Below are 57,186 nucleotides of genomic sequence, written 5' to 3'. Positions count from 1 at the left end.
GCCAAGTCGCCCCTCCTGTTTGCAGGATTGAACGCGGTCTTCTAGGTTCAGAACGACACACCTGTGGAGTCAGAGAGACCCCCCCTTCGACTGCTCCCCCTGGGTACGGATCCCTGGCAGCAGGGCTGTGCCTATTGGCTGGAGATGGGATCCCACCGTTTGCTTCTCGATTGCGGGTTGCCCGCTCCTGCCCTCTTTAAGGCTCTGCCAGGGATCCCGGATGCGGTAATCTGCAGCCATGCTCACTTTGACCATGTGCAAGGGCTACCTGCTTTTCATCGTCGTTACCCTCAGGTACCTCTCTACGCCACGCCGGTGACTGCTCATTTGGCCGCTGGTCTGTGGGAGTGTGGCGTTTGGCCAGGCTACGACCGGGACATTCGCTTTCCCCCCTTTCGGGCGCTGCCTTTGGGCCGGGCGCGAGAGATTTTGCCCCATCTGATGCTCACTTTCTTTGCGGCTGGGCATCTGCCGGGAGCGGCGGCAACCCTGCTGCAAAATACCCAAACCACTCCGGCCCAAGCCTGCGTGTACACGGGCGACTGTTCCCTGGCCTCAACTCGCTTTGCCCCCGGCTTGGATCTCGCCGCTTTGCGTCACTGGCAGCCGGACGTGTTGCTCATCGAGGCTTCGCTGGGATCCACCCGCCATCCACCCCGTCGTCACCTGGAAAATCGCCTGGTGGAGCGGTTGCTCAGCGCCTTGGAAGCGGGGCAAACGGTGCTGTTTCCCCTGCCGGTGCTGGGGTTGGGGCAGGAGCTGATCTTTCTCCTCAAAGCCCACCACCGCTTTACCCAAGCCCCCCAAGAGCTCAAGATATGGGTGGCGCCGGGGCTGGCGGCAGGCTGCAATCTCTACGAGCGCTTGCTCACCTACCTGCCGGAGCCGGTGCGCAATTTCGCCACCTACCAGCCCTTGTTCTGGGAAGACCGCCTGCAGCCGCGGGTTCAGCCCCTTACCGAAGCGGATCCTCTGCCCCAAGGCTTGCTGCTGTGCGACGCCGATGCCGGGCCTGAGGCTTGGGATCCAATTTGGTCGAGGTTGTTGGCCCAACCGCAGCGCTCCTGTCTGCTGGTGCGGCTGCCAGAGGTGGAACTGGCTACCCCGTTTGAGCGTTGGCCGGCGCCGCTGCGCTCCCGCATTGCCGTTGAATGGATAACCTGGCACAGCCACAACGATGTCGGGCATCTCACCCAGATCATCCACACCTTTCGCCCCCAGCATTTGGTCTTGGTTCACGCCGACCCCCAGCAGGCTCAGGATCTGGCGGATCTGCCGGAGCTGTGCAATCGCTACCATGTCCACTGCCCTCAGCCTGGGCATTGGCTGGAGTTGCCCGATGGGCACCTACAAACCCCAGTTAGGCTCGCGGAGCTGAAGGCCGGTTCCCCCGCCGAGATCAGGGATCCCGCTGTGCGCTACGAGGGGGAGGTGGAAGAAGTTTGGCAGGAGCAGGGGCCGCCGCGGACTTTGGCGGGGGTACAGGTGCGTCTGCCGCCCCAGATCACCCAGGATCCCCGTTGGCTGGCCTGGGCCGATACCGGCCTGGTGGAAGCCCGCTGGCAGGGATCCGAACTGGTGCTGCGCGGCCTTTCTCCACGGGAGCTGATCCGCCCGGCAGAGGCTGCCCCTTCTCCAGCAGGGATCGTGCCGCGTCCAAAACAGCCTTCTGTATCCAGTCATCACGGTGGCAAAAAGTGCCAAAATTGTCGCTTTGCCCGCCAGATCTTGACTTCCCAGGCCCAAGCCTTTCGCTGCGATCAGGAACGCTCTCCCCTCTACCGCCTCAGGGTGGATCCCCAGGGGAGCTGCCCCTACCATCAGCCGCAGGAGATCCGCTCTTCCGGTTAGCCGTCAAGCCAGGGAAGCCCAAAGGCTAGAATGGGGCAAGTCGCGGTGCCAACCATGCTTGAGCAAGATTCCTGGGCAAATCATCGCCGTGGGCCGGTCGGATCCCTGGAGCGCCCAGCCGAGGCCTTGGCTGCGGCCAGCCCGCCCGTAGTGCAGATGGTTGGGGTGAACAAAGTCTATCCACTGCCGGAGGGCAGTTTTCAGGCCCTCTACGATATCGACTTGGCGATCCAGCCGGGAGAGTATTGCGCCATTATGGGGCCCTCTGGATCCGGCAAATCCACCCTGATGAACCTCATCGGCTGCTTGGATCGGCCCAGCTCAGGGCGCTACTGGCTGGATGGGGTGGAAGTTTCCACCCTGACCGATCGCGATTTGGCCCACATTCGCAACCAAAAAATCGGCTTTGTCTTCCAGCAGTTCCATCTCCTGCCCGTCCTGACAGCGCTGGAGAACGTCATGCTGCCCTTGGCCTATGCTGGGATCCCGGAGCCGGAGCAACGCCGGCGGGCCAAGCAAGCCCTAGAACAAGTGGGCTTGGGGAGCAAACTGCAGCAGCGTCCGGCCCAACTCTCCGGCGGCCAGCAGCAGCGGGTGGCGATTGCTCGTGCCATTGTCAACCGACCCCAACTGTTGCTGGCTGATGAGCCGACTGGGGCTCTGGATAGCCATACCGGCCAGGAAGTGCTGAACCTTTTTGCGGAGCTCCACCGGCAGGGCATCACCCTGGTCGTGGTCACCCATGACCTTGAAGTAGCCCAGGCCGCCCAGCGCATTATCCGGGTTGGAGATGGCCGTTTGCTGGATTGAGAGGGATCCGCCTGGGGGTAGTTGGGTTCAGGAGAGTTCCCAGTTGCGGTGAACTGGCGTGCCGGATGGATCCCTGGCCTCACTTTGGGTGAAGGTCGAAGGGAATGTCTTAAACGGGCATGGGATAACCCTATCTAGGATGGCCCAGCTTGGGCTACTCTAAACGCAACTGAGGGCTTGGGAAGAGGATCCATCGATGAAACTGATCGAAGATATCATCCGGTTTTTGGAAACCCGCCTGGAAGAATTTCTCAGGGCCCACCCTGAGATCGAGCTGCAAGCCCTCGATGAGCAGTTGCGCCAGCAGGAATCGGATACCCTGCAGCTGTTGCAGGAAAGCCGCGTCCAAGAGGAGGCTCTCCAAAAAAGCATTCTCAACTTGGCTGAGGAGATCAAAACCTGGCACTTTCGCATTGAGAAGGCGCAGCGGGCCAATCGTCCCGATCTGGCCGAAGGAGCGCGACGCCGGGAGGCTGAGCTGTTGGAGAGGGGCAGCCAGCTATGGGGTCAAATGAAAGCCCAAAAGGAGAAAATCCAACAAATGGAAGCGCTGCTGCCGCAAATTCGCCAGCGCCGCCAAGAAGTGAAGGCTAAGCTGCAGGAGGTAAGAGCCGCGCAAGCCAAAGGCATCGACAACCCGGACCGGAATTTCAGCCCTTGGGGAAAACCTTTCGAGACTTGGGATGAATTGGAAGAGCAATTTCGTCAGCTAGAGGTGGAAAACGAATTGAATGACACGAAGAGGAAGGTGCAGGAACAGCAGCGGCGGTAACAGCCTGACCCAAAATCTTGTTAGTTTGCTAATGTTGAATCCAGTCGCAACAGCCAAAATCGAGCTGGGCGGAACTTGTGATTTAAGCCCTTGGTCTCAAGAGCCATAGCCACATCATTTCCAGAACTTTCTCTGGCACCGACCGGGAAGAAAAGTCTCTCCTCTCTCCCAAGAGTGATACGCTATTGGGCATGAATGAGTTGTATCTGAATCACCCCACATTTGGTCTGCTCTACAGCCTGTGTCAGGTCGACGAAAATCAGGCTCTCTTCACCACGCTCTACGCCCAAAGGCTCTTTTTTCGGGTTTACTTCAGGCCGCCGGATAACAGCGGGGATCCTGCTGCCATGGAGGAGTTGGTCTTCGATCCGATTAGCCGTAATGAGGCTCGCCAGCTCATCGAAGAGCAAATGCGCCTGCTGCGCCGTGCTGCCCGCCAAGATGAGCTAGAACAATTGCAGTTGATCTACAAGCAAACCTTTTCCTGAAAGAGGGTTTTCTGAAGGTCTTGCAGGGCTCAGGACGAGGGTTTTGTTCCTCAGATAAGATAGCCACCTAAAACTGAGACAGAAAGCGCAGGTCGCTGGTATAAAACAGGCGGATATCCTGAATGCCGTGGAGGAGCATGGCCATCCGCTCAATGCCGATCCCTGCCGCAAATCCGGTGTAGCGCTCCGGGTCGTAGCCCACCGCTTGAAATACATTGGGATCCACCATGCCGCAGCCGAAGATTTCCAGCCATTTCGAGCCAAAGCGCACGTCCATCTCAGCAGAAGGCTCGGTAAAGGGAAAATAGCTGGGCCGAAAGCGGGTTTCTCGCTTGCCCAATAGGCGGGTGATGAAAGTGTTGAGGGTGCCCTTCAGGTCGGAAAAGGTGAGGTTCTCGCCCACCGCCAAAATTTCCATCTGGTGAAACACAGCGGAGTGGGTGGCATCCACGGTATCGCGGCGCATCACCCGACCGGCATGCACAATGCGCAGCGGCGGCTGGTGTTGCTCCATGTAGCGCACCTGCACCGAGGAGGTTTGGGTACGCATCAGGTAGCCATTGGCCAGGTAGAGGGTATCCTGCATATCCCGCGCCGGATGGTCGGCAGGGGTGTTGAGGGCCTCGAAGTTGTAGTACTCCGTCTCGAGCTCAGGCCCATGCACCACGGTGTAGCCCATTCCCACAAAGATATCGAGCATGCGGTCGATGGTGGCCTGCAGCGGATGGATCCGCCCCAGAGGCCGACGGGGCCCGGGCATAGTGACATCCAGGCGCTCTGCTTCTAGGCGGGCCAGCAGTTGAGCTTCACCAAGGGCCTGTTTGCGCTGCTCCAGACTGGATTGGAGGGCCTCCTTAAAGGTGTTTGCCAAAGCGCCAATGGCAGGCCGTTCTTCTGGGGGCAGCTTCCCCATTCCCCCCAAGATTTTGGAGAGCTTACCTTTCTTGCCCAGGTAGTCGATGCGGATCTGTTCCAGAGCCTCCAGACCGTCAGCTTGTTCCACTTGGGCGAGGGCCTCGCTTTGCAGGGTGAGAAGCTGTTGGCGAAGCGTGTCTTTTTCGTCTTGCATGGGGCCGATTCCAAGGGCAGAAGGGATCCCTGGGGTTGTGAGGAGTCCCTACAAAGGTATCACAGGAGGGAGCTCGGTCGCGCCTTTGCATCCGATGGGGTTGGTCGGCAGCAGGGGGAACCCTTTTGAGGAACTAGCTCTGAGGCGCCGAATCTGGCAACAGACACCCCAGAGCGTCACACCCTGCCGGTCCCTCTGCTGCCAAGGTAAAGTTGCGGTCGTAGCGGGCCAGGGCCGCGAAGAAGTTATCTGTCCGCCGTCTCTTTTTGACCTCGGCCACCAGTCGTTCGTAGGTGGGCTTGTCGATTTTCTCAAAAGGCAGGCGGGGGAAGGGGGCATCGAAGCGGGCCAGCAGCGCTGCGCTGATGTAGCCCTCGTCGTCGCGGATGGCTTCGTAGATACGGGATCCCAGAGCTTCCACCTCGTCCTCCCGCAGCTCGATGGTGGCGGAGGTGTTGTGGGTGGTGTAGTACTTCTGAACCTGCATATAGAAGTCAAACTGGGCCAGGGCCGAGAATTGCTCGATCTCGATCTGGCCAGCACCGGGCAGGTTGGCCCATTCTACTTCCACAGGCAGTTCCACCAGCCATTCGGTACAGCGGGGATCAAAGGGGTCGTTGAGCAAGTTCCCGTTTTCATCTTTGTCCGCCTGAGCAGGTACCACCGAGTAGCCATAGTCCAGACAGGCCAGCGCCACCGGGTCATTTTTGGCAAAGGTGATGCGGCGGATGTAGCGTTGGGCTTTGGGCGGGTGCCAGCCGGGAGAGGCGTTGGTGAGCAGCGACTTGGTGCCGGCGGGCTGAACCGTGGTGCAGCGGTTGGGGCGGCGCAGGCTGTGGCGGTCGCAGTAGTCCCAGACCACGCGGTGGACGATCTCCTTCCAGCGGCTGAGGTATTCCCGCTCCTGCTGCTTGAATTCCTTCCCGATGGGGGTATCGGGTCTCCCTTCCTGCCACCAGCGCAGCCATTCAACCCCAAAGGCTTTGACGCAAAAGTCGAACAGGCCTGTGAACGAGACGCCGACGATGGGATCCCATTCCCGCGAGCGCTGGAAGCGAGGTTCCACAAAGTGGTGGTGGAGTAGGGCTGCCACCGTGAGAGCTCCCGCTGTAAAGGCGTCTTCCTGCTCCTGCCGGTTGTGGGGATCCAAACGGTTGAGGTGGATCTCGGCCAAGTTGCAATGGAATGTGTGGCCAATAATCTCGCCACAGTTGTGGACAACAAACCCATTGGCATCAAAGCACGCTGGGCCGGGGACAGTACAGTCATACACCGGCTCTACCCCGTCTGCCTCAAGGGCAGCAACCGTCACAGCAAACCGCTCTCGGTTGAGCTGGCGCTTGTAGCCATTCAGCAGTGCCTCTAGCTTTTGGGCTTTGTGCGGTTCCCGAAAGCCGACCCATTCCTGGAACAGATGCAAGTTGTCGTTGGCAATAACCAATTCGTGCTGGGCTTTGCAAGCGTATGGTGCAGGTTGGCGAGCACTGTTCGGCAGCAGGCGATATCCAGCAGGACGGCGATTCTCATACAAAACTGCAATGATGCCCAGCCGCGCCAGCATGCGCTGAACCGCTTTGAGGGTACCCAGATGGCTTTGAGAGAGCCGCACGCTAACCCCTTTCTCCTGATTACCTTGCACGCTGCCATCCGCATCAAAGAGCCCGCACAAGAAGCCTCGATGAAACTGGAAGCTGGTGGCTTCGAGCGCCTCTGTCATCTGCTTTTGTCCGGGCCTCATGCCGAACTGGGCCGCCAGTTTTGCCAACCCCCTGGAGCCGATAACCCGCAACCCAAGCTGCGCATAGTGATATGCCTCTGGCTGGCGGGGCTCGTAACCCACTGCCGTTTGCAAAAGCTGAATCGCATACTGGCTCATTTCGGCTTGGGTATCTTGCCAATAGCGTAATAAAGCCGTGTCGTTCCACGGGGTTGCCGTAAGGCTACCGTCACCCAGCAAATTCCCCAAAAGCCAGCCTTCTTCCCAGGTACCCGCCCCATCCCACGGGGTGAGATCGCGATGGTTGTGCAGCAGGATGCGGTCGCCCGGTTGTAGGCTTTCTGCCGGTACCCACTCGGTGTATTGTGCCTTTTGGGTTTGAGCGGTGACTTTGAGAACCCGATGGTTGCCTGTCAGCCGCAGAGAGAACCCTTCCTTGGTCAAAAGCTTCAGCACAGGCTTGGTACCGGAGTAGAAGAACCCCTCCGGTGTGGTACTGAATAGTTCTCCATTGACATAGGTGCTGTGCTGCTTCCCAATCAGGTCTCTCACCTGGCGCGGCCCATCGCCCGTGTGCACCCAGGTATCGGCTGTCACGCAGGGATTCAGCCCATAGCGCCACAGGCGATCCTGAAGTTCCTCTTCCCCTAGGGAGGGATCCCGTCCCTTTAGCCATTCTCGGGCCGTTCCTGCCTCATAGGCTTTGAGAAAGTCGGGTTTTAGGTCGGGTGGGATAAGGTCGCAATTGGCCCGTGCTACGGCTTCCCCGGCCCACTGGATGGCCCCCTCGCCTGAGTAAAACTGCTTCCGCACGGCCTCAATACATTCTTCCCGCGTCGGCTTGCGGTGAAACACCCGCGTGTGGTTGGCCATGCGCAGGGCATCTCGCTCGGGATCAATTCTCCAGTTGCCGTTTTCGTCCTGCTGCCAGAGGTTGTCTTTGGCGGTGGATCCCAGCTGGTCGTCGGCAGCAAACTGACGAATGCCAGCGCTACGACGAATGTTTCCCGCCACCACCACCACCGCCGCCTCGTCGATGAGCAAACAGCACTCCACCGAGTTCAGTTGCCGACCTACCGCCCTGTTGAGGATGGCGGCACAGCGCTCGTACAAGCCGGGCAGCTTAATGGGGTTGGCTACGCCCCCAAATCCCTTCAGCCTCTCGCCGGCAGGGCGGATATCGCTCAGATCTACCGTCACGTCCACCTGACCGCCAAAGCCGGGATCCGACGCCAGCTCCAGCAGCGCTTGGTAGGACTCCACCCAGCCGCGGCGGCTGTCCCCTACCTGGATGTGCACCTGGGATCCCTGCCGTTGGATGCGGGTGTGCTCCTGCCGCTCTTCGGGAGGGGTGGTGCCGATGGATCCCTTGACGTGAACCTGAAGGCGGTTGAGGATGGGAGGCAAGCGGTTGATGAATTGGGGTTCCAGCACCGCTCCCGTGCCGCAGCCCATCATGGCCAGATCCATCATCAGGCCAAAGGCCCGCCAGTCCACCACCGCCAAACTGGTGCAGTTGTAGGCACCGGAGAAGTTTTCCGGCTTCTGGATCCAGTCGGTGCCCATCACCCACAAGGCTCGACCGGAGATCAACGCCTTCAACTGCCGCTGCAGACGTTCTACCAACTGCCGCTCCTGAGGGGTGAAGCGCCCCAACCGGGCAATATCGGCCAAGGTGCGATCGCAAACCTCGCTCCAAGTCTCGCGGCTGCCATCTGGGCGGCGACGGCTGTAGGTGCGGTAGAACACCGGGCTGGCCGCCGGGGCTGTGGCCGGAAACTCGCCCAGAGGCAGGGATCCCGTCGTTTCAGCGGGATCAAGTCCCTGCACTTCTTCGCTCTGTTCGCCTGAGTGGGACGAAGTCCACACCATAGCCACACCCCTCCTGCAAAGCTCCCCTGCTAAAGCTCGGTCGTTCCAACTTTTGAGTGCTGGTTGGCCCCGCCGACCCAATGCCCAACCACGTTATCACAATCTTCGGGGGTCTGGTGTTGTAGGTAGTGTTGTGCTCTGAGAAGATCTTTAAGAGCCTCTAGGGATAGGGCAGGCCTGCTGTCTGCCGGGGGAGCCGCAAGGGAACGGAAGGCCCGGCAGAAGGGCTACAGTGGAGGAGAGGGATCCCAAGTTAAGGGGCTGCTTGTCGTCTTCAACGGCACCTTGCTGGGCCTTCTCCCAAGTGAGAGCTGTGTAAGGAGTTGTATCGTCATGACCAGTCGCCTGCGCATCGGTAGCTTGTGGGGGATCCCCTTTTTCATCGACTACACCTGGTTCCCGGCAGCTCTGTTGCTGGTGCTCTCCTATGGAGTGGTGACGGCGGTGGGGTTGTTTCTTTCTCTGCTGGCCCATGAGTTGGCCCACAGCTTGGTGGCCCGCGCCTATGGAGTACGGGTCAACTCCATCACCCTGTTTATTTTTGGGGGTATGGCGGCGATTGAGCGGGAAGTTCCCCGCCCCCTTGGCGCTTTCTGCGTGGCGGTGGCAGGCCCTCTCCTCAGCTTGGGCCTGTTCATCCTCTTCAGCGTGGCCCGGGCTTGGGCTGTGCCGGAGTCGATGCTGGCCTCAACCCTCACCAGCTTGGCAGTCATCAACCTGACGATCGCCCTGTTTAACCTGCTGCCGGGCCTGCCTCTGGATGGAGGGCAAATGCTCAAGGCAGCCATCTGGGGTTGGACGGGGGATCGGCAACAGGGCATGATTTGGGCAGCTCGGGCCGGGCAGTTTGTCGGCTTTGGCCTGCTGGGGCTGGGGTTGTTGGCGGTGTTTGCCGGCAGCCTGAACGGCTTGTGGATGGGGTTAATCGGGCTGTTTATTTTGAACACCGCCCGCCGCTACAGCCAGTACGCGCAGCTGCAGCAGGTGCTGGCCCGCCTGAAAGCTGCGGATGTCATGACCCGTCATTTTCGGGTTTTGGACGCAAACATGAGCCTGCGGGAGTTTGTGGATCGCTATCTGGTGCCTTCTTCTCTCAAGCCGGAAGCCCCAACTCAACCGGCAGACGTCTATTTTGCTGAGGAAGATGGCCGCTACCGCGGGCTGGTCAGGCCGGAATTGCTCAACGACATCGAGCGCAGCCAGTGGGATCGCCTCACCCTAAAAGCCATTCTCAAGCCGATGGAGCAACTGCAGGGGGTACGAGAAGAGACCCCCATTCCTCAGGTGATTCAGATGATGCGCCAGGCGGAACCGCGCCGCATTTTGGTCTTCACGCCCACCGGAGCCATTGCCGGCTTGATCGATCGCGGAGATGTGGTGGCCATGGCTGCCCGGCAGTTGGGAGTGACGCTGCCCCAGGAAGTGGTGCAACGGGTGCGCGACAGCCAAGAGTGGCCCCCTGGATTTCAGGTGGAGGACAATCTAGCCAGCGAGGGATCCCCCAGTTTGTCTTGGCAGGGATCCCCGGATCTGCACAATGAGCCTTAGGGGATTAAGAGGGCAGGGAGCGGCCCCAGGTACCTCGGTTTTCCCTCTCCCCCAAGAAGGGCGCAGTGTTTGGGATTGGCGAGCCGGGGAGAGAAGGCTAAGAAAAGTAGTCTCAGATACTACTTCTGGGAGACCCTCTCCCTCTACAATTAAGACTGTTCTCCATCAGTTAAGAATTTTGAATCGCGCTCCTCGTCTCTTGCCCGCCTACACCCACCGACTGAGCAACGGGTTAGGCGTTGTCCTTCATCCCATCCCAATTGTCGATTCTGTCACTGTTGATGTTTGGGTACGGACGGGCGGACGCCATGAGCCGCCGGAGTGCCTCGGCATCTCCCATTTTCTGGAACACATGGTGTTCAAGGGCAGCGAGCGGCTGGCCCCTGGTGAGCTGGATCGGGCCGTCGAAGGACGGGGGGGAATCACCAATGCGGCCACCGGCCAAGACTACACCCATTACTACATTACGGTGGCTGCTGCTGACCTAGCGGATACCCTGCCCTACCTGGCAGAGGTGGTTTTGCGGGCCGGGATCCCAGATGAAGAGTTTGAGCGGGAGCGGCAGGTGGTTCTGGAGGAAATTCGCCGCGCTGCCGACAACCCCGACTACACGGCCTACCAGCTTCTGATGGAGACCGCCTACGGGGAGCACCCTTATGGACGACCGGTGTTGGGCACACCGGAGAGCTTGATGCAACTGACCCCTGAGCTGATGCGGGCCTACCACCGCGCTTGGTATCGGCCTGAATCCATGACGGTGGTGGTGACGGGCGGCATCGATCCCGAGCAGGCGTTGGCTTTGGTGGAGGAGCAGTTTGGCGGCCCTGCTGCTGGGCCAGCACCGGCCAGCCCCCCCATTCCGCCCCAGCCTCGTCCCCAAGGGATCCTGCGCCGGGAGAGCGACCATGCCCGCTTGGAGCAAGCCCGTCTGAAGTTGGCCTGGCCTACTGTCGGCGTTGACGATTGGCAACAAGCCTGTGGCCTGGAGATGTTGGCCTCTCTGCTGGGAGATGGCCGTACTGCGCGTCTGGTGCATCTGCTGCGGGAACAGCGGGGCTGGGTGAGAGCCATTGGCTGTTCTTCGTTGGTGCTGAAGGAGGGGGGACTTTTTTGCATCAGCGCTCAGCTGGAGCCGGAAGATGTGGCCCGGGTGGAGGCGACGATCCTGCACGAGATCGAAAAGCTGCAGCAGGATGGCATCGGCCAAGCAGAGTTGGATCGCACCCGGCGTATGCTCACCCATGAGTTCCTGTTCTCCGCCGAGTCTCCCAGTCAACTGGCGGGCATCTATGGCTACTACGAGACGCTGGGCGGGGTGCAGCGCATTCAAGAGTACCTGGAGCTGTTGCAATCCTTTACCCCGGCTCAGATCCGGGAATTGGCCCAGCGGTACTTGTCTCTGGAGGCTTATGTGGTCACCGTTCTCAAGCCGACTGCCCCAGAACCAGCGACGACCTCAGAGCTGCAACTGGCTTGTCGTTGAGCGCCGCCTCGACGTTCTGGACTCTTGACTTTTGGATTTTTTGGACGGGATCCCTTGCCTGCATGAACTCTGCTTTGCTTGCCACTCAACGTGGCCGTTTACAGCGCGTCCTTTTGGCCAATGGCATCACCCTGTTGCTGGGCCAGAACCCAACGGTGGAGATCTTGGCTGCCCACTGTTTTTTCCGCGGCGGCAGCCGGACAGAGCGACCGCAACAGGCAGGGGTGAGCCACTTGATGGCGGCTGTCCTCACCAAGGGTACGCATCGGCGCAACTCCCAGGCCATTGCCGCTGCGGTGGAATCGTTGGGAGCCTCGCTATCTGTGGACAGCTCTGCCGACTATTTCGAGGTGAGTCTGCGCTGTGTCTCTGCCGACTTCCCAGAGCTGCTGGAATTGCTGGCGGAGATGCTGCGGGATCCCAGTTTTCCTGAAGACGAGGTGGCACGAGAGCAGGCGTTGATGCTGCAGGCCATTCGCGCCCAGCAGGAACGGCCCTTCAGCCTGGCTTTTGATCAGGTGCAACAGGCCCTCTACGGGGATCACCCCTACGCCCTGCCAGGACTGGGACGGTTGGAGACGGTGGGATCCCTGACCCGCGAGGACTTGGCGGCCTATCACGCGGCCTACTGTCGTCCAGATGGAATGGTGATGGTGGTGATCGGCCCAGAGACGCCGGAGCAGGTGGCTGCCCAGGTGGAAGCAGCTTTGGGGGACTGGGTTGTTCCCGGTTCGCCTGCCCCCGATCCGGATCTGCCGCTGCCCCCTTTGGAGAGGCCGCAACTGCTGAAACGCTCCCAGCCCACTCAGCAGACGACCATCTTGATTGGCTTTCGCGGATCCCCTGCTGCTTCTGCGGATTATCCGGCCCTGAAACTGCTGGCCACCTACTTGGGCAGCGGCCTGTCCAGCCGTCTTTTTGTGGAACTGCGGGAGCGCTGGGGCCTAGCCTATGAGGTCTCGGCTTTTTTTGCCACCCGCCGGGATCCCGCCCCTTTCGGGGTCTATATGGGCACTGCGGCAGAGAATACCCAGGTGGCCCTGGAGCGCCTACACGCAGAAATCCACCGTCTCCAGGCCAGTCCGCTCGACCTGGCGGAGGTGGAAATGGCGCAGCGCAAACTTCTCGGCCAATACGCCCTCAGCAAACAAACCAATGCCCAGGTGGCTCAACTGGCAGGCTGGTACGAGATTTTGGGCTTGGGCATGGAGTTCGACCAGCAGTATTTGCAAAGGGTCAAGGAGCTCACCCCAGAGCAGCTCCATCAAGCTGCGAAAACCTACCTGACCAACTCGGCCATCGCTCTGGTGGGGCCGGAAGCGGCCTTGGCAGAAGCAGAGCCGATGTTTTAACTGCTACCACTTTTTATAGGGCAGGAACTTACCAGACATAATCACCTTAACACGATCTCCTTTAGGATCCTCTTCCTTTTCTATGTCTAGGGTGAAGTCAATAGCGCTCATGATTGCATCGCCAAACTTTTCATGAATCACGGCTTTGATTGGCATGCCGTAAACTTGAACAATCTCGTAAAAGCGGTAAATTAAGGGATCCGTCGGCACCACTGGCCCTAAGCCTTTCAGTGGGCATTCGGTCAATTGTTTAGCGACAGCGGCGTCCAAGCCTAAGATTTCGGCAATTTTGTTTGCTTCTTCTGCGGAAGCACTGGCCTGACGATAGAAGACCGCTGCAATCCACACCTCATCCCGGCCTATTTTCTCTTCCAAGTCAGCAAAAGTTAATCCCCTTTCAGCTTTGGCTTCCAAAAGCTTTTTGGTGATTTCGGGAATGGCTGTACTCATCATCGACTCCTAAGTTTTAGCTGTGCAGGCAACTCAATCTGGATTTACCACCCAAACCCGAACTCGCGATTTCTCAGTGGCACAGGTTTATTGGGAAAAGTGATGCTCTATTCAGAATCTGCTGCTTTTTTCCTTAATCATACGTAAGGAAGCACTTCTTAGGGCAGGAAGATACGCTATGTCTTCAACTCAATTCTGTAGTTTCAGCTACAGCAAGAACATCAGTCCCGCTATCTCGCTTGCAACATTTCTCTAATCTTTGAGATGCTCTACTTGTAGCTCCTCACTCTGAGGATCCTTGGAAGCGGAGAAAAAGGTGCTAGGCTTTGCGTTCTGCCTGTATCGGCGCCCCTTTCGGCAGCCCCTGCGCACCCACCGCGGCCTGTGGTCTATCCGGGAAGGGATCCTGATCCGGCTTACGGATTGGGAGACAGGCTATCAAGGGTATGGGGAAATTGCTCCCATTCCTTGGTTTGGCAGCGAAACCCTAGAGCAGGCTCTGGAGTTTTGTCAGCAGTTGCCCCCTCTTTTGTCGGAGGCGCATATTTTGGGGATCCCAGAAGCACTGCCGGCCTGCCGGTTTGGGTTGGAAGGCGCTTGGCTGGCCTGTCGGGATCCCGATTGGTTGAACAAGGATCTCTCTCTACTCTCTTTCTGTGAACTTTTGGGGGAGACCCTGCCGCCGGAATCTTACAAGGACTCCTACAAGGACTCCGTCCCACTCACGCGGTCGGTGTACAAGCTCAAGGTGGGGAGGGATCCCATGCAGCAGGAGTTGGAGAAGCTGGAGCAATGGCTGGAGCGGTTGCCACCAGGATCCCATCTGCGTTTGGATGCCAATGGGGGGTTAACGCTTGCGGAGGCCCACCGGTGGCTGATGGTTTGTGATCGGCTCAACCAGGCCTCGCCGGTCAAGATTGAGTTTTTGGAGCAGCCTCTGCCGCCGGATCAGCACGCCCATTTGGTGGAGCTCAGCCGCCAGTACCAGACCCCCATTGCTTTGGATGAATCGGTGGCCTGCCTGGAGCAGTTGCAAGCGATCCATCGGTCAGGATGGAAAGGGATCCTGGTGGTGAAGCCGTCTCTGGTGGGCTCCTGCATTGCGCTGCGAGAGTATCTCAGCCGCCATCCCGGCCTGGATCTGGTCTTTTCTTCGGCGCTGGAGACTGCCATCGGCGCCTGGCATGGACTGGCCTGGGCGGGATCCCTGCAAGCCAAAACCGCCTCTCCCCGGGCCGTGGGATGGGGGGTAGGGGAGTTTTTCCAGGAAGGGGATCCCGTTCAGCTCCAAATGGCCTCACCGGAGGAGCGGCTTGCTCTGATGCAGGCGGTGTGGGAGCGCTACAGCCGGCCCTAGACTGCGGCGGCCTGTTGTTTGGCGTATTCCTGCCGCAGATAGGCCTGGATAAAATGCATCAGTTCCTCCGGCTCGCCGTTCATAAAGGCCTCGACATTGTAGGTTTCGGCGTTGGTGCGGTGATCTTTGATCAGCTTGTAGGGATCGAAGGTGTAGGTGCGAATACGCCCCCCAAAGCCCTGAGTCACCATCTCGCCGCGAATCTCGGCCAGCTTTTGTCTGCGTTTTTCTTCTTCCATCTCGATCAGCTTGGCCTTCAAGATCTGGATGGCCCGCTCTTTGTTTTGCAGTTGGGAGCGCTCTTCGGTACAGCGCACAGCAATGCCGGTGGGCTTGTGGATCACCCGCACTGCTGTTTCCACTTTGTTCACGTTTTGGCCACCTGCCCCACCTGAGCGGGAGGTCTCGAACTCCAGATCTTCCATCTTCAGCTCATACTCGCTTTCCTCTTCCAGAATCGGCATCACCTCTACGCCAGCAAAGCTGGTTTGCCTTTTGCCGTTGGCGTTGAAGGGGCTGATGCGCTCCATGCGGTGGTTGCCCTTCTCGGCAGAAAGATACCCATAGGCGTAGGGGCCTTCGATCAGCAGGGTGGCGGACTTGATGCCGGCTTCGGCACCTTCGGAGTATTCCGAGAGGCTGACCTTGTAGCCCTGGTTTTCGGCCCAGCGGGTGTACATTTTCAGGAGCATTTCCGCCCAGTCCTGGGCGTCGGTTCCCCCTGCGCCGGCGGTGATGGTGAGGATGGCACCGTTTTTGTCGTAGGGGCCGGAGAGCAGTTGCTGTAGCTCCCACTGGCCCAACTCCCGCTCCACCACTGCCAGGGATCCCGCTGTCTCGGCTAAGAGTTCCGGATCGGGCTCTTCTTGGAGCAGCTCAAGGGCGCTGACGGCATCTTCTAGGCGATCCTTCCAGCGATGCACCTGATCCCAGGAGGCTTTGAGGCTGTTGAGCTGCTGCAGGTGGCGGCGGGCTGCCTCTACATCATTCCAAAACTGGGGCTGGGAGGCTTCCTGCTCTAGGATGGCGATCTGTTGCTCCAGGTGAGGCAGGTCAAAGATAGTCCTGAGCGTTGCTCAGGCGCAAGGTGAGCGATTCTAGGGTGCGTCTTAGATCGGCAAGTTCCATAGAGAACATCAAACCATCTGCACATCGGATCCCATCCTATCCTGTGGGCCAGCAACTCAATCAAGGGATATAGCCCTTCTGCGGGCTTGCCGGAACACTGTTGCCGTGCAGCGCCGGTGAACCGGGTTCCTAGGAGTCCTTTCGGGGTAGAGCGTTTGGCTGTTGATCCCGCGCAGGCGGCTGGCGAAAGGGCTACGGGATCGACGGGTCGGCTTTGGTCGATTGCGTCAGCGGGACAGAACCCTTTGGCTTCTGCCGGAAGATCCCTGTTGAGGTGGCTCAAGCCTGTAGCAGAATGGAAAACCTGGTTTCGGAGGCTGCGATGCTAAAGGTCTTTTCCTTGCTTTCCGGGCTGGTTTTGGCCGGAGGGGTGGCTGCTTTGGCCATCACCAATCCCACCTTAGAAGAGTACAGAACCCATGCAGGGCAACAACTGGCCGCCTACGCTACGCGAGAATACTGCGCTCAGATCCCGTCTTTCTTGGTCACTTTGATTGAGGAATGTCATACCCTCGTCCGAGAGCTTCAGCCCGAACTGGAAGCTTTGTTCATGCGCCAAACCCGCCGGCAGAATTTTATCCTTTTCAGCCTCTACACCACCGATTTGTCGTTGCTCAACTTTGGCCCACTGGGGATCTCCTTGCCCACCTACCACTTTGAAACCCTTGCCGTGGCTGGGCAATTTTATACTTATGAGATTCGAGAGGGGAAAGCTGCCCCCTAGCCACCATGGCAACCTCAGGCTCTCAGGATCCAGAAGAATCTCAAAAGTGAGGCTAGATTTGGGCTCGTTCCAACAGGGTTTGCAGCTCTTCCAGGGCCAACTGGGCCGACTGGGCCTGCTGGTAAAGGGATTGCACCACCTCAGCGCTGCTCTGGGCCGATTGCAGTGTGGATTGGCTCTGGCGCTGGATACGCTCTGCTAGGCCGCGAATGCGGTTGCTGGCTTCAGTGGTTCGCCCGGCCAATTTGCGGATCTCCTGGGCAATGGCTCCAAAGCCACCGGCACCACCGCTGCGGTTGGCCTCTACAGCCGCGTTAAAGGAGAGCAGGCGAATGTATCCTGCTACCTCCACAATCAAGTCCACGATGGTATTGATTTCCTTGAGCTCCCGCGACAACTCCTGGCTGTTGCCGGCAATTTCCTGAACTAAGCCACGTACCGCCTCCACGCCTTCAAAGGTGGCGGCAAAGGTGGATTTGCCCCTTTCAGAGAGCACAGAACTGATTTCAATGATGCGGGCGTTCAGGCGAGCCAGCTCCTCAGAGCGCTGTTGGGCCCGACGACGTTCCATATCTAAGGCCAGGTTTTGGTTGAGGATCTCGGCTTTTTGCCGCTCCAGATCCCGGGCATACTGGAGGCTGCGGTTTTTTTCCTGCTCCAGCTCTGCCAAGATCCTTTTCATCTCTTCCTGCTGCTCCTGTAGCTTGCGCTGGGTGGCCAGATGCACCTGGGCCTGGGCCACCAACAACACCGGCACATCGAGAAGGCGGTAGTCCTGGGATCCCAGTTGAACCACCACGGGGTCATAGATGGTCTCTTCGGGTCGTTGGAAGGCTCGGTCGGCTGCTTGGATGACATCGCAGTCTCCGGGGAGCAAGAGAAAATCCCGGCTATGAAACTCCACCATGGAGCTGATGGGCCGCTTCAAAAACACATCCAGGCCGTAGGGCTTGCTGAGCATCCACTCCAAAATGGCGCGGCGGGTCAACATTCCCCGCACTCGCGACCGCTCGTCCAGCACGATGACCCCTGAAAGGCTGCTGTCATCTTCCAGGCGGCGCACCACGTTCTCACAAGGGGTGGACTCGCTCACCTGAAACTCTACCAGAGCCAGATCGCGCAGCTTGGTGTTAATCGATAGGGTAGGAGTGGGCGGATTGGTCAGGGTAGCCATCACAGGGATCCTCGGCGCGGGTTGGGCAGAGACAAGTGGCCAATACTGTGCTATTATAGAGGAACACAGAAAGACGGCTCTGCTCGGCTGGCCAGGGAGCTATTGGCAGAGAGAGCCGGCCCCCTTCAGTTTGCCTTGGGATCTGGTCTCCTGGCTACAGTCCTACGCGGGATTGTGCGGAAAGAGGCTTTTTTTGTGGGCAGGCGAGGAACCTGGGCAAAAGTGGATATTCTGAACGCAGGGTCTAGAGGGATCTGTGTTCAGCAAGGCTCTTGATAGCGGTGGTAGATCTCCAAGATTTCGCCGCGCCCGCGGTTAAAAGCTGCCACTACCTGCGGATCGAAGTGGCTGCCGCTGTTGTTTTCCACAAACCGAAAGATCTCGTCCAGATCCCAGGCTTCTTTGTAGGGGCGACGGCTGGCCAAGGCATCGAATACATCGGCTAAGGCCACAATCCGCCCCTCCAGTGGGATCCCTTCTCCTTTGAGGCCGCGCGGATACCCACTGCCGTCGAACTTCTCGTGGTGGGTAAGGGCGATGATGGCGCTCTTTTGCATCAGCTCGGAGTCGGACTTGCTGAGAATTTCGTAGCCGATCTCAGGGTGGCGGTTCATGATCTGCCGCTCTTCTGGGGTCAGACGCCCCGGCTTTTGCAAGATGGCATCCGGGATCCCGATTTTGCCCACATCGTGCATGGGACTGGCGTAGAAGATCAGCTCTTGCTCATGGCTGGATAGGCCCAAGTGCTTGGCGATGATGCGAGAGTAGTTGCTCATCCGCTTCAGGTGAAAGGAGGTATCTTGATCCCGGTATTCTGCGGCCACAGACAGACAGAAGATGGTCTCGAAGTGGGCAGATTTGAGTTCTTCCCGCAATTGGACGTTTTGATAGGCAACCGCCGCCTGGGAGGCCAAGGCTTCTGCCACGCTAACTTCCAGCTCAGAAAAAGGTTGGCTCCACTCGGCCACTTGGTCAGGAGCTAGGGGGGTGGGGTGATCCGGCTTTAGGCGGTTCAACAGTTGTAGGGCGCCGAGGATCTTGCCTGAGGGATCCCGCATGGGCACAGTGAGCAAGGAGCGGGTGCGATAGCCGGTCTGCCGATCCACCTGTGGGTTAAAGGCATAGGGCCGGTCGGCGGGCAGGTGGTAGACATCTGGCAGATTCAGGCTCTCCCCGGTGAGCACCACATAGCCCACAATGCTGGAAGGGCTGAGGGGCAGGCGCAGATCCCGCAGCTCCTCATGGCGGTTGACCACGAAAAAACGCAATTCTTCTCCCTCTCGGACAAAAAGGCTGGCCCCATCACAGTGGGTCAGTTCTCGGGCTTGAGCAACGATCAACTCCAGCAGCCGCTGCAGATCCGTTTCTGAGGAGAGGGCAATCCCCACCTGAATCAGACGCTGGCTGAGGCGCAGGGCATCCGAGGCATCGAATTCGGTTGTGCTGGGGTGAAGACCGAAGGGGGTGGGCAGGCTCATAGCAGGGTTGGTCAGAAGCGTTCACAGTGAGCGTTGACAATAAACAATGGCAGAGTCATGGGCGGCGAGCCATTTGCCCCCAGGGATCCTCACCGCTGTCCCGACTCAGTCCGGCTGGGTATCTGACACCTTCGGGGCGACCAGCAGCCCAAAAACACGCCAACACCACTCAAAGCAGCGATGCCTTACTTTAGCTCGAGGAGGCGAGAAACGTTGTGACCCAGGTCAAGCCCAAGGAGGTAGATGAGATTTCCCTGCAGCTTGTTGTGGGCCTGGGCAATCCCGGCCCTCAATACGCCAATACTCGCCACAATTGCGGCTTTATGGTGGTGGATCGGCTGGCGCAGCGCTGGGGGATCCCGTTGGTTTTGGAGAAGCGATTCCAAGGTAGCTACGGAGAAGGGTTTGCCCTGGGAGGAAAGCGACGCTTGCTCAAGCCGGAAACCTACATGAACCGTTCCGGCCAATCGGTGCGGGCGGTGCTGGATTGGTACAAGTTAGATCTCGCCTCTGTGCTGGTGGTGTACGACGACATGGACTTGCCGCTGGGTCGTCTGCGCCTGCGGGGATCCGGTTCTGCCGGTGGGCACAACGGCATGAAGTCCATCATTCAGCACTTGGGGAGCGAAGGGTTTCCGCGGCTGCGTTTGGGGGTGGGCAAACCCAGGGGCAGCCAAGATGTGGTCGGGCATGTGTTGGGGGGATTTGCGCCTGCAGAACAAGAGGTGCTGGAGCGGGTGTTGAATACGGCGGTAGAGGCCGTGGAGTGCTGCTGGCAAGAGGGACTGAGGACAGCCATGAACCGCTTTAATCCTCTGGATCTGTCTGGGCCATCGTCCGATTTGGATGGATCCAACCCTGCACCGGGCCAAGGCGAGGCTTCCTCCTGAGGAGCAGCTTGTCCTGGATTGCCGGCTCCGAGGGGTCTTCCAGGAGAGGAAGTGGTAAGGGCTTCGTCCTGCTCATGGGAACGTCTGTGGAGACAATACTCCAGATAAGTATCAATTATCTGGAGTATAAGAGTGCCTACCTGGGCGTTGCCAACAGTTCCCAAGGGAGGTTAGCTTCTGTAACAGTCTTCCAGCAGAAGGGCGAAAGGAATGGGAACGGCAGCGTTCCCACCAGGGCCGGCCCGAGACAAAAAGCTGTTCATCATTTGAGGGTGAGATCTTGCTGTTGAACAACCTAGATTCAGTGTTGCTTGCTGTTGAAGCCGCTGCCCCCCTTGAACCGGAAGGGGCTGCCAATCTTTTACCCCTGATCTTGGCGGCGGTGCTGATGGCTCTGGTGGTCATCTATCTGGCCAGCCGTATCGCCGGAGAAATCGCCGTTCGCCTTGGCTTTCCGCCGGTGCTGGGAGAATTGCTGGGGGGCGTCGCGGTAGGGGCCTCCGCGCTGGGGTTGTTGGTCTTCCCGGAAGGACAAGTTTCCGGCCAAGAGCTGCACGCCTTGGCCCAATCCTCAGCACTGATGCAATTTCTGCAAGCCACTGCCGGCCTCGACGAGGGATCCCTGGTACAGGTGTTCTCCTCCCAAAGCCAGATCATCGACATCCTCTCCGAGATCGGGGTGATCGTCCTTTTGTTTGAAATCGGCCTCGAGTCGGATCTGGCCGAGCTGTTGCGGGTCGGCCCTCAAGCCGCAGCCGTAGCCGTCATCGGGGTCGCTGTGCCTTTCCTGGCCGGAACCCTGGGCTTGCTCTACCTGTTTCATGTGCCCGTTATCCCCGCCATATTTGCCGGCGCTGCCCTCACAGCAACCAGCATCGGCATCACCGCCCGCGTCTTGGCCGAGCTGCAAAAACTCACCTCCCCAGAGGGGCAAGTGATCATTGGTGCCGCCGTCTTGGATGACGTGTTGGGCATCATCATCTTGGCCGTAGTGGCGGGCTTGGCCAAAAACGGAGAAGTCAACCTTTCCGATATTGGCATCATCATCCTCAGTGCCATCGTCTTCTTGGTCGGCTCCATTGTTTTGGGGCGCCTTCTCAGCCCCTACTTTGTGGCCCTTCTCAACAGCCTGAAGACCCGAGGTAACCCCCTTCTGCCCGCCCTTGTGCTGGCCTTTCTGCTGGCTTATGTGGGGCAAATCATTCATCTAGAAGCGATTTTGGGCGCCTTTGCCGCTGGCTTAATCTTGGCCGAAACCGAGAAACGGCAAGAGCTGGAAGAACAGATCAAGCCCATTTCCGACCTACTGGTGCCCATCTTCTTCGTCTGCGTTGGGGCCAAAACCAACCTTGCCGTACTCAACCCCACCCTCCCCGTCAACCGAGAGGGGCTGATCATTGCCGTCTTCTTGATCGGAGTTGCCATTGTGGGCAAGCTAGCAGCGGGCTTGGGGGCCTTTGGCAAGCCGGGCATCAACCGCTACGCCATCGGAGTGGGCATGATTCCCCGGGGTGAGGTGGGCCTGGTGTTTGCCGGTGTGGGGGCCGCCAGTGGGGTTCTCTCCGATGCCCTCGATGTCAGCATTATCGTCATGGTGATTGCCACCACCTTTGTCGCTCCCCTCTGGCTGCGGGGAGTGTTGATTGGGGAAGCCAACTCCCCCTCCCTCCTGGACTTGCAGGCAGAAGCGTCAGAGCAAGAGCGCAAAGGCGGCGCCGACGAGACCGCGTCATCGCTCCCAGACTCAGAACGGGTGGGCATTCCTGAGGGCTAAATTATCTCAGCTTTCCCCTCAAACGCCCCCAGAGGGTCTGGAACAGCAGCCGCAGCGGATGGCGACGTCGGGGCCTCACGCCTTCAATCTTCTCCGTCGTCTCCTCTTGGGGCAAAATTGCCTGCATCGAGGGCGGATCAAACCGCTGCAGTGTTGTGGAGCGCCGATCCACCACCTCCGCCTTCACGCTGCGAAAGCTTACAGACTGGAGATACCGCTGAAAATCTTCGTCTGACAACTGGCGAATGCAGTACTGCATCCGCACCTGATTCCCCAACAGGATCTGATCCCCATCCTTGAGATCCCAGCTCAAACATCTCTGCCCATTCACCGAGACGCCGTTGGTGCTGCGCTTGCCCTCGATATTGCCGTCCAGCAGCCGGTAGGTATACTGGCCATCTTTTTGGGGTAGCCGCAGCAGCAGCGCGTGTTGCCGGGAAACCGCCGCCGAATCGATGACAATCGCATTGCTGGGATCCCTGCCGATGGAATAGGTGGCAGCACTGAGGGCCACAGCCCGCCGTCCCTGCTCATCATCGATCACCAACACATGCCAGATTTGGGAGGGGGAAGACTGTGCGCCGGTAGCCATGGTCTGGGGCCTTGAGGGGGAGCTGGGTTGACCGTCGAAGTTGCAGTACAGGCTCCTTTCCCGTTAGCGGGCTGGCAGCCACACCTCAGCCATTGCCCAACCCTCGGCGAACCGCTGTGGGAAGAAGCTCAACGAGGGGGAGACTCGGCAAGAGAGGGGCTTTCCCCCATAATAGTAAGGCAGAGTTTCTGCAAAAAAGAGGATAGCTGAAACGTGAACACGACTCCAACCCCAACTCTCCTCGAAGCCCTTCCCCCGATCTACCCCGGCGTTGCCGTCCGGGTCATCAACCCCAACGACACCTACTACTGCTTCGAGGGCCAGGTACAGCGAGTTACCGACGACCATGCCGCTGTCCTCTTTGAAGGCGGCAACTGGGATAAATTGGTCACCTTCCGCCTCACAGAATTGGAAGTGGTGGACAAATCTCGCCCCTAGCCCTGCTCTTCCCTGTCCCTCTTGGAACTTCCCCATGCGCAGCCATTGGCAGGAACCTTTCCTCTGGATCCATGCCGCCGGCATCCTCCTCTTCCCCTTGTGGGTGGGGCTGACCCTGATCGGGCTGGCCACAGGGGATCCCCTCCTGCCGGTGGGGGCGGAGCAGGCTTGGGTGGCCGTGGTGGGCATTGGGCCGGTCTTTGCTATGCAGTGGCGCAAACCGTTTGACATCTTTAGCGTGTGGGTGGCTTCTGTCCCCCCAGAAGAACTCACCCTCGAGCAGCGCCGCATCTTGGCCGCCTTCCTCAGCCCCGAACATAAGATTTTGACGCTGTTGGCGGCAATCCTGATGCTGGAAGTCGGTGAGCGCCTCTACGACTTTGCCCCCCTCTTTGCCCCGCTCACCCCTGGCAACGGCACCCGTCTGGCAGGCCTAGCCATAGCTGCCTTTGGATTTTGGGGATCCAACCTGTTCTTGCAGATCCCCATTGCAACGATACGGGTACTCCTCCTCAGCGAGCCGGAGCTGGCCCAAATGGATCCCGTCCCCGTCGAAGAGATCGAAAGCCGCTTCTCCGTCATCGGCAATCGCCGCAGCCCACTCCTGCAACGGCTGTTGCGCCGCATCTCCGGCCAAGATTCAGAAGGCACCTCGAAAGACCAAAAAGACAAGGTTAAAAACAGAGCGACAGAAAACCCCCAGCCGGAATCCGAGAAGCGGGATCCCTCTGGGGAAGTTGCCATGCCGGCCCCTGAAACTCCCCCCGATCCCACCTAAGGCAAGCTTCCGCAAAAGCTGTAGCTCAATGTTAGATTGGAAGCAATCCAAGCCCTGTGAAATCCAACCATCGGCATTCCCCTGATCTTCGAGGCTACCGCACCGGCAATGGCGAGCAACTTTTCTTTCCGCTTCAAGCAATTTACCCAACGCCTCAGAGAAACCACCCAACTTCCCCAGTTTTTCACCGATCAAGCCACCAGTGAAACCCAAAACCTCGCTCGGGAGTTGGCTTTGGTTGGGGAATACGCCACTCAGCTTAGCCAAGTGGTGATGGAGGTGGACTTTCTCAACCAGCTCTACACCCGTCTTTTGAACGAGCGGGAAGTGTTGCAGCAGGAAAAAGATCACTTGGAAGCCCGGGTCTTTGAGTTGCAGCAGGAACGCAACGAGACAGAGCCCCAGGTGATGTATTTGCGAGAGCAGTTAAGCCAGGCTAGCTTTCAACTGGAACAAACCCAAAACCGCGAACGCAGCCTCAGCGAGCGAGAACGACAGTTGTCGGAAATCGTAGCCCAACTGGAGCGCCGGCGGGCTGTACTCAATCAAGCTATCGAAAACCTCACCAATCAAGAGGCCGATTACACCGTTCGCACCAAAGAACTGGAGGCGGTCGTCCAGGAAAACGAAAAGAAAGCCAAGCAGTACCTGGAAGCTGCCAACCACTACCGCGCCTACCTGGAAGAGCTCAATGCGCAAGTGCAAGAAACGCAAGCCAAGCTGAGAAGCCTTGGTGTCGAGCCCAAGCCCGCCGACCTGCCTCGACTTGAGGATCTGGAAAAACCCACCCCCATCCCAACACCGCCTCCTGCTTACACGCCGCCCCTTCCCCAACAGCCCCCCCCATCCCAGCAGAGTGGCTATTGGTCAGATAGTCCCTTCGACGACGACCCCTGGGGATAGACCGTCCTGCCAGGATCTATAAGCCAGCTTTGCGACAAAGCTCAGTCCTCTCTGCCCTAACCGGCCTTGGGAGGGCCTGGGTGGTCACATACCCTGGAAGAAACCTGTTGCAAGGGATCCGCAAGAAGATCCCCAGAATCAGTACGAGGATCCCGATCCTCGACATTCAATCCTTTCCTGCCCAGCCAAACCTATGGAACCGACCCTGCCGGATTTACAGGCCCTCAGCCAATGGGATCGACAGTTCTGCCAGTTTGCTGAGCAGCAACAGCTCCTCAAGCCCAAACAACTGGCTCTGGCCCTGAAGATCCAACGGCAGCAGCACGGCCCTCTAGCCTTGATCCTCTGGCAGTTGGGCTTTGTGGGCCTGCAACACCTGGCTCAGTTCTGGGAAAAAATGCCCAGCGAAGCCGAGCTCGAACTGCTCGAAGACAGGGCCCTCGGTGGATGAAAAGGTGCCCCCTTCCCCCACTCGCTTTTCCGCCAGAAGAGAAGAAGCAAGCAGATCCCTCTTGCTACCCAACGCTGTCGCCACCAGGCAGCAGATCCTTGGGATCCTCCGGCGGCGGCAAATGCGCCAGATCCACAGGCGAAGGGGATCCCCCCAAAATTCGCACCTGGATCCCCTTGATCACGACATAGAGCACCGGCACCACCAGCAAACTGAGCATTGTCGAGACGAACATGCCGCCGATCACCGCCGTGCCCAGCGACTGACGGCTGGCTGCCCCTGCGCCCGTGGCCGCTGCCAGCGGGAAAATACCCAGGATAGTGCTCAGGGCGGTCATCAGAATGGCGCGGAAGCGCGTCTCGGCTGCTTGGGTGGCAGCTTTGAGCAGTGGGATCCCTTGGGCAACCAACTGGTTGGCAAACTCCACAATCAAGATGGAGTTTTTGCTGGCCAGCCCGATCAACATCACCAACCCGACTTGGCAGAAGACGTCGTTGGTCAAGCCCCGCAGCAGTTGCGCCAAAAGAGCCCCAAGAACCGCCAGCGGCACCGCCAACAAAATGATCAAGGGATCCACATAGCTCTCAAATTGCGCCGCCAGCACCAGGAAGACGAACACCGAGCCCAAAGCAAAGATCAGCGGCGCCTGTCCTCCCGACTCGATTTCTTCCAGCGACAGGCCCGACCACTCGAAGCCAAACCCCTGCGGCAACAACTGGGCGGCTAGAGTTTCCATTGCCCGAATCGCTTGCCCTGAGCTAAAGCCCGGCAGGGCGCTGCCCTGAATTTCCACCGAGCGGAAGAGGTTGAAGTGGTTGATGATGGCCGGGCTGGTGGTCTCCTCCACCTGAACCAGGGTGCTCAACGGCAAGAGCTGCCCCTGCCCACCCCGCACGTAGAACTGGCCGATGCTTTCCGGGTTACCTCGGAATGCTTGATCCGCCTGCACATAGACCCGGTAGTTGCGGTTGAACAGGTCGAAATCATTGACGTAGGTGCCCCCCAGCAGCGTCTGCAGCGTGCCGAAGACATCCAACAGAGGGATCCCCAACAACTGGGCCATCTCCCGATCCACCTGTACTTCTAGCTGCGGCGAATTGGCGTTGAAGGTGGGCGGGTTAATCCGCAAGCCCAAGGGGGGTTGGCCCGGCGGGGGCGGCGAGTTGCCCACAAAAAACAGGGTGTTGGCCGTCTGCTCCAAGAGGTTGAAATCGTTCACCCCCCGATCCTGAAGCTGGAAAGTAAACCCGCCCGCAACCCCCAAATTGGGAATGGCCGGCGGCAGGATCGGGATCACCAATGCGCGGCTGATCCCGCCCAAAAAAGGCCCAAATAGCCGGTTGACAATCGCTTGCGCCGATTGCTCCGGTTGCCGCCGCTCTTCCCAGGGCTTGAGGGTGGCAAAGATCAGCCCATTCCCCGGCGAGGGCCCGGTAAAGCTGAACCCCCCCACGATCACCCGATTTTCGATCTCAGGGATCCCCTCCAAAATAGCGGCGGCCTGCCGGATCACCCTGTCGGTATAGTTGAGGGAAACCCCCGGCGGCCCCTGGACAATGGTGATGAAAAAGCCCTGATCCTCATCCGGCACAAACCCCGTCGGCACAATTTGGAACAGCCAGTAGGTGAGGCCCAAACAGGCAATAAACCCCGTCACCACCAACAGCCGCAGCTTCACCACCAGCTCCAGCAGGCGGCAGTAGGCCGCTCGGATCCCTTCCACGGCGCGGTCAAACCAGCGCAGCAGCCAAAACATCTGCTCTGAGCGGGGGCGAATTAGCAGCGCCGACAAAGCCGGAGCCAAGGTAATGGCATTAAACGTGGACAGCGAAACCGACACGGCAATGGTGACGGCAAACTGCTGGTAGATGCGACCGCTGGTGCCAGGAAAGAAAGCAACAGGCACAAATAGCCCCAGCAGCACCAGCGTCGTGGCGATCACCGCCCCCAACACCTCGTTCATCCCCGCCGAGGCCCCCTGCAGAGGCCGCATGCCGCGGTCGCGGATGTAGCGGGAGATATTCTCCACCACCACAATGGTGTCGTCCACCACCAAGCCAGTGGCCAGGGTGAGGCCGAACAGAGTCAAAGTGTTGATGGAAAAGCCAAACAGGCGCACAAAGGCGAAGGTCCCCAGCAGCGCCACCGGAATTGTAACGGTGGGAATGAGGGTGACGCGCCAATCTTGCAAAAAGATGAACAGTACCAGCACCACCAGGGCAATAGCCTGCAGCAGGGTAAAAATCACCTCCTGCACCGACTCGGTAATGAACAGGGTGGCGTCGAAAGGGATCTCGTAGATCAAGCCGGGCGGAAAACTCTCCGCCAGCTGCGCCAACGTCTGCCGCACCTGCCGCGACACCTCTAGGGCGTTGGCATCCGGTTGTTGGGTGATGGCGATCCCCACCGCCTCCTGCCCCCCGATGCGGAAGAACGTATCGTAGCTTTGGGCCCCCAGCTCTACCCGGCCCACATCGGCAATGCGCACCAAGCTGCCATCGGCGTTGGCCTTGAGAACGATCTGGGCGAACTCCTCCGGCTGCGACAGCCGCCCCGTGGCCTGGACGCTGATCTGAAACTCCTGATCCGGGGGGCTGGGCTGGCCGCCAATTTGGCCGGCGGGCACCTGGATATTCTGCTGGCGCACTGCGTTCACCACATCCAGAGCTGTCAGACCATAGCTGGCCAGCCGCGTCGGATCCAGCCAGATGCGCATGGCATAGGTGCGCTCCCCGAAAATGATGACATCGCTGACGCCGCGGATGCGCCGCAAAGCATCCCGCACAAACAGCTCCGCGTAGTTGCTCAAAAACAGCTCGTCGTATTCCCCCGCCTCTGAGCGCAGCGCCAACACCAGCACAAAGGCGCTGTCGCCGGCCTTTTCCACGCTGATGCCGTTTTGGATCACCTCCGCCGGCAGCCGGCCCTGGGCCCGCGCCACCCGGTTCTGCACATCCACAGCCGCCGTGTCCAGATCCCGATCCGGGCTGAAGGTAACGGTGATCTGGCTGGTGCCGTTGCTGCTGCTCACCGAGGCGATAGACCGTATACCCTCGACGCCGTTGATCTCCTGCTCCAGCACATTGGTTACCGCCGTCTCCACCGTCTCGGCGTTGGCCCCAGGATAAACAGCAGTCACCCTCACCGCTGGCGGCGCCACCTGTGGGTAGTAGTCCACCGGCAGTAGGGGAATGCTCACCGCCCCCACCAGCACGATCAGGATGGAGCAGACGCTGGCAAAAACAGGGCGGCGAATGAAAAAGTCAACAAACATAGTCCAGCGCAGTGAGGAGTGAAAGGGGATAGCTGAGTTGGGAAACCGCCGGAGAGAGAGGACCTAGGGCGGGGATCCAGGAGGTCTCCCTCCCCCTTGTGGCTGCATCCTCTGCTGAAAAAGCACCTCATCGACAATCGGGGCGCCATCGCGGATTTTCTGCAGGCCGCTCAGCACAATTGGCTCATTGGCCTCCAAACCCTCCAGCACCTCATAGCTGTTTCCGTAGATGGATCCCAGCTGCACCGGCCTTTGCACCGCCACCGCCCCCGGGGGCATGCCCTCTGCTGGCGGCTCCGTTGTCTGCACCGTGTAGACAAAGGTTTGCGCCCCCAAGCGGGCCACCGCCGTCACCGGCACCAGCAAGGCCGGCCGCTCCTCCCAGATGACCCGAGTCCGCACAAACTGGGCCGAGCGCAACTGGCCGGCAGGGTTCTCCAGAAGAGCCTTGGCCAGCACCGATTGCGTGGCGGCGTTGGCTTCGGGAGCAATGAAAGAGATTTGGCTGCTGCCGATCACCTCGCCGCGGCTATCCAGGATCTGCACCGGCGTGCCAATGCGCAGCTGGGGGGCCCGCTGCAACGGGATGTTGAGGTTGAGCTCCAGCGCCTGGGTTTGGGTCAAGGTGGTCAAAACCGTCTGAGGCGTCACGTAGTCCCCTTGCCGCACCAAAACATCCCCCACAATGCCGGCAAAGGGAGCTGTAACCTGGAAAAACTGCAGTTGCACCTGTTGCCGCTCCGCCTCGGCCTGGGCTCGCTGCACCTCCCGCTCTGCCCGCAAGATCGCGGCCTCCTGAGCGCGGATCTGCTCCTGTTGCGCCGCCAAAGCCGCCTCCGCCTGGCGCAGGTCGCGGCTGGATTGATCCGCTTGCGCCTGGCTGATGGCCCCCTCGGCCAAGAGGCGCAGGTTGCGCTCGTGCTGCTCCCGGGCAAACTCCGCTGCTGCCTCCAGCCGCATCCGATCCGCCCGCAACTGGCTGAGCACGGCCCGGCCGCTCTCCAGGTTGGCTTGGGCTGCGGCAATCCCCGCCGTTTGGCCGGCCACCGCCGCCTGTTGCTGCCGGCTGTCGATCTCAAAGAGAGGGGCTCCGGCAGCCACCTGGGATCCCAGCTGCACGAACACCTGGGTCACCTGTCCACTGACCTGAGGGCGGATACTGGCCACCTGCTGGGATCCGAGGCTGGCCATGAACTCTGAAGTCTCTTCGATTTGCTGTTCCTCTACCCTGCCGACGGCCACTGGTGTGGGTTGGCCTTCTCCGCCCCCTTCACCCCCCATGCTGCGAGGTGGCCCGCCGGGCCGGCAAGCAGCTACCAAGAGAGAAAGGCACAACAGCGGCAGAGCTGTTCGCAGTTGCATCGTGAACCTGCCTCCCTAACGGCTATCCCAACAGAGGGATCCCACCTCTGCATTGACTCAATCAACCAGGGTACTGAGACTGTGCCCTGCTGCGCCTGTGCAAAAGCGCTGGCCATCCTTCCCAATCCAGAGCTAGGGTGGATGCGTGACATCCTCCCGGCGCTCGTCCTGTGGATAGAGCGCGGGCCACCCTTCCCGTCAGCAGGACGGAGTCCTTACCTCGCGGTCGGGCATTCCTGCCCCACGCCACTTGTCTGGGTCTACAACCCCCGACAGACCGACTGAACAGGCAGTTTCCCTTCCCCAGCCTCCCTAGCTACTGCCAGCTTGCAAAACAAGTCTAATCCACAGGGAACGGTGCATCGGCAGGCAGGATGGACTCCTGCACCCAGGAACCCCTGTCCACCGGCCAAGAGCAAGATGCTATCCACTCGTTGATTTCCGGCAAAGTGTAGTTGTATACGTCCCGGCCAATCTCCAGCCACGCCAACAGCAAGGCCTCCGTCCCGCTGACGCGAGCGGCTTGTTGGGAGGCATCTGGATCAATCCGGTGCTTGTAGGTTACACCAGCATAAGTAGGTTTTGCTACAGATTTCGCTCAGGGGTATGGTGGGGATCCCTGTATCCCGGTGCTTACCCTGCGGGTAGAGTGCAGGACTGATTGCCCCTGCACCTCCGTTAGTTAGCAGATGCGGGATCCTCACCAGTGCGCCGTTGGCCACAGTCTACGGCCCGCTTTGCGAATAGCCGTTTGGGCCATCCCAATCCCAAAGGATCCCATCTCTGCACCCCAAAGTTGCCAAAGTTGAATGAAGCTTATGATTCAAGCCGAGCCAAAAAGATTCGGCACAATGGGGAGAGCCATTTCACCAAGCTGTTGAGGACATCGCTATGGCCTACAAACTCTGGATCGACGGCCAATGGGTCGATAGCCAAGGGGGGGGCCTGATGACCATCGAGAACCCGGCCACCGGCGAGAAACTGGCAGAGGCGGTGGATGCCAGCCCTGCCGATGTGGATCGGGCGGTGCAGGCCGCCCAAACAGCCTTCTACGATGGCCGTTGGTCGAAACTCACCCCCGGCGAGCGATCCCTGGCCCTCTGGAAATTGGCAGATCTGATCGAGGCTCGTGCCCCAGAACTGGCTCGTGTGGAATCGGAAAACACCGGCAAGCCCTACGAGTTCCTCAGCTTAGGGGGAGATTTGCCGTTTGCGGTGGATAATCTGCGTTTCTTCGCCGCTGCCGCCCGCGACATCCATGGCTTTAGCGCCGGGGAATACGCCAAGGGCTACACCTCCCTCTTTCGCAAAGAGCCGGTGGGGGTGTGCGCTCAAATTACCCCTTGGAACTATCCGCTGATGATGGCTGTCTGGAAAATCGGCCCCGCCCTGGCCGCCGGCTGTACGGTGGTGCTCAAGCCCGCTCCTGCCACCCCCCTGACCACCCTGATGCTGGGGGAACTGATCGCCGAGGCTGGGATCCCGCCCGGGGTAGTCAATATCGTTACCGGAGGCAATGCCACCGGCCAAGCCCTGGTGGAGCACCCCCAGGTGCGCATGGTCAGCCTTACCGGCTCTACCGCCACCGGCAAGCAGGTGATGCGGACAGCGGCAGATACCCTGAAGCGGGTGCATTTGGAACTGGGGGGCAAAGCGCCGTTTATCGTCTTCGAGGATGCGGACGTAGAGACCGTTGCTGCCAAGGCCACATTTGCTGCCACCGTCAATACCGGCCAAGACTGTACGGCAGCCACCCGCGTCTATGTGCACGAGAGCAAGCTGGCGCAGGCGCAAGAGGCCATTGTAGAAGCCATGCGCAAAGTAACGGTGGGATCCCCTTTCGAGGCGGGAGTGGAGATGGGGCCTTTGGTCTCGGCAGCCCAGCGGGAGCGGGTGATGGGATTTGTGGAGCGGGCCAAAGCAGAGGGAGCCAAGGTGCTGACCGGCGGTCGGATCCCTTCCCAGCTTGCCCAGGGCTACTACTATGAACCCACGGTGATTGCCAATGTCGATCAAAAAGCGGAGATCGTACAGAGTGAGGTTTTTGGGCCGGTTCTCACGCTCGGCTCGTTTCGCGAAGAAGCGGAAGCGCTACGCTTGGGCAATGACGTCCTATACGGGCTGGCGGCTTCTGTGTGGACTCAAGACATCGGACGAGCGATGAGGTTGGCCGCCGATCTGGAGTTCGGCACCGTCTGGATCAACGACCATATTCCCATTGCCTCTGAGGCCCCCCATGGCGGCTTTAAGCAATCGGGATTTGGCAAAGATCTCTCGGCAGAAGCGGTGCGCGACTACCAAATCACCAAACACGTGATGATTGCAACCCGCTGAAGTGATGCCCATTTTGAACAGAAGATGACCACCAAACAGCGGCGGCTCACCAGGGGTATTCCCAGTCGCCGTAGGCCATTGGTGGCCTTGATTCCGACCTACCCCTTCCCCTTGGGAGAGGGCTTGGGGAACTGTCTGGAGCCGGTTTGGAACCTCCCCAGAAAATCTCAGTTGCAAAGGCGGCGCGGAGCACTCAAGCGATAGACTGGGGTGTACAGCTCCCGCTCCGCTGCGAATCTGCTCGATTGAACCGTTGCTCGCCAAGCTTACCCGCCAACCATGGGATCCGCAACTCTATCCGCTCCTTGTACCTTTCCCCTCACCGCTGTAGTGGGGCAACAGGCGGCCAAGCTGGCTCTGCTGCTGGCAGCAGTGGATCCCAGCCTAAGGGGTGTGGTGCTGGTGGGGCCTCGCGGCACCGCCAAGTCGGTTTTGGCCAGAGGGATCCACGCCTTGCTACCGCCCATCGAGGTGATTGCGGGATCCTATTGCAACGACGATCCAGCGCAGCCGGATACCTGGTCCGACTGGGCCAAGGCTCGCTACCCAGCCGGAGAGTTGCCGCCCACCCAAGTGATATCGCCCCCCTTTGTCCAGGTTCCCCTGGGCGTCACCGAAGATCGGCTGCTGGGATCCGTCGATGTGGAGGCCTCCATCAGGCAGGGGGAAACGGTCTTCCAGCCAGGGCTCTTGGCTGCCGCCCACCGGGGCGTGCTCTATGTGGATGACATCAACCTCTTGGACGACGCCATCGTCAACTTGTTGCTGACGGTGGTGGGGGATGGGGTCAACCGCCTGGAACGGGAGGGGCTGAGTCTGCAACACCCCTGCCGGCCTCTCTTGGTGGCCACCTACAACCCCGAAGAGGGATCCCTGCGCCCCCACCTGCTGGATCGCCTGGCACTGGTGGTGCCGGTGGGGCAGGAGCTGAGCCTAGAAGAGCGAGGGGAAATTGTCCAACGGGCAACGCAATTTGTCGATGCTCCCGAGCCCTTCCTGGCCGAGCACCAGGCGGAACTGGAGGAAATCCGCACCCGCATCCTCCTGGCGCGGGAGTGGCTGCCCCAGGTCAAGCCGCAGCGGGAACAGCTCCTCTACCTGGTGCAGGAGGCCATCCGCGGCAACGTCCAAGGGCACCGGGGAGAACAATTTGCCCTGCGAGCCGCCTGTGCCCTGGCAGCTCTGGAAGGACGGGATCGCCTGTTGGCCGAGGATCTGCAGCAGGCTGTGCAACTGGTGCTGCTGCCCCGCGCCCAATACGACCCCGACCAGCCCCCCCCTCCCCCCCCGCCACCATCCCAACAGTCGGATCCTTCCCCAAGCAATTCCGACGACACCGGCGAGGACCAGGAGGAGACGGATCCCCAGCCGGAAAGCCTCAGCCTGCCGCAGGAGTTTTTTTTCGATCCTGAGCAGGTGGCCCTCGACCCGCGCCTGCTGGCCTTTGCCCAGTCCCTCAACCAACAGGGGAAAACGGGATCCCGCAGCCTGGTGTTCAGCGCCGACCGAGGCCGCTACGTCAAGCCCATCCTGCCCCAGGGATCCAACCCCCGCGTTGCCGTCGATGCCACCTTGCGAGCTGCTGCCCCCTATCAGAAAAGCCGCCGCCAGCGGCAACCGGGACGTAGCGTGATTGTGGAGCCGAGCGATATCCGCGCCAAAAAGCTGGTTCGCAAGGCCGGAGCCCTGGTGATCTTTGTGGTGGACGCCTCCGGCTCCATGGCCCTCAACCGCATGCAAGCGGCCAAAGGTGCCGCCCTGCGCCTGCTCACCGAGGCTTACCAAAACCGTGACAAGGTGGCCCTCATCGCCTTTCGTGGGGAAACTGCCGAAGTGTTGCTCCCCCCCACCCGCTCCATCGAGCTGGCCCGCCGCCGTTTGGAATCTCTGCCCTGCGGCGGGGGATCCCCTCTCGCCCATGCCCTCACCCAAGCCGTGCGCATGGGAGTCAATGCCCGCACCGCTGGCGATGTAGGTCAGGTGATGCTGGTGGCTCTCACCGATGGCCGGGCCAACATTCCCCTCAGCCGCTCCTTGGGACGGAGCGACAGCAAAAGCCAGTTGGGAGCGGATCCCATCGACCTGAAGCAGGAGCTGCGGGAGATCGCCCTGCGCATCCGCGCCCTGGGGTTGAAGCTGCTCTTGATCGACTCCCAAAGCCGCTTTGTAACCACCGGCTTCAGCGCCGAACTGGCGGAATTGGCGGGCGGACGGTACTTTCATCTGCCCCGCGCCACCGACCAGGGGATCGCAGCCGTGGCCCGCTCGGCTATGCAGGAGGGACGCACCTACCCCTGAGAGAACAGCCTCTCCGTCGGCGGAGGTTGTAACTTTTCTTAATGGTTGGTTATGATCCCTGTAGGCGCTCTTTACCTTTTCCCATGGCTACAGGACTCCTGCCCCAACTTTCCCTCCAGAATCCCATGGCTGTCGATTGGGTTAGCCGAGGGGTAGGCGCAGCCATTCGTGCCCTCTTTAAGCATGCAGAGCGGCTGGAGGCGCGCGTGCGAGTGGAGCCTGTTGCCAAATTGTTGCAGGGTCGTATCGACAGCTTTGAACTGTTGGGCCAGCATCTGCAGATGTACAACGGCCTGAGGCTTTCGGCTCTGGAGCTATTCTGCAATGCGGTGGCCATCGATTTCAGCCAAATTTGGCAGGGGAAGATCAAGCTGCGCCAGCCAGTACAGGCCACAATGCGCGTGGTGCTGAGCGAAGACGATCTGGCGCAATCGTTTAACACACCTTTTGTGCTGAATAGGCTGGCCTTAGGAAAGCAGGATGATAGCCCCCTATCCTTCCATCACGTCCATATCAGCATCACCCCGGCGCGACGACTGCAATTCCAGGCAAATGTACAGCAGGGAGAAGCCAGGGCTTTCTGCGTCGGTTTTTCCGCCCAGGTTGAGGTGCTGGAGCGGCGTCGCATCCGCTTTACAGATCCGGTGTTTGCAGGCGGCACAGAAGAGGAGCTGGCCTTGAGCCGGGCCTTGGTAGATTGCCTGAATGGGCTTCTGGATTTGGATCGGCTGGCCTTGCGCGGCACTGAGCTGCGGGTCGATCGGGTGAACTTACAGCCCCAGCAGATGATCCTATACGGCAGCGCCACCCTGGCCCAATTTCCCACACGCCAACCCCAATGGGAAAGTGCTTGACAGCCTTTCAAAGGGCGGCTACGCTCAATAATGGTGAGGAGTGAAGAGAAGAAGCCTCTGGGGTCGAAACACGGACAGACTCCCAGAGGTTTTTTCATGCCTCAGGAGCTTGAGAGCTCCGCTCTGCCCCTCGATCTTGATCTGTTGAACTTGTAGTCCTTTGACCCAAACTGGGACACTACACCCAAAACGTTGGTCGCGTCGTCGCGTCAGCGTTGCCGAGCAATAATGCATGCGGCCAAAGGCTTTTCTCAATGGCCCAGGCGCCTCACCCTAACCTGAAACGACTATGATTGCTCAACGTTGGTTACGCCTGGGGATCAAGCTGTCTTTCTTTGCCGTGATGTCCACAGCTTTGCCAACCGGAATACGGCGCGGCTTCTCTAAAGAATGGGGTAGCTGGGTATCCTAAAAGCGGGGGTTACGGCATCCTTCTTTATTCATGGGGATGAAGTGGCTCAAGACATAACGGTCATTCTAAGACCTAGGAAAGAACTCTTCAGCCTTGACCGTGAGGGGATGTTTATTCTTTGCCTACGGTTGGTTCACTATTCAAGCAGGTCTTGTCAAAGCGAGCACACCGAGTTTGAAACAGCAACTACTCCGCCTACTTGAGTTTTGGCGCCGCCGCTTTCCCCACAGCTTGCGCACCCAGGTGGCATTGGTCATTGCCAGCCTTTCGTTCGTCCCCAACTTGGTTTTCATCCTGTCGGTGCAGTGGATCTGGCCCGACACGCAGTTCAGCACTGAAGGGATCCTCCTGCTGCTGCTGTGGATCCCGTTGCTGGCGGTGCTGTCGGCGGTGGTGGGCTATGCTCTGTCCTCCATGATTTTGCGCCCCCTCACCCTGCTGGCCCGCGAGTTGGCTCATTTGGAAACCTTGATTAACCAGCCCGCCCGTTGGAATCTGCTGCTCCGCCCCGGGGATCCCCAGGAAGCCCTGATCTTGCGGCAGGCTTTTGCCCAGTTGCTGCGCCAGATCCAGATCGATCAAATGCGGCGAGAAGCCTTTACCGCTACCCTCGTTCACGACCTCAAAACCCCCCTCATCGCCTTTGGGCACCTGCTGAGCGCCTTTAAACAGGATCAACAGCTCGAGCCGGAGCAACGTCGCGCTCTGCTGGATCGCATCCTGCAGGAAAATCAACACAATCTCTCTCTGGTGCAGAAAATGGTGGAGGCTCACCGCCTGGAGCGGGGAGAGATCGAGTTGCATCCTCGGCCTTGTGATCTGGGATCCCTGGCCAGAAAGGTGGCCGAGCGCATGGGATCCCTGGCCCAGGAGCGGGGGATCGATCTGCGAGTCGAAGGAGAAGGGTGGGGCAACGCCGATGAGGCAGAGCTGGAGCGGGCGCTGGTGAATCTGGTGGACAACGCCTTGCGCTACGCACGCCATGCGGTGGTGTTAATCGTCAGCCCCCACCAGATCCAGGTGCAGGATGATGGCCCCGGCTTGCCGGCTCCCCTAGAAGAGTTGGCCCAACCCTACGTGACCCAGCCCATTCACATTGCCGGCCACCACTACCCAACCGGCTCAGGAGGTCTGGGGCTATATATCGCCAGGCGCATCCTGCAGGCCCACGGGGGGGACTTGCGGTTGGTCGAGACGGGATCCCAAGGGACTGCTCTAGCCCTGGTGTTGCGCTAACCCAATAGATTGGTGCTGAACAAGACTGGTGTAGTCATTTTAAGTGACATACTCCCGCACTCATGTTGATGCAAAGCGCTCCGCGCCGCTAAAGCGAGAGAGTGCGGGCTTCAAGGACTCCGTCCCGCTGACGCGAACAGTGACTCCGGTTAGCGCTCCGCGCCGCTAGTGCGAAAAGGACATTTCCTGGGCTTAAGGACTACGTCCCGCTAACGCGAAAAGGACGGGATGCCCCGCCCCTGTACTTGATGTCTATAGCGGCAGTGTATAAAACCCCGCTACTTTTTATGGCACCAGTAAGGACAAAACATCATGTCCCCGCCTTTCATCCCGACCCTCACCCTGGATAGTGAATAGTGGATAGTGGTTAGTGGATAGTGACTATTCACTATTCACTAGCCACTAACTAATAGAGGGCGGGGCTTCCCGGCGGTGTAGCTAGCGGTAACTAACGGGGGTGCAGGGGCAATCAGTCCTGCACTCTACCCGCAGGGTAAGCACCGGGATACAGGGATCCCCGCCATACCTCTGAGCGAAATCTGTAGTAAAACCTACTTATGCTGGCGGTAACCTACAAGTACCGGATTGATCCAGATGCCTCTTGCTCTTGTCCGGTGGACAGGGGTTCCTGGGTGCAGGAGTCCATCCTGCCTGCCGATGCACCGTTCCCTGTGGATTAGACTTGTTTTGCAAGCTGGCAGTAGCCAGGGAGGCTGGGGAAGGGGAACCACCTGTCCAGTCGTTTTGTCGGGGGTTGTAGACCCAGACAAGTGGCGTGGGGCAGGAATGCCCAGCCGCGAGGTAAGGACTCCGTCCTGCTGACGGGAAGGGTAGCCCGCGCTCTGTCCGTAGGACGAGCGCCGGGAGGATGTCACGGTGCATGAAGGGTGGGATCCTCTGCACAAGCGTTCGTGAGGTTGGGTTCATGTCTTCCGTGCTGTGGCAAGCGATTGGGTATGCCTGTGGGATCTCGCTGGGGCTCCTAGGCTTGGTTGCCCTGGTCAACGTTCTTGTGGGGTGGCTGGATCGGCAGACCTCAGAGACTCCGGAGGAGCCGACCGAGTCGCCAGAACCCTGCAGCACAACGGAGGGATCCCAGTCGGCATGAGTGACAGGGTTCGCGTTCACGTCTGGGTACGGGGGCGGGTTCAGGGGGTGGGGTTTCGCGCCCACACCGAAGCCATGGCCCGCAATGCCGGTGTTGGCGGCTGGGTGCGCAACTTGCGGGATGGTCGCGTCGAGGCCGTTTTTGAAGGATCCCCTGCTGCGGTGGAGGCCATGCTGCGCTGGTGCCAACAGGGCAGCCCCGGTTCGGTTGTGGAGGCCATTGAGCAACGTTCCGAGCCGCCGGAAGGTCTACCCACTTTTGAGATTCGCCCTACCGTTTGAGGAAGTTTCGCTGTTCTGAGGATCTGCTTCAAGCTGGGCTGCTCCGGCCTCGTCCTGGGTTCTGGGCTGCCGTCCCCAGAAACTGTCTGTGAGCTGGGATCCCTGCAAGGTCACACTAGAATGGTTACACCGCCAGTTTTTCCTATCCCATGACTGTTGCTGCCCCCGCCAAAGTGCAATACGAAGCTGTGATCGGGTTGGAAGTTCACTGCCAGCTCAGCACTCGCTCCAAGATCTTCTCCAGCAGCGCGACAGCCTTTGGCGCTCCCCCCAACACCCAGATTGACCCCATCTGCATGGGCCTGCCCGGCACCCTGCCGGTGCTCAACGAAAAGGTGCTGGAGTACGCGGTCAAAGCGGGTTTGGCCTTGAATTGCACCATTGCCCCCTACAGCAAGTTCGACCGCAAGCAGTACTTTTACCCCGACTTGCCCAAAAACTACCAAATCTCCCAATACGACCTGCCGATTGCTACCCACGGCTGGATTGAGATCCAGCTCAGCGACGGTCGTACCAAGCGCATCGGCATCACCCGTCTGCACATGGAAGAAGATGCGGGCAAGCTGGTCCACGCTGGCAGCGACCGCCTATCGGGATCCAGCTACTCTTTGGTGGATTTCAACCGGGCGGGGGTTCCCCTCATCGAGATCGTCAGCGAGCCGGACATCCGCAGCGGGGAAGAGGCAGCCGAGTATGTGCAAGAGCTGCGCCGCATCCTGCGCTATGCCGGGCTGTGCGATGGCAACCTGCAGGAGGGATCCCTGCGCTGTGATGTGAACATCTCGGTGCGTCCGCTGGGATCCCAGACCTTTGGCACGAAGGTGGAAATTAAAAACATGAACTCCTTCAACGCCATCCAACGGGCCATCGAGTACGAATTCAACCGCCAGGTCAAGGTTGTGGAGGCAGGCGAGCGGATCGTGCAAGAGACCCGCCTCTGGGAAGAAAACAGCCAGCGCACCATCAGCATGCGCAAGAAAGAGGGATCCAGCGACTATCGCTATTTCCCCGAGCCCGATCTGCCGCCCATTCGCGTTACCGAAGAGCAAAAGGCCCGCTGGCAGGCAGAGCTGCCGGAATTGCCCGGTGTGAAGCGGCGACGTTATCAGGAGGTGTACGGCCTCTCGGTGTACGATGCCCGCTACCTCAGCGATGAACGCAACACCGCCGAATACTTTGAAGCCGTGATCGCCGCCGGTGCCGACCCGAAAGCAGCCGCCAACTGGATGATGAGCGACATCGCCAGCTACCTCAACACCCACAAGCTGGACTATCCCGACATTGCCCTGAAGCCGGAAACCCTGGCCGAGCTGATTGGCCTCATCGAGCAGGGCACCATCTCCAGCAAAATCGCCAAGGAGATCCTGCCGGAACTGCTGGAAAAAGGCGGGTCGGCCCGCGCCCTGGTGGAAGCCAAAGGCATGACCCAAATCTCGGATAGCAATCTTCTGGAGCAGATAATCGCTGAGGTGTTGGCGGAGAATCCAGAGCAACTGGAGCAGTATCGGGGGGGCAAAACCAAGCTCTTCGGCTACTTTGTCGGGCAATTGATGAAAAAAACCCAGGGACGGGCGGATCCAAAGCTGGCCAACGACCTGCTCAAGCAACACCTCGACGGCTAGCTCCAAGCATCGGTGAGGGAATAGCCCAACTCCTGCATCATGCGCCGCAGCAGGGGCAAGCTCAGCCCGATCACATTGCCGGGGCACCCCTCGATCCGCTCCACAAACAGGCTGCCGCGGCCATCGATGGCAAAACAGCCAGCACAATTGAGCGGCTCACCGGTGGCCACATAGGCGCGGATTTCCTCGTCGCTGGGCTTGGCAAAAAACACCCGCGTCACCGCATAGTGGGTGAGGCGACGGTTCTGCTTCGTGTCAATTAAGGCATGGCCTGTGTAGAGCTCTCCCACTTCGCCCCGCATTTGCCGCAAGCGCCGTTCCGCCTCTAGGGCATTGGGCGGCTTACCTAGGATCTCGCCATTTAGGTAGAGCACAGAGTCGGCCCCCACGACCAAGACGGGCTCCCGTTGCTGGGCCGCCACCACTTCGGCTTTCGCCGAGGCCAGCTTCTGCACCAGCTCCACCGGATTAGAGCTCTGGATTTGGCTTTCGTCGAAGTAGCTGGGTTGAACGCGATGGGGGATCCCGGCAGCCTTTAACAATTGGCGGCGGGCAGCGGATTGCGAGGCCAGTACGATAGGAGGCAACATCGACTCAACACCTAATTAACACCCAAAGCCTGGACGTTTGCTTAGGGGAAGTTCGCTCTGTGAGCTAGTTTCCATTAGCTTAGTTAGTATGCGCCTGATGGGCGTTGAAAGGAAACTCTCTCGATATCTTCCCAGCTGGATCCCGTTTGTGACCACTCTCCCCACCCAAGCTGATCTCGATCTTGCCCATTCTGGGATCCTCCAGCGCTATTGGGGGGATCAAGACACTCCGGAAAGCCGCTGGGTGAACTTGCTGGTGGCGGCGCTGGTTTTCTGTTCATCCACCTTCTTTGTGGTGGAAACCTATCCCGTTCCCCCTGAGGTGCGTCTTGGGCTGGAGCGGGTGGATCGCCTCATTCTCGGCCTGTTTGTGGTGGAATATCTGCTCCGCCTGGCGGCGGCCCCGCAAAAGCTGCGCTACGTCTTCAGCCTCTATTCACTCATCGATTTGCTGGCCATTTTGCCCTTTTTTGCCGGGCTAACCGATATTCGCTTCATCCGCCTCTTGCGCTGGTTTCGCATCCTGCGGCTGCTGCGCTTGGTGGAGGGCAAAACCCTGTTTGGGCAAGTGATCTCCGCCGATAGCCGCATTTTGCTGCGCATTTTCTTCACCCTCTTTGCCATTGTTTTCGTCTACTCTGGGCTGATCTACCAGGTAGAACATCCAGTGAATCCTGGCGCTTTTGCCACCTTTTTAGATGCTTTCTACTTTTCCGTCGTTACCATGACCACGGTGGGGTTTGGGGATCTCACCCCCACTTCTGAGCTGGGCCGGCTGCTGACAGTGTTGATGATCTTGACGGGCATAGCCCTGATCCCTTGGCAAGTGGGGGAGTTGATCAAGCAACTGGTAAAAAGCGGCAACTCGGTGCAATGGGCCTGCCCAGGCTGTGGCCTCTCCCAGCACGATGGGGATGCCCAATTCTGCAAACGCTGCGGCACACTGCTCTATCCAAGGGATTGAGGCTGTTGGCCAATTTGGGGCAAAGACAGGATAGGCTAGGACGGGTTGCAGGAGGATCTGCGATGTTGGCCCACCCCGAGCTAACCATCCCCGGCAAGCTGAACGTGAAGGCGGGCGTGGCGATGCTGGTTGCCGCCATTGTCCTCGGCTGGATCCTCAGCCAAGTTCAGCCGTTGCCGCTCGCCCCCCAGGAGGCTTCGGGGATCCCTGCCGAGCCCCTCCTCTGGCAGGAGGTGCCCAAACAAAAGTACGCCTGGCACATTTGCTACGCCTTTTTGGGCAACATGGGGTTGATCAACATCGGCGGCGGACTGGCCCTGGTGGTGCTGGGATCCCGCTTTACGGCTGGGCAAATGCTCTCGCAAATTCTCCTGTTGGGGGGAATGCTGCACCCGGCTTCTTGGGCTTTGGTGGCCCTGACGGGGCTGGAAGGGTGGGGCTGGCTGGGTAATGCCGGAGCCGCAGCGGTGGCGGTGGTGGTGATGGTGTTGTTTGTTTACCTGGTCTTGGCCACCTGCCGTTCCCTACAAGCCGTCCGAAGGCTGACCCAATCCCGAACCTGCCGTTAGCCCCAGTTGGGGAAAGCTGAGAAATCGTTTAAGATCGTTAACGGCAACACTCTAAACAACCGGACGGTGCTCTGCATGGCGGTGCAAGAGGAGGTTTTTTTTGAGGGCGGCCCCCACAGTGGCGATTTGGTGTTGAACTCCTTCATTGGGGCTACACTTGTCGGCTTGCCTCTGTTTGTGGGGGCACTGGTGCGTAAGCTGTGGGTACACTATCGGATTACCAATCGTCGCATCACCGTGATTGGGGGATGGGGCGGCAAGGAGCGCTCAGATGTAATCTACGGCGAGATTGCCAAGGTGGTTATGGTGCCCCGTGGCTTGGGCGTGTGGGGAGACATGGTGCTCACCCTCAAGGACGGCAGTCGCCTGGAGATGCGGGCCCTGCCTCGCTTCCGCGAGATCTACAACTACATCAATGAGCGGATCGACGAGAAAGCCAAGCAGGTGAGCGGCCCAATTGGCAAAAAGCGCCGCTCTGCCAAGTCCTGACAGTGCCTGAGCCTTGGGGATCCCTTCCTGTGGCCTTTCCCCCTCTCCCGGGCCAGCATTCGCTTGGCCTGGGTGCCTGGCGTTGGTGCATGAGTACCTGATCTGGCCGGGGGGATCGGAAAAGGTTCTGCAGGAGCTGGTGGCTTTTGCCCCCCAGGCCCCCCTTTACGTCAGTCTCTTCTCCGCTCACACCCTGCCGCCGAGCTGGCAGGAGCTGACAATTCACACCTCCTTTTTGCAAGGCTGGGCCAAGTGGCTGGGGGTGTTGCGCCCTGATTACCATGCCCGCCTCAAGTATCTGCTGCCCTGGATGCCGTTGGCCTATGAGAGCTTCGACCTCTCCGGCTATGACTGTGTGATCTCCAGCAGCCACGCCTTTGCCAAAGGGATCCTGACGGGAGCCTCTACCCTGCACCTGAGCTACATCCACAGCCCCACCCGTTACCTGTGGGAGAACCGGGAGCTGTATCTGCAGCGAGAAGGGTTGGGGGGAATCGGGCCCATTCGCACAATTAGCCAATGGCTGCTGCACCGCCTGCGCCAGTGGGATTTTCTGGCAGCTCAACGTCCAGATCTGTTGATCGCCAACTCCCAGCACATTCGCCGCCGCATTGCCAAGCTCTACCGCCGCGAGGCTGTGGTCATTTATCCGCCCGTTCCGCTGCAGGGGTTTGAGCCGGTGGCGGATCCCAGCGCCGATTATGACCTGGTGGCAGGCCGACTGGTGCCCTACAAACGGGTGGATCTGGCGATTGCCGCCTGTGAACGGCTGGGTCGTCGGCTGCTGGTTGTGGGCGAAGGGCCGGAGCTGGCTCGGCTCAAGCGACTGGCGGGGCCGCAGGTGGAGTTTTTGCCCCATCAGCCCCCCGATCGTTTTCGGGAACTGCTAGCCAATTGCCGGCTGCTGCTGTTCCCCTGGGAGGAGGATTTTGGCCTAGTGGCAGTGGAGGCCCAGGCCTGCGGCCGCCCCGTGGTTGCCCTCAACCGGGGAGGTGCCCAAGAGACGGTCATCCACGGCCAAACCGGCATCCTCATTCCCGAGGCCAGTGTGGAAGCGTTGGTGGAAGGGCTGCGGCAGGCGGATCGACAGGAATGGGATCCGCAGCGGATTCGGGCCCATGCTCTGCAATTTGCCCCAGAGCGGTTTCATGCCCAGCTGGGAGCCCTGTTGCGCTGGGCTTGGCCTCGTTTTCAAGCTGGAGAACGGTTGGATCCCCGAGAATGGAGCGCTCAGTAGGGCCGCCGCTGCACAAAAGTCGGCAACTCAATCCGGTTGCGACTGCCCGTTTCCCCTCCTGCCCGTGAAGCGGCCAAAGCGGAGCGTTTCAGGAGCCTTTCTGTCCGTTGGCGCCAGCCGAGCGGGGCACTTTCTTCCCGCTCGTCCAGGGTGAGCGGCGGGATCCCTGGGGTGGGTGTTCTCCAGGTGGTGGCCGGGGAAGGAGCAGACTCGTCAGCCGCGGCAGGAATCCGTTCCTGGGCCCGATGATTCGACCTGGGCTCGACAACCGCTGGCTGAGGGGAAGCGGAGGCCGACTGACGCAGTGTGGCCAGTTGCTCTTCCAGTTCTTGATTGCGCTGCTGCAGCAGGGCCACTTCCTTTTCTTGGGTTTGCGCGTAGGCGTGGGCCTGCACACACTCGGTTTTCAAAGCCATCACCTGCTGCTGCAACTTCTCGATTTGCTTTTGGCTGACCAGATGATGGGCCTCGGCCAGTTCTCGCCCCCGCCGGGCTGCTTCCAGGCTTTCTCGGGTGTCCTGCACCTGCTGCTGAACTTCCTGCCACTGGGCAAGGGTGGGACGCTGGGCCAACTCTTGCATGAGCTGATCCCGCTCGGCTCGCAAAGCACCAAGCTCGCGGGTCAAAGCCTGCACCTGCTCCTCCAGGGCAAGGATTCGCTGCGCCTGTGAGGACTCTGTTTCCCTGAGGTGGGCGGCCTGGGCTGCTTCCGCTTCCAGCTTGGCAATCTGTTGGGCTTGCTCGGCCTGCTGCCGCTGACTCTGCTGCAGCTCTTCCAGCAAGGTGGCCCGCTCGGCCTTGGCAAAAGAGGCCTGTTGGCGCAGATGATCCAGCTCCGCCTGCAAGCGTGCCCATTGCTCTGGGGTAGGACGCTCTTCCAGTTCGCGAATACGTTGCCGGGCGGTGTTCAGGTCAGCTTCCATGTGTGCCTTTTCGGTTTCCAGATGGGTCTTCAAACGCTGCCATTCGGCTTCCGCTTGGCGGTGGGCAGCCTCTAGCTCCGCCCGTAGGGTTTCCAGTTCTTGTGCAGAAGGTCGAGCAGCCAACTCTTGGATTTGCGCTTGCAATTGTGCTTTTTCCTCCTCTAGCTGCTGTACACGGAGCTGCAGTTGGGCTTGCAAAAGCTGCACCTGCGGCAACTTGACGGCGTATTCTCCCAATTGGTTGGCCTGCTGTTTCAGCTCCAGGAGCTCCTGCTGCAGTTGGTAAAATCGGGCCGGATCGACGCGCCGCTGCAATTCCGCCTTGAGGGTTTCAATTTCCGTCTGACTGGTTTGCAACTGCTGCTGCAGAATGTGGTAGTGCTCCAGCGTTGGACGGCGCTCCATTTCCCACAGGAGATTCTGCAGTTCTTCGATGTGCTGTTGCTGAAGCTGAAAAGCCTCTGGGGTAGGGCGCTGGGCCAGCCGCGCTTTCTCCTCTTGACACGCTTGCAAAGCTTGATCCCGCTCTTGAATCTGGGCCTGTGCTTCCAGCAGTTGATGTTCCAGGCGATGGATGCACTCAATCTGCTGCAATGACAGCGCTTCCGATTCGGCGAGGGATCGCTCTAGGTTGCGCACCCGCGCCCGCAAGGCTTTTAGCTCCTCTTCCCCTTCCATATCCAGGCTGCTCGACAGGTTATGGGCCTTACTGTAGCAGATGGTCTGGATGAAAATCCAGCTCGCCACTATCTGTAGTGTAAATTTTTAGCTTTTCCCAGAACCAACACTAACTCTGTTGCCCCCGCCCTCTATACTGAGAAGGTGAGTTTTCAGATGAACCCTGTGATGAAGCTGGGATCCAAATCCTGGGGATGGGCGCTGGGCCTGCTGGGTGTGGCCTTGGTCGGTTGTGGTGCCGATGCGCTGACGGCCAGTACTCCGCTGCCGCCTTTGATCACCAGCAGCGATATTCCTTCTGTGGTGAATCGGAACGGCTTTTTGGAGCTGGGGGTTTCGGTATCGGTGCCGGGCCGGATCCCGGCGGAGCTGGCGTTTCAGGTGTCGTGGTCGGGGATCGAGGTGCAGACGCTATCGGCAGCCCAGGTGAATTGTGTGTCTGGAGAGGTGTTCTGTACAACCCGCTTCCGCATTCGCCCTCCCCTGAGCTTGGTGCCCGGCTCCTACCTGCTCAGCTTGCGGGTCTTCGACCGGTTGGGTCAAAGCGCTGTGGTGACCGGGACGGTGCTGCTCAGGGATCCCTGAGGTCGCCCTATCCTTGCCCAGCCTTGAGAAAGCGGTGCGGTTCCCGTTCCCATAAGCATTGCGTAGCAGTAGGTAGCAGTATGAGGTGCCGTAGGCATAGCACCTGATACATTTACGCTGAACACTGCTGAACATCACTGTTCAACTATGCAGCGATAGCATTCTGTTTGTTTCCAAACAGAATGGCGGTATCCCGCAAAGCTTTGAGTAGAATACCCAAAGCGCAGTTTCCGTGTCGTCTTACTACCAATTTTCTGCTTTGCTTTGGCTACCATGTTGGCAGACTCGAAAGTAAACAGAAAGATCAACTGGTAGTAATCCGTACTGAACATATTATACATTATTTTCAGTATAGTTGAGCTTATTATTGACTAGAGTCATGCTCTGCCCAAGCTTTGAATGGGTAAGGGATCCCTTCAGCGGGGGGGAAATACTTTTTGGCGAACATCGTCGGCGAAAGCTTCCACCGCTTCTCGGATCGCCTGTCTCAAATTGGTATAGGCCTTGGCAAAAGGGGGGAGCCGCTCGCTCAGCCCCAGCAGGTCGTGGGTGACCAAAATCTGCCCATCGCAGGCCGGCCCGGCTCCAATGCCCAGGGTTGGGATCCCCACCTGGGCTGAGATTTGGGCAGCCAATTCCGCCGGCATGTGCTCCAGAACCAGGGCAAATGCCCCTGCTTGTTCCAGGCTGAGGGCCTCTTGTCGCAGACGCTCCGCCTCCGGAGTGGTTTTTCCCTGCTGGAGATAGCCTCCCAGTTGATGTTTGGCCTGCGGAGTGAGGCCGATGTGACCCAAAACCGGGATCCCTCGCTGCACCAGAAAGGCCACCGTTTCCACCATGTCGGGGTAGCCCCCCTCCAGCTTGACCCCGTTGACTCCTGCCTCCTTCATCAACCGCCCTGCTGAGAGGAGAGCTTGTTCTTTGTGGACTTGATAAGTCAAGAAGGGCAAGTCGGCCACCAAAAAGGCCCGTTCTACCCCGCGGCGCACCGCCTGGGCGTGATGGAGCATCTGTTCCAGCGTCAGGGGCAGGGTGCTGGTATACCCCAAGTGGGTCATGGCCAAGCTGTCGCCCACCAGGATCAAGTCGATCCCAGCCTGATCCAAAATCTGAGCGGTGGCGTAGTCGGCAGCCGTGAGGGCCACCAAAGGTTGACCCGCCTGCTTGGCCTGGCGAAAGTGGTGAATGGATAGAGCAGCCATATCCCTATGATCTCATCTGGGCGTTCCCGCCAGCGGTGCGGAGCACTTTCCCATCAACCGCATCCCGTGGGGGAAGCAAGCTTGGCTTTGAGGCTGGGAAGAAGCAGGAGACTCGGTTTGCCGTTAAGATAGTAAAGCCCTACAGCAGACTGGAAGGGTGACAGAGTGGTTGATTGTGACGCTCTCGAAAAGCGTTGTGACTGCAAGGTCACCGTGGGTTCGAATCCCACCCCTTCCGTCTTCAGGCATACAGTTTTAGAACGCCTTGCCCAGCTAGGGCCTCTGGGATTTTTGGGGATCCCACCCAAGCCCTTCGCATCAGCGGTGCGGTTCCCCCATAACACTTTGGCATGGAGCCAAGGTCAAGGTTGGATGGGGTTCTTGGCCTTTCTTCTAGAGTCTTATGTTCACCGCTCCTGCTCTCTCTGCCCAACTGCATCCGCTCATTCAGGGCTTATCTGAGGCAATCCTGAACGTTTGGGGATCCACCCTCACCCTGGCCCCCTATCCTCTGCCTGACGACCTGGGCTACGTGGAGGGCCGCCTAGAGGGCGAAAAATTGCAAATTGAAAACCGCTGCTACCAAGGGGATCCCTTTCGCAAACTGCACCTGGAGCTGGCCCAGGCCGGGCAGAGCCTGGATATCCTCCATTGCGTTATGTTTCCGCAGCCGCAGTACCCGCTGCCGCTGTTCGGTTGCGACATTGTGGTCGGTCGCGGACAGGTGAGCGCCGCCATTGTCGATCTCTCGCCGGTGACCCCCAGCTTGCCCGATCTCTATATCCAGGAGCTGGAAGCGTTGGGATCCCATCTCGCCCCTTTCCAACACCGGCGCCGGTTGCCGGAGTGGGGCACGATTTTTTCTCCCTACTGCCTGTTCGTCCGTCCTGCCGACGAAGCAGAGGCCGAGCGCTTTTTACACTTTGCCCGCCGTTACTTGGAAATTCACTGTCGGTTGGCGCAACAGATTCCCCCGCAGACGGATCCCGGCCAGATTTTGGCCCACTACCAGGGGCAGCAGCGCTATTGCAGCCAGCAACAGCAGAACGACCGCACCCGCCGCGTTTTGGAAAAAGCTTTTGGCCCCGCCTGGGCAGAGCGCTACATGAACACCGTCCTTTTCGATTTGCCTCCCAGTCCCGTGCAGATCTAGACGGGATCCCCTTGCAGCCGCTGCTGGATGCTCAACGCCAATTTTTGCCCTAAGAACTCCGGCATGGCTGGAGTTGAATCCGGCCCTAGCAAGTAAAAAATGAAGCGCGTTTGCTTGCGGCGGAGCATCAAGTTGAGGTTAACAACGGTCAAATCCTCCTGCGCGAGGGCCGTCATCACCCGGTAAAACGCGCCCGGCTGGTTGTCCACATCCACCAAAAGTGTGGGTAGGTGAAACACCGGGTCAAAATAAAAAGAAACCTGCACGTCTTTTAGTCCGGCCTTGAGATCAAACTCCAGCGCCAAGGTTTCGTGAACGCGAAACACACCCGCCAGGCATTCGTGAATGGCCCGTTCTAGGCTGAGCTTGGTTTGGGAAGAAAGGCTGTGGCCATCGCGGGAGACAATGGTGCGGATAAACACCAGGTGCGGTGAGTAGATCTGCCCATAGAGATGAATGCCATGCACCGAGAGATTAAAAGCAGTGAACACCCCAAACAGATCGCTGAGCAGAGAAGGTCGGTTGCGGTAGGCCAGACAGACCACCGTCTTGCGACCTTCGTCCTGCACCTGTACCACCGCCTTGCGGGTCTGGTAGAGGGTGTAAGCCAAGCGCAGATTTTGGGCCTGTACCTCGCTGCTGACAAACTGGCTGTAAAAAGGCGGAAAGCTCTGATTAAAACGCCGCATCAGAGCGGATCGCGTCAGCGGGACGGAGTCCTTGCGGGTGCTGACTTTGAGCGGCTGAAGATCTTCATGGGCAGCCCTTTCCCCTCTGGTAATCCCCCAAGGAGCTACCTTCGGCTGCTGCCCTGACTGCTCAATTGACATCGACCTCGCCACCTGCATTGCTCTTTCTTCATCCTTACATCGTTGCTCAGTACGCCCCAGCCAAACCCCATCTATCCGCAAAATCACTGAGGCTCGGAACGAATGTCAACGCTGCATCCAATTCTTGTTCAATGCTTTTGGACTTAATCTATCTCACAGGGCTGAGCTGGTCATCCAAAGAGCCGCTGAGGGTCATCCCCCAATTGGGAGGATCCTTCCCTTCTTCGCTGCTGAACCGACGCTGTGAGCCTTTCAATCCTAGAATAGCCAGAATAAGCCTAAACTATGAATTGAGCAGAGCGCTGCAATTTTTGATATAGAGTGCCGCATTGAGTGCTGGCCGGCTGGGTGACATGAAGCGCTATCTTGTTGGCCATCACTTTGGTTTTCCTTTAGGTTTGTGAAGGGATCCCTGTGAGCAGGACTGTTGCCGATCCCACCCCATTTTCGCCCGCACAAGCGCCGGATCCCGGTGGAGCCTGGTGGGATCTCAGTCTCATCGCCTCCCCTGCCCAAGAAGACCTGATCTTTTGGCGGCTGGAGAGTTTTGGCTGTCGGGGCATGACCAGCCAAGCCCACGGCGAAGATCAGGTCTGCATTCACGCCTATCTGCCTTGGCCTCACGTCAGCCTCCTGGATTTGGCAGCCCTCTCCCTGCGCCTGCAGCAAGATGCCCTCATTGCCGGTCAGCGGGTTCCCAAGCTGCGCTGGGAACGCATAGAGGCGGAAGATTGGAGCAGCAGTTGGAAGCAGCACTGGCAGCCCCAATGGGTCGGGGACAAGTTGCTCATTTGTCCGGCCTGGCTGGAGCCGCCCCCTCACCCCGGTCGTCACCTGTTGCGGCTGGATCCCGGTATGGCCTTCGGCACGGGCACTCACCCCACCACGCAGCTCTGTCTGGAGTCGCTGGAAATGCGTCTGGAGAGCTGGGGAGGGGATCCCCCGGCGGCGACGCTGGCGGATGTGGGCTGTGGATCCGGCATTTTGTCGTTGGCGGCGGCCCTGTTGGGGGTGAAGCGGGTGTTTGCGGTGGACGTCGACCCCCTGGCGGTGCAGGCCACGATGCACAACCGCGATCTCAACGGCCTGACGGATCGCATTGTGGTGGCTCAGGGCAGCCTGGAGCAGATTCCCGAAATGGTGGATGGGTTGGTGTGCAACATCCTGACAGATGTGATCCTGGATATGATCCCGGAGTTTCGGCTGGTGGTGAAGGAGGGGGGATGGCTGATCCTCAGCGGCATCCTCATCGAGCAGGCCAAGTTGGTGGCGGAGATGCTGGAGGCCAACGAATGGGTGGTGGCAGCCCTCTGGCGACGGGGGGAATGGTGTTGTCTGAACGCACGCATGACCTGAGCGCTTTGCCCCGGTTGGCGATTGACCCGGCGCAGCGGGATCCGAGTGGTGTTCTCCATTTAACCGGCCCGCAACAGCACTACTTGCAGCGGGTGCGCCGCCTCAGGCCGGGGGATCCCTTTTTGGTTCTGGATGGCTCAGGCAAGCTGTGGGCGGCCCATTGGCAGGCTCAGGGATCCCAAATTGTGGGCGAGGTGGAGACGCTGCCGCGGGAATTGCCCGTTTTTTTGCATCTGGGCTTGGCGGTGGTCAAAGGGCAGGGGTTTGACGAGGTGCTCCGCCAGGTTACCGAGCTGGGGGTGGCGCGAATTACCCCCCTGCTGACAGAGCGCACCGTGTTGGAACCGGGATCTGGGCGGCAGGAACGCTGGCAAAAAATTGTGCGGGAGGCCGCAGAACAATGTGAGCGGTTGCGCTGGCCTCAGGTTGATCCCCCTACCCCTTGGACAAGTTGGCTGGCGGAGCTACAAGCCGTTCGCGCTACTCGGACGGAGTCCTTTTGGTGGGGTATAGCCGTGGCTCGGCACAAAGTGCCCCCGCTGGTGCAAGCCCTGCCAAAGCTCAGGGATCCCGTCTTGGCCATAGCCATCGGCCCAGAGGGGGGCTGGACCGTTGCCGAACGTCGGCAAGCTGAGGAATATGGGGGAGTGTCCGTCTCCCTTGGCCCTACCATCTTGCGAGCCACCACCGCCGCTGTTGTTGCCACCAGCCAAATTGCCGCCACCTACTCCTGGTTGGACTCGAGCTTGGATCGGGGTCATTTGGCTCCGCTAGCGACGGGGAGTGTTGTCGCCGATAATCAATAACTAGGCCGTTTGCGTCAGCGGGACGGAGTCCTTTGACGAGAACAGCCATTGGCATAGCAGGCGGCCAGGCCCACCCCAGGGAGGGAGAACGAGAATGGAGATGATCCAGGCGGTGCGAGGCACCCGAGACATTTTGCCGCAGGAGGTGCGGCTCTGGCAGCAGGTGGAAGCCAGCGCCCGAGAGATCCTGGGACGGGCCAACTACCAAGAAATTCGCACCCCCATCCTGGAGTTGACGGAGCTCTTTGCCCGCAGCATTGGCAGCGCCACTGACGTGGTGGGCAAGGAGATGTACTCCTTCAGCACCCGTGGCGAGCAAGAGGTGAGCCTGCGTCCCGAGAACACGGCGGGCGTGGTGCGGGCCTACATTCAGCACGGGCTGCAAATGGCTGGAGATGTGCAACGCCTTTGGTATTGTGGGCCGATGTTTCGCTATGAGCGTCCTCAGGCGGGGCGGCAACGCCAGTTCCATCAGTTGGGGGTAGAGCTGCTGGGCAGCCGAGATCCCCGCGCCGATGCGGAAGTCATCGCCTTGGCCTGGGAGCTGTTGCAGGCGGTGGGGGCGGAGAACCTGAGCTTGCGGCTCAACTCCTTGGGGGATCCGCAGGACCGGCGGGCCTATCGCCAGGCCCTGGTGGACTACCTCACCCCCTTGCGGGAGAAGCTGGATCCCGACTCCCAAGAGCGCCTCACCCGCAACCCGCTGCGCATTCTAGACAGCAAGGATCCCCGCACCCGCGAGATTGCCGAGGGGGCCCCCAAGCTGCCGGATTACCTCGGCCCAGAATCGCGGGCTTTCTTCGAGCAGGTGCAAGATCACCTGCAGATGTTGGACATTCCCTACCAGTTGGATCCCTACTTGGTGCGGGGCCTGGACTACTACACCCACACCGCCTTTGAGATCGTCTCGCCTGACTTGGGATCCCAGAGTACCGTCTGTGGGGGCGGTCGCTACGACGGCTTGGTGGAAGAGCTGGGCGGGCCTTCAACCCCAGCGGTGGGCTGGGCCATCGGCATGGAGCGGCTGGTGCTGCTGTTGCAAAAGAAACAAGGGGAGGCTCCGCCAGCACCGGTCGAGGTTTACGTGATCTCCCGTGGGGCGAAGGCTGAGGCCCAATCCCTCCGGATCGCTCAAGCGCTGCGCCAAGCTGGTTTCTGCACCGAGCTGGATCTGAGCGGCAGCGCCTTTGGCAAGCAGTTCAAACGGGCCAGCCGCAGCGGCGCAACTTGGGCTGTTACGCTGGGGGATGCAGAAGCTGTGGCCGGAGAGGTACAGCTTAAGCACCTGCCTACAGGGCAACAGCAAACCCTTTTGCAAGCCGATCTGGTTAAGTATCTGGCATCCCATTCGGGTCAGCAGTGCGGAGCACCTAAGGTGATGGAGCCATGTTGAATTTTTGGGTTCGGCGCGACGGCCAGGAAGACTGGCAGCCGGTACCAGCCGAGGGCGCAGTTCTGGAAGAAGATACCTACACCATTGTTGCCCGTTCGCCTCAGCCCCACTTCACCATCACGGTGGAAGTCCGGCAGCGTCCTCTGTCGTCGCAGAATCAGGGCCCTGACACCGCCCCGACTCCCCCACAAGTCCAAACCCGTTCTGTGCGCACCAACGATGAAGGGATCGGCATTATTTTGCCTGCCAGCCGCCTCACCCCTGGGTTTTGGGAATTGCACTGCCGAGATGCCGACTTGATCGCAGAACTGTTCGGTGAAACCGAGTTGGACAATTGTCTCCGTTTTCAGGTTGTGCCTGCCCCTCTGGAGCCGGAACGAGGGATCCCTGCCCCGGTGGCTGAAGAGGCCGGGTTTGAGCCCCCCCAGAAAAAAGAGGTCGCCATCCCGCCAGAGCTGTTTTCCCTAATGCACAGTGAATTGGAGGGATCCCCGGAGGAGGTGCTGGTGTTGACGGGGCGGATCGGCTGCAGCGGCGAGCTGCGGGTACAGGTTTGGCCAGAAGGGGAGGAGAGGCCGCTTTTCCAGGGACAACGGCAAATTCAACTCCCGGCGGGGGCGCGGACGGCGGTGTTCAGCATCCCCATCACCCTGCCCAGCCAAGTGTGGGCCCGTCCTTTACGGGGAGAACTGGCCCTTACTCCCTCCTCCTGGTGGGATCCAGAGCCGTCGCCTCAGACCCTGACCATCCCCTTTTCCATTCGCTGTCGCAGCCAAGAGGCAGGACTTCTTGGCGCAGGGATCCCCCTCCCGCAGCAGCAAGAGGAAGAGAGGCTGGCCGATGCTGCCAGTCCTGCCTCGACCGCAACCCTGCTCTCTCCCGAACGAACCTTGCAAAAGCTGCTGCGCATCTGGCAGCACAGTGCTCCTGCTGGAGGGGATCCCGGCTCGACTCAGCCGGCAGAGCCCTCTGCTAAGGCCGCACCCGAACCTAACCCCCAGCCTGCGGCGCCGATTTCCCCTCTTCCCTCACCCCCCCAAGCTGAGCCAATGGGCGAGGATGCCGCCCTGCCAGCCCCAGCAGGGAGCCCGGCCACCCCACCTCCGCCTGCATTCGCCCTGCCTGCCACCAGCAAGGACACCAAAAACTCGCCCCCGCCGCCAGAAGTGTGCCCGGCGCCACAACTGCTGGTGCCTGAGCAATTGCGAGCGGGCGACAATTTCGATGTGGTGCTGCGTTTGCCGGCCTTGGCCCCTGCCTCCGCCGCCGGCGCCGCCTCCCAGCCACCTTATTGGATCAAGTTTTGGGTCAAGCATGGCCGCACCCGCTCGTTGGTGGATGGCCCCCGCTGGTTGCTGGACTTCTCCCGCGACGATCAGGGGCAGTGGCAAGCTTTAACCCGCATGACCATTCCCCCAGGCGTCCCCGAGCTGATCTTTGAAGCTTGGGCCGTCAGCCCGGATCGCCAGCAGCAGAGCGACCGAGTTACAGAGCACCGCTCTATCTTGCCTTAGGGATCCCTCGCTCTTGAGTCCTGTTTAGTCTTGGACGGAGCGCACCATCAGCACGGGGCAGCCGATGTGCACCCGCACATAGTCGGAGATGGAACGCCCCAGCAGCCGATCCAGGTCGGGGATGCTGCGGGCAATGGTAGGTCGGCGATCCGGGGATCCCATCACCAGCAGATCGGCCTTGCTTTCTTCAGCCAGGCGGACAATCTCCGTAGCCGGATCCCCGACAGCCGTCAACACCTGGTGGCCGATTTGCCGGTTTTTGAGGATGTCGATTGCCCGATCTAGGGCCTCATCTCTACCTGGGTTGTCGGCATCCAACTGCACAGAGGCCAGGAAGATCTGGGCCCCTTGAATGCCGGAGATCAAGTCAAGGGCCGTGGCAAAGGCGGCCTGGGCAGCGGGGGAGTTGTTGAGGGCCACCATGACATGGCTGGGGTATTTGACGTAGGCGTCGTCTTTGACCAGCAGCATTGGGCAGGAGGCGAGCTGGAACACATATTGGCTCACCGAGTTCTGCAAAATGGCCATGATGCGGTTGCGCCCCCGGGATCCCATGACAATTAAGGGATTGGGCAGGGACTCGGCCACCTGCAGCACCACCACCTTGGGATCCCCTTCCACCAGTTGCGTGCTGATCTTTAGCCCTGGGCGGGGGGGGAAAGTCTGCAGGGTTTGGGCCAGCAGTTCCTGCCCCTTTTGCCAGGCAGCCCGCATCTCCTCGGCAGAGGTCTGGGAAGGCACCGCATGCAGCAATGTCACGTGGCACTGGGCAAAGGCCGGCAGAGACAGAAGGGTATGCACCATTTGCTCAGTGGGGCCGCTGCCATCGATGGCGGCAATGAGGTTCTCAAATCGAGACATGGGATCCGTTCTCCGGGCCGTAGTTTGCCAAGACTCATCCTAGATCTGCCCCTGCGGATCCCTGTTACCGTAGGGGATATCCTGCAACATTTTGTTGGGTTTTAGTAACTTAGCCACACATAGCCGGTGAAGCCGCCGCCGGCGTTGGTGTTGCGGCCGGTCAAGAATTGAAACCCTCCCAAGCCCAGCGTTAACCCTCCCTCCAGCCGCCAGTTGAGCTGGCCAGAAAGCTTGAGGTTGTCGTAGTCGGGATCCTGAACGGCCAAATCCCCGAACAACAAAGGCGCGCCGTTGCCCAACGTAAAATCCCCATCCAGGGCCAGGATGGCCTGCAGTTCAGGAGTCAGGTCTGCCCCGAAGGTCAGGTTGGCCTTGACCCGATCCCCGGGATAGCCCAAGTAATCTCGGAACGTGAGGCAGGAGTCGAAAAAGGCGGGCAGGGATCCCAACTGGGTATTGGCCGCCACCCCAACTTTGAGATCGTAGCCGAAGACGCCGTACCCCAAGGGCAGGGGAATGTCTTGGGTGGCATATCCGGGCGGGATCAAGGCCGTTAGCTGAGCCGAGAAGAAGGGATCCCCGTTCCCCCAAGTATGGCGCAGGCCCAGTTCCAGATCCCGCAGGCCCTGGTTGCGCTGGGTAACGGTGTCAGCCCCGCTGGCAAAGCGATTTTCGATGAAAACGTAGCTGGTGTTGAGGTTGAGAGTGAGCTGATCGCTGAGGCCCGTCTCCGCAAAGAGGTTGAGGCGGGTTTCCCCATATTCTGAGAGAGCAGGCCCCAGTTGCCCCCCCTGGTCAAAGCGGGTGCGAGGCCGATAGACCTCCGGCTGCAGCGAAAAAAAAGTCTTGCCGGCACCGCGGGGAAAACCGCATCCTGCCCAGGCCGGCAGCTCCGGCGGCATTGCACTAACCACTAGACTCGCCAGCAGGCTTGCCCTTAGAAATCTCAGCTTCTCCATGGCAGGGATCCCGGCAGCTTCAGGGGGATTGTATCCCTAGGATCAAGCTCTGGGCCAAGATCCGGGACAAAACCAGCTCTAGAACGACTGCTAACTGGCGGTGGCAGCCGGTAGGCCCACCTGTGCCCGGAATTGCCGCGCTGCCGTCAGCGCCCCATAGGGATCCCCTTTGTAGAGGCCGTAGTGCATGAGGGAAAAGCGCCGCAGCCCCAGTTGAGACACTTCCTGCAGCCACTCCGGCTGGCTCATGAGCTGAAAGTCTGTATGGACGGTGTCGGCCCGTCCGCCGCTGGGGTGCTTGTCCTTAATCGATGGCTCGTAGTGGGCCAACATCAGGTTGGGGTGGATGGGGGAAAACAGGCGGCAACAGAGGCGGATCTGCTCCGGGTTACCGGGATCCGGGCCGTTCAGCTCTGGGTTAAACTCCCCTGGCCGCCGCTGGCGCATGGACTGGAAGGCGATCCCGTCCATTTGGCTCATGGTCTCGGCAAAGGGCTCCACCATGCTGCGGCCTGCCCCCCGGGAAGGGTCGTCAAAGGTGGCAATCCAGCCCCCCCAGCACAGGGCCACTTCGGCCTCTGGCAGCCGCTCCTTGATGGCTTGGCGGGCTGTGAGGACATTGCGCATTAGGGCTTGGTAGTAGGGAGCAGTGTCGGCGTTGTAGGTGTCCGCCGGGATCCGCCAGTAGGAAAACTCAGTAGCCAAGCTCCAGTAGGTGGGGCGGCCCTGAGGATTGGCTTGGGCAATATAGCCCGCCAGCTCGGCCACGTCCTCCACAAATTGCGGGGAGACGTGATAGTCGCCGCAGGGGCGGTGGGTGTCGTCTTCCCAGGTGATGATGTGGAGGGTATAGCCCCGCTCAAACCACTGCCGCAAGAGCCCGGCCTGGTGCCAGTTGCGCCAAAAGGAGAGATCTCCCTGGCGGTGATCAAAGCTGTTCAGCCAGCCGCTCAGGAAATGGGGATCCCACCCCTGCGCCACTGCCGCCACCTGCGGATCCGACTCGATTTCCCAGAGGAAGCGACCGGGATCCTCGCCAATGCCCACCTGCCAGCGGGCCAGCAGCTCTGACAAGTTCATGCTTCCCGTCTCGGCATTTTCCGGGCTGCGACTCCCCTGCTGACTCAAAAACTCCTGGCCACAGCCGGCAACCCCATAGGCAGCCAGCAGCGCTCCGCCCGCTTGCAGCACCTGTCG

General features: G+C 59.7%; 48 protein-coding genes and 1 tRNA gene (1 of these 49 cut by a window edge). 33 read left to right on the top strand and 16 right to left on the bottom strand.

The window, feature by feature from the left end; all coding sequences use genetic code 11:
* Positions 1-63: 63 nt before the first annotated feature.
* From ACVWY9_RS03075 to ACVWY9_RS03060, 4 genes are all read left to right on the top strand, one after another.
* Positions 64-1,851, top strand: coding sequence for an MBL fold metallo-hydrolase (locus tag ACVWY9_RS03075; RefSeq protein ID WP_457387476.1), 1,788 nt, complete (start codon positions 64-66; stop codon positions 1,849-1,851).
* Between the two features lie 54 nt (positions 1,852-1,905).
* Positions 1,906-2,661: an ABC transporter ATP-binding protein gene (locus ACVWY9_RS03070; RefSeq protein WP_011432379.1), complete on the top strand. Its 756-nt coding sequence runs from the start codon at positions 1,906-1,908 to the stop codon at positions 2,659-2,661.
* A gap of 196 nt (positions 2,662-2,857) precedes the next feature.
* The gene (locus ACVWY9_RS03065; protein WP_457387475.1) at positions 2,858-3,433 is read left to right on the top strand and encodes a TIGR04376 family protein; all 576 of its coding nucleotides are present in this window, start codon (positions 2,858-2,860) and stop codon (positions 3,431-3,433) included.
* A 191-nt stretch (positions 3,434-3,624) separates the two neighbouring features.
* The gene (locus ACVWY9_RS03060) at positions 3,625-3,921 is read left to right on the top strand and encodes a PipX family protein (RefSeq protein WP_011432377.1); all 297 of its coding nucleotides are present in this window, start codon (positions 3,625-3,627) and stop codon (positions 3,919-3,921) included.
* 67 nt (positions 3,922-3,988) lie between these two features.
* Here ACVWY9_RS03060 and pheS read toward each other — a convergent pair whose 3' ends face one another.
* A complete protein-coding gene (gene pheS / locus ACVWY9_RS03055) occupies positions 3,989-4,990 on the bottom strand; it encodes a phenylalanine--tRNA ligase subunit alpha (protein ID WP_011432376.1) in 1,002 nt (333 codons plus the stop codon).
* Positions 4,991-5,123: 133 nt separating this feature from the next.
* Positions 5,124-8,579 (bottom strand): ribonucleoside-triphosphate reductase, adenosylcobalamin-dependent, encoded by a 3,456-nt coding sequence (gene nrdJ, locus ACVWY9_RS03050; protein ID WP_457387474.1) that lies wholly within the window; start codon positions 8,577-8,579, stop codon positions 5,124-5,126.
* Between the two features lie 333 nt (positions 8,580-8,912).
* Here nrdJ and ACVWY9_RS03045 point away from each other — a divergent pair, with 333 nt between their 5' ends.
* From ACVWY9_RS03045 to ACVWY9_RS03035, 3 genes are all read left to right on the top strand, one after another.
* Positions 8,913-10,127 carry a site-2 protease family protein gene (locus tag ACVWY9_RS03045; protein WP_457387473.1) on the top strand — a complete coding sequence of 405 codons (1,215 nt, stop codon included), beginning with the start codon at positions 8,913-8,915 and terminating at the stop codon, positions 10,125-10,127.
* Between the two features lie 178 nt (positions 10,128-10,305).
* On the top strand, positions 10,306-11,610 hold the full coding sequence (locus ACVWY9_RS03040) for a M16 family metallopeptidase (protein WP_457387472.1): 1,305 nt from the start codon (positions 10,306-10,308) through the stop codon (positions 11,608-11,610).
* A 62-nt stretch (positions 11,611-11,672) separates the two neighbouring features.
* Complete coding sequence (locus tag ACVWY9_RS03035) at positions 11,673-12,962, top strand: M16 family metallopeptidase (RefSeq protein WP_457387471.1); 1,290 nt, start codon at positions 11,673-11,675, stop codon at positions 12,960-12,962.
* A gap of 3 nt (positions 12,963-12,965) precedes the next feature.
* Here the strand turns inward: ACVWY9_RS03035 and cynS are convergent, their stop codons facing one another.
* The gene (cynS, locus tag ACVWY9_RS03030) at positions 12,966-13,412 is read right to left on the bottom strand and encodes a cyanase (protein WP_457387519.1); all 447 of its coding nucleotides are present in this window, start codon (positions 13,410-13,412) and stop codon (positions 12,966-12,968) included.
* 298 nt (positions 13,413-13,710) lie between these two features.
* Here cynS and ACVWY9_RS03025 point away from each other — a divergent pair, with 298 nt between their 5' ends.
* A complete protein-coding gene (locus tag ACVWY9_RS03025) occupies positions 13,711-14,769 on the top strand; it encodes an o-succinylbenzoate synthase (protein ID WP_457387470.1) in 1,059 nt (352 codons plus the stop codon).
* On the opposite strand, the gene prfB is transcribed toward ACVWY9_RS03025, so the two are convergent.
* A protein-coding gene (gene prfB, locus ACVWY9_RS03020; protein WP_457387469.1) for a peptide chain release factor 2 occupies positions 14,766-15,897 on the bottom strand; the annotation gives its coding sequence in 2 pieces (ribosomal slippage) (positions 14,766-15,824 and positions 15,826-15,897; 1,131 coding nt in all). The genes ACVWY9_RS03025 and prfB overlap by 4 nt on opposite strands.
* A gap of 322 nt (positions 15,898-16,219) precedes the next feature.
* Here prfB and ACVWY9_RS03015 point away from each other — a divergent pair.
* Positions 16,220-16,621 carry a DUF4359 domain-containing protein gene (locus tag ACVWY9_RS03015; protein WP_457387468.1) on the top strand — a complete coding sequence of 134 codons (402 nt, stop codon included), beginning with the start codon at positions 16,220-16,222 and terminating at the stop codon, positions 16,619-16,621.
* 52 nt (positions 16,622-16,673) lie between these two features.
* Here ACVWY9_RS03015 and ACVWY9_RS03010 read toward each other — a convergent pair whose 3' ends face one another.
* Together ACVWY9_RS03010 and ACVWY9_RS03005 are read right to left on the bottom strand one after the other, a co-directional pair.
* Positions 16,674-17,795, bottom strand: coding sequence for a methyl-accepting chemotaxis protein (locus ACVWY9_RS03010; RefSeq protein WP_457387467.1), 1,122 nt, complete (start codon positions 17,793-17,795; stop codon positions 16,674-16,676).
* Positions 17,796-18,055: 260 nt separating this feature from the next.
* Positions 18,056-19,273, bottom strand: coding sequence for an HD domain-containing phosphohydrolase (locus ACVWY9_RS03005; RefSeq protein WP_457387466.1), 1,218 nt, complete (start codon positions 19,271-19,273; stop codon positions 18,056-18,058).
* 215 nt (positions 19,274-19,488) lie between these two features.
* Here ACVWY9_RS03005 and pth point away from each other — a divergent pair, with 215 nt between their 5' ends.
* Together pth and ACVWY9_RS02995 are read left to right on the top strand one after the other, a co-directional pair.
* Positions 19,489-20,163, top strand: a complete 675-nt coding sequence (gene pth / locus ACVWY9_RS03000) for an aminoacyl-tRNA hydrolase (protein ID WP_457387465.1) — start codon at positions 19,489-19,491, stop codon at positions 20,161-20,163.
* Positions 20,164-20,467: 304 nt separating this feature from the next.
* Positions 20,468-21,937: a cation:proton antiporter gene (locus tag ACVWY9_RS02995; protein WP_457387464.1), complete on the top strand. Its 1,470-nt coding sequence runs from the start codon at positions 20,468-20,470 to the stop codon at positions 21,935-21,937.
* A gap of 1 nt (position 21,938) precedes the next feature.
* Here the strand turns inward: ACVWY9_RS02995 and ACVWY9_RS02990 are convergent, their stop codons facing one another.
* Positions 21,939-22,529: an FHA domain-containing protein gene (locus ACVWY9_RS02990; RefSeq protein ID WP_457387463.1), complete on the bottom strand. Its 591-nt coding sequence runs from the start codon at positions 22,527-22,529 to the stop codon at positions 21,939-21,941.
* A 213-nt stretch (positions 22,530-22,742) separates the two neighbouring features.
* Between ACVWY9_RS02990 and ACVWY9_RS02985 the strand changes: the two genes are divergently transcribed.
* From ACVWY9_RS02985 to ACVWY9_RS02970, 4 genes are all read left to right on the top strand, one after another.
* Positions 22,743-22,967, top strand: coding sequence for an NAD(P)H dehydrogenase subunit NdhS (locus tag ACVWY9_RS02985; RefSeq protein WP_414375012.1), 225 nt, complete (start codon positions 22,743-22,745; stop codon positions 22,965-22,967).
* Positions 22,968-23,001: 34 nt separating this feature from the next.
* Entirely contained in the window at positions 23,002-23,745 is a 744-nt protein-coding gene (locus ACVWY9_RS02980; protein ID WP_011432363.1) for a low-complexity tail membrane protein, read from the top strand.
* A gap of 108 nt (positions 23,746-23,853) precedes the next feature.
* The gene (locus ACVWY9_RS02975) at positions 23,854-24,648 is read left to right on the top strand and encodes a hypothetical protein (protein WP_011432362.1); all 795 of its coding nucleotides are present in this window, start codon (positions 23,854-23,856) and stop codon (positions 24,646-24,648) included.
* Positions 24,649-24,841: 193 nt separating this feature from the next.
* Positions 24,842-25,099: a DUF2949 domain-containing protein gene (locus ACVWY9_RS02970; protein ID WP_457387462.1), complete on the top strand. Its 258-nt coding sequence runs from the start codon at positions 24,842-24,844 to the stop codon at positions 25,097-25,099.
* A 64-nt stretch (positions 25,100-25,163) separates the two neighbouring features.
* Here the strand turns inward: ACVWY9_RS02970 and ACVWY9_RS02965 are convergent, their stop codons facing one another.
* Both ACVWY9_RS02965 and ACVWY9_RS02960 read right to left on the bottom strand, forming a co-directional pair.
* A complete protein-coding gene (locus ACVWY9_RS02965) occupies positions 25,164-28,373 on the bottom strand; it encodes an efflux RND transporter permease subunit (protein WP_457387461.1) in 3,210 nt (1,069 codons plus the stop codon).
* Positions 28,374-28,436: 63 nt separating this feature from the next.
* On the bottom strand, positions 28,437-29,735 hold the full coding sequence (locus ACVWY9_RS02960) for an efflux RND transporter periplasmic adaptor subunit (RefSeq protein ID WP_457387460.1): 1,299 nt from the start codon (positions 29,733-29,735) through the stop codon (positions 28,437-28,439).
* An 891-nt stretch (positions 29,736-30,626) separates the two neighbouring features.
* Between ACVWY9_RS02960 and ACVWY9_RS02955 the strand changes: the two genes are divergently transcribed.
* The 7 genes from ACVWY9_RS02955 to gatB all read left to right on the top strand — a co-directional run bounded on the left by ACVWY9_RS02955 (position 30,627) and on the right by gatB (position 39,880).
* Positions 30,627-32,069: a gamma-aminobutyraldehyde dehydrogenase gene (locus tag ACVWY9_RS02955; RefSeq protein ID WP_011432357.1), complete on the top strand. Its 1,443-nt coding sequence runs from the start codon at positions 30,627-30,629 to the stop codon at positions 32,067-32,069.
* A 279-nt stretch (positions 32,070-32,348) separates the two neighbouring features.
* Complete coding sequence (gene bchD, locus ACVWY9_RS02950) at positions 32,349-34,367, top strand: magnesium chelatase ATPase subunit D (protein ID WP_457387459.1); 2,019 nt, start codon at positions 32,349-32,351, stop codon at positions 34,365-34,367.
* A gap of 125 nt (positions 34,368-34,492) precedes the next feature.
* Complete coding sequence (locus ACVWY9_RS02945) at positions 34,493-35,221, top strand: LmeA family phospholipid-binding protein (RefSeq protein ID WP_457387458.1); 729 nt, start codon at positions 34,493-34,495, stop codon at positions 35,219-35,221.
* 586 nt (positions 35,222-35,807) lie between these two features.
* The gene (locus ACVWY9_RS02940) at positions 35,808-36,869 is read left to right on the top strand and encodes a sensor histidine kinase (protein ID WP_414413709.1); all 1,062 of its coding nucleotides are present in this window, start codon (positions 35,808-35,810) and stop codon (positions 36,867-36,869) included.
* A 925-nt stretch (positions 36,870-37,794) separates the two neighbouring features.
* Positions 37,795-37,977, top strand: coding sequence for a hypothetical protein (locus ACVWY9_RS02935; RefSeq protein ID WP_457387457.1), 183 nt, complete (start codon positions 37,795-37,797; stop codon positions 37,975-37,977).
* Positions 37,974-38,258 (top strand): acylphosphatase, encoded by a 285-nt coding sequence (locus ACVWY9_RS02930; protein WP_414351467.1) that lies wholly within the window; start codon positions 37,974-37,976, stop codon positions 38,256-38,258. Before ACVWY9_RS02935 ends, ACVWY9_RS02930 begins: the two co-directional genes overlap by 4 nt.
* Positions 38,259-38,407: 149 nt before the next feature.
* Positions 38,408-39,880, top strand: coding sequence for an Asp-tRNA(Asn)/Glu-tRNA(Gln) amidotransferase subunit GatB (gene gatB / locus ACVWY9_RS02925; protein WP_457387456.1), 1,473 nt, complete (start codon positions 38,408-38,410; stop codon positions 39,878-39,880).
* Here gatB and ACVWY9_RS02920 read toward each other — a convergent pair.
* The gene (locus ACVWY9_RS02920; RefSeq protein ID WP_457387455.1) at positions 39,877-40,470 is read right to left on the bottom strand and encodes a Maf family protein; all 594 of its coding nucleotides are present in this window, start codon (positions 40,468-40,470) and stop codon (positions 39,877-39,879) included. The genes gatB and ACVWY9_RS02920 overlap by 4 nt on opposite strands.
* 148 nt (positions 40,471-40,618) lie before the next feature.
* Between ACVWY9_RS02920 and ACVWY9_RS02915 the strand changes: the two genes are divergently transcribed.
* From ACVWY9_RS02915 to ACVWY9_RS02900, 4 genes are all read left to right on the top strand, one after another.
* On the top strand, positions 40,619-41,434 hold the full coding sequence (locus ACVWY9_RS02915) for an ion transporter (RefSeq protein ID WP_414344758.1): 816 nt from the start codon (positions 40,619-40,621) through the stop codon (positions 41,432-41,434).
* A 62-nt stretch (positions 41,435-41,496) separates the two neighbouring features.
* On the top strand, positions 41,497-42,003 hold the full coding sequence (locus ACVWY9_RS02910) for a hypothetical protein (RefSeq protein ID WP_011432348.1): 507 nt from the start codon (positions 41,497-41,499) through the stop codon (positions 42,001-42,003).
* Between the two features lie 75 nt (positions 42,004-42,078).
* On the top strand, positions 42,079-42,492 hold the full coding sequence (locus ACVWY9_RS02905) for a PH domain-containing protein (protein ID WP_011432347.1): 414 nt from the start codon (positions 42,079-42,081) through the stop codon (positions 42,490-42,492).
* Positions 42,493-42,577: 85 nt separating this feature from the next.
* Entirely contained in the window at positions 42,578-43,729 is a 1,152-nt protein-coding gene (locus tag ACVWY9_RS02900; protein ID WP_457387454.1) for a glycosyltransferase, read from the top strand.
* Here the strand turns inward: ACVWY9_RS02900 and ACVWY9_RS02895 are convergent.
* Positions 43,723-45,399, bottom strand: coding sequence for a hypothetical protein (locus ACVWY9_RS02895; protein ID WP_457387453.1), 1,677 nt, complete (start codon positions 45,397-45,399; stop codon positions 43,723-43,725). The genes ACVWY9_RS02900 and ACVWY9_RS02895 overlap by 7 nt on opposite strands.
* Positions 45,400-45,486: 87 nt before the next feature.
* Between ACVWY9_RS02895 and ACVWY9_RS02890 the strand changes: the two genes are divergently transcribed.
* On the top strand, positions 45,487-45,915 hold the full coding sequence (locus ACVWY9_RS02890) for a hypothetical protein (protein WP_457387452.1): 429 nt from the start codon (positions 45,487-45,489) through the stop codon (positions 45,913-45,915).
* Between the two features lie 416 nt (positions 45,916-46,331).
* On the opposite strand, the gene panB is transcribed toward ACVWY9_RS02890, so the two are convergent.
* Positions 46,332-47,117 carry a 3-methyl-2-oxobutanoate hydroxymethyltransferase gene (panB, locus tag ACVWY9_RS02885; RefSeq protein WP_457387451.1) on the bottom strand — a complete coding sequence of 262 codons (786 nt, stop codon included), beginning with the start codon at positions 47,115-47,117 and terminating at the stop codon, positions 46,332-46,334.
* Positions 47,118-47,268: 151 nt separating this feature from the next.
* Here panB and ACVWY9_RS02880 point away from each other — a divergent pair.
* Both ACVWY9_RS02880 and ACVWY9_RS02875 read left to right on the top strand, forming a co-directional pair.
* A tRNA-Ser gene (locus tag ACVWY9_RS02880) sits at positions 47,269-47,355 on the top strand.
* A 165-nt stretch (positions 47,356-47,520) separates the two neighbouring features.
* The gene (locus ACVWY9_RS02875) at positions 47,521-48,270 is read left to right on the top strand and encodes a phycocyanobilin:ferredoxin oxidoreductase (protein ID WP_457387450.1); all 750 of its coding nucleotides are present in this window, start codon (positions 47,521-47,523) and stop codon (positions 48,268-48,270) included.
* Here ACVWY9_RS02875 and ACVWY9_RS02870 read toward each other — a convergent pair.
* A complete protein-coding gene (locus ACVWY9_RS02870) occupies positions 48,267-49,100 on the bottom strand; it encodes a hypothetical protein (protein ID WP_457387449.1) in 834 nt (277 codons plus the stop codon). The genes ACVWY9_RS02875 and ACVWY9_RS02870 overlap by 4 nt on opposite strands.
* Positions 49,101-49,514: 414 nt before the next feature.
* On the opposite strand from ACVWY9_RS02870, the gene prmA reads away from it, so the two are divergent.
* The 4 genes from prmA to ACVWY9_RS02850 all read left to right on the top strand — a co-directional run bounded on the left by prmA (position 49,515) and on the right by ACVWY9_RS02850 (position 54,169).
* Positions 49,515-50,456, top strand: coding sequence for a 50S ribosomal protein L11 methyltransferase (gene prmA, locus ACVWY9_RS02865; RefSeq protein WP_457387448.1), 942 nt, complete (start codon positions 49,515-49,517; stop codon positions 50,454-50,456).
* Positions 50,426-51,262, top strand: coding sequence for a 16S rRNA (uracil(1498)-N(3))-methyltransferase (locus tag ACVWY9_RS02860; RefSeq protein WP_457387447.1), 837 nt, complete (start codon positions 50,426-50,428; stop codon positions 51,260-51,262). The genes prmA and ACVWY9_RS02860 overlap by 31 nt, the downstream gene beginning before the upstream one ends.
* Positions 51,263-51,356: 94 nt before the next feature.
* Entirely contained in the window at positions 51,357-52,655 is a 1,299-nt protein-coding gene (hisS, locus tag ACVWY9_RS02855) for a histidine--tRNA ligase (RefSeq protein WP_457387446.1), read from the top strand.
* Complete coding sequence (locus ACVWY9_RS02850; RefSeq protein WP_414374172.1) at positions 52,649-54,169, top strand: hypothetical protein; 1,521 nt, start codon at positions 52,649-52,651, stop codon at positions 54,167-54,169. Before hisS ends, ACVWY9_RS02850 begins: the two co-directional genes overlap by 7 nt.
* A 24-nt stretch (positions 54,170-54,193) precedes the next feature.
* On the opposite strand, the gene ACVWY9_RS02845 is transcribed toward ACVWY9_RS02850, so the two are convergent.
* The 3 genes from ACVWY9_RS02845 to ACVWY9_RS02835 form a co-directional block, all read right to left on the bottom strand.
* Positions 54,194-55,030 carry a universal stress protein gene (locus ACVWY9_RS02845; protein ID WP_414351493.1) on the bottom strand — a complete coding sequence of 279 codons (837 nt, stop codon included), beginning with the start codon at positions 55,028-55,030 and terminating at the stop codon, positions 54,194-54,196.
* 101 nt (positions 55,031-55,131) lie between these two features.
* Positions 55,132-55,944, bottom strand: coding sequence for a hypothetical protein (locus ACVWY9_RS02840; protein WP_457387445.1), 813 nt, complete (start codon positions 55,942-55,944; stop codon positions 55,132-55,134).
* A 135-nt stretch (positions 55,945-56,079) separates the two neighbouring features.
* A protein-coding gene (locus tag ACVWY9_RS02835; RefSeq protein WP_457387444.1) for a hypothetical protein crosses the window boundary here: on the bottom strand, positions 56,080-57,186 show its 3' portion. The gene runs 27 nt beyond the window's last position; the window shows 1,107 of its 1,134 coding nt (coding positions 28-1,134); its start codon lies beyond the right edge, outside the window — the gene reads right to left on this strand; its stop codon occupies positions 56,080-56,082.

The sequence above is a fragment of the Thermostichus sp. OS-CIW-31 genome (assembly GCF_054060305.1).
Note: the sequence above shows the minus strand (reverse complement) of the source record. Positions and strands in the feature narration are given on the sequence as shown.

What these genes read in the sequence shown, in the direction of transcription:
- ACVWY9_RS03070 (WP_011432379.1), top strand. Translation starts at nt 1,906, where the DNA reads ATGCTTGAGCAAGATTCCTGGGCAAATCATCGCCGTGGGCCGGTCGGA.
- ACVWY9_RS03065 (WP_457387475.1), top strand. Translation starts at nt 2,858, where the DNA reads ATGAAACTGATCGAAGATATCATCCGGTTTTTGGAAACCCGCCTGGAA.
- ACVWY9_RS03060 (WP_011432377.1), top strand. Translation starts at nt 3,625, where the DNA reads ATGAATGAGTTGTATCTGAATCACCCCACATTTGGTCTGCTCTACAGC.
- pheS (WP_011432376.1), bottom strand. Translation starts at nt 4,990, where the DNA reads ATGCAAGACGAAAAAGACACGCTTCGCCAACAGCTTCTCACCCTGCAA.
- nrdJ (WP_457387474.1), bottom strand. Translation starts at nt 8,579, where the DNA reads ATGGTGTGGACTTCGTCCCACTCAGGCGAACAGAGCGAAGAAGTGCAG.
- ACVWY9_RS03045 (WP_457387473.1), top strand. Translation starts at nt 8,913, where the DNA reads ATGACCAGTCGCCTGCGCATCGGTAGCTTGTGGGGGATCCCCTTTTTC.
- ACVWY9_RS03035 (WP_457387471.1), top strand. Translation starts at nt 11,673, where the DNA reads ATGAACTCTGCTTTGCTTGCCACTCAACGTGGCCGTTTACAGCGCGTC.
- cynS (WP_457387519.1), bottom strand. Translation starts at nt 13,412, where the DNA reads ATGAGTACAGCCATTCCCGAAATCACCAAAAAGCTTTTGGAAGCCAAA.
- ACVWY9_RS03015 (WP_457387468.1), top strand. Translation starts at nt 16,220, where the DNA reads ATGCTAAAGGTCTTTTCCTTGCTTTCCGGGCTGGTTTTGGCCGGAGGG.
- ACVWY9_RS03010 (WP_457387467.1), bottom strand. Translation starts at nt 17,795, where the DNA reads ATGGCTACCCTGACCAATCCGCCCACTCCTACCCTATCGATTAACACC.
- ACVWY9_RS03005 (WP_457387466.1), bottom strand. Translation starts at nt 19,273, where the DNA reads ATGAGCCTGCCCACCCCCTTCGGTCTTCACCCCAGCACAACCGAATTC.
- ACVWY9_RS02990 (WP_457387463.1), bottom strand. Translation starts at nt 22,529, where the DNA reads ATGGCTACCGGCGCACAGTCTTCCCCCTCCCAAATCTGGCATGTGTTG.
- ACVWY9_RS02980 (WP_011432363.1), top strand. Translation starts at nt 23,002, where the DNA reads ATGCGCAGCCATTGGCAGGAACCTTTCCTCTGGATCCATGCCGCCGGC.
- ACVWY9_RS02975 (WP_011432362.1), top strand. Translation starts at nt 23,854, where the DNA reads ATGGCGAGCAACTTTTCTTTCCGCTTCAAGCAATTTACCCAACGCCTC.
- ACVWY9_RS02970 (WP_457387462.1), top strand. Translation starts at nt 24,842, where the DNA reads ATGGAACCGACCCTGCCGGATTTACAGGCCCTCAGCCAATGGGATCGA.
- ACVWY9_RS02965 (WP_457387461.1), bottom strand. Translation starts at nt 28,373, where the DNA reads ATGTTTGTTGACTTTTTCATTCGCCGCCCTGTTTTTGCCAGCGTCTGC.
- ACVWY9_RS02960 (WP_457387460.1), bottom strand. Translation starts at nt 29,735, where the DNA reads ATGCAACTGCGAACAGCTCTGCCGCTGTTGTGCCTTTCTCTCTTGGTA.
- ACVWY9_RS02955 (WP_011432357.1), top strand. Translation starts at nt 30,627, where the DNA reads ATGGCCTACAAACTCTGGATCGACGGCCAATGGGTCGATAGCCAAGGG.
- bchD (WP_457387459.1), top strand. Translation starts at nt 32,349, where the DNA reads ATGGGATCCGCAACTCTATCCGCTCCTTGTACCTTTCCCCTCACCGCT.
- ACVWY9_RS02945 (WP_457387458.1), top strand. Translation starts at nt 34,493, where the DNA reads ATGGCTGTCGATTGGGTTAGCCGAGGGGTAGGCGCAGCCATTCGTGCC.
- ACVWY9_RS02935 (WP_457387457.1), top strand. Translation starts at nt 37,795, where the DNA reads ATGTCTTCCGTGCTGTGGCAAGCGATTGGGTATGCCTGTGGGATCTCG.
- ACVWY9_RS02930 (WP_414351467.1), top strand. Translation starts at nt 37,974, where the DNA reads ATGAGTGACAGGGTTCGCGTTCACGTCTGGGTACGGGGGCGGGTTCAG.
- gatB (WP_457387456.1), top strand. Translation starts at nt 38,408, where the DNA reads ATGACTGTTGCTGCCCCCGCCAAAGTGCAATACGAAGCTGTGATCGGG.
- ACVWY9_RS02920 (WP_457387455.1), bottom strand. Translation starts at nt 40,470, where the DNA reads ATGTTGCCTCCTATCGTACTGGCCTCGCAATCCGCTGCCCGCCGCCAA.
- ACVWY9_RS02910 (WP_011432348.1), top strand. Translation starts at nt 41,497, where the DNA reads ATGTTGGCCCACCCCGAGCTAACCATCCCCGGCAAGCTGAACGTGAAG.
- ACVWY9_RS02905 (WP_011432347.1), top strand. Translation starts at nt 42,079, where the DNA reads ATGGCGGTGCAAGAGGAGGTTTTTTTTGAGGGCGGCCCCCACAGTGGC.
- ACVWY9_RS02890 (WP_457387452.1), top strand. Translation starts at nt 45,487, where the DNA reads ATGAACCCTGTGATGAAGCTGGGATCCAAATCCTGGGGATGGGCGCTG.
- panB (WP_457387451.1), bottom strand. Translation starts at nt 47,117, where the DNA reads ATGGCTGCTCTATCCATTCACCACTTTCGCCAGGCCAAGCAGGCGGGT.
- ACVWY9_RS02875 (WP_457387450.1), top strand. Translation starts at nt 47,521, where the DNA reads ATGTTCACCGCTCCTGCTCTCTCTGCCCAACTGCATCCGCTCATTCAG.
- ACVWY9_RS02870 (WP_457387449.1), bottom strand. Translation starts at nt 49,100, where the DNA reads ATGTCAATTGAGCAGTCAGGGCAGCAGCCGAAGGTAGCTCCTTGGGGG.
- ACVWY9_RS02860 (WP_457387447.1), top strand. Translation starts at nt 50,426, where the DNA reads ATGGTGTTGTCTGAACGCACGCATGACCTGAGCGCTTTGCCCCGGTTG.
- hisS (WP_457387446.1), top strand. Translation starts at nt 51,357, where the DNA reads ATGGAGATGATCCAGGCGGTGCGAGGCACCCGAGACATTTTGCCGCAG.
- ACVWY9_RS02850 (WP_414374172.1), top strand. Translation starts at nt 52,649, where the DNA reads ATGTTGAATTTTTGGGTTCGGCGCGACGGCCAGGAAGACTGGCAGCCG.
- ACVWY9_RS02845 (WP_414351493.1), bottom strand. Translation starts at nt 55,030, where the DNA reads ATGTCTCGATTTGAGAACCTCATTGCCGCCATCGATGGCAGCGGCCCC.